Source organism: Devosia sp., from assembly GCF_017744655.1.
Classification (GTDB): domain Bacteria; phylum Pseudomonadota; class Alphaproteobacteria; order Rhizobiales; family Devosiaceae; genus Devosia.
In genome coordinates, this window is record NZ_JAGIAW010000006.1 from 108870 (window position 1) to 164863 (window position 55994).

Below are 55994 nucleotides of genomic sequence, written 5' to 3' on the forward strand. Positions count from 1 at the left end.
GGAGCTGATTGGTCAGCATGCGCGGTGTCACCTTGCAGAGGTGCCGCTGGATGGCATTGAAGCGCAGAGTGCCGTCCTTCATCAGGTGAAAGAGGATCACAGACTTCCATTTACCATCGATCAGCCCGATGGCGGCCTCGACGGAACAGCCGGGGCTGCAATCGAAACGCGAGTGTCGGGCCTTGGCCATTTACAGTATCCTTTTTGATAGTATGTGCAGTCTTTGATCGTATTGCACGATAGCGAAGGTAGGCTCATCTCCAGCTCACAGCAAGCACAGAGGAGCTGAATGATGAAAGCCGTTGGCTACACAATCGCCGGACCGATCGATCGCGCTGAGGCGCTGGTGGATATCGAAATCGACCGTCCTCGTGCCGAGGGGCACGACATCCTGGTCGAGGTCGCGGCCGTTTCGGTCAATCCGGTGGATGCCAAGGTGCGGCAGGGGTCGAATGCTGCCGATGGGCAGTGGAAGGTGTTGGGCTGGGACGCGGTCGGCCGGGTGGTCGAGATCGGCGATGCTGTCACGGGTTTCAAGCCGGGTGACAAGGTCTATTATTCAGGCTCAATCGCCCGGGCCGGTGCCAATAGCCAGTTTCATCTGGTGGATGAGCGTATTGTCGGGCGGAAGCCGAATACCCTCTCCAATGCCGAAGCGGCGGCCCTGCCGCTGACGGCGATCACTGCCTGGGAGATGCTGTTTGACCGACTGGATGTGCGGAAGCCGGTGGCCGGGGCGGCCAATGCCATTCTTATCGTGGGCGGCGCGGGTGGGGTTGGGTCGATCACCATTCAGCTGGTGCGCGCCCTGACGGACCTAACAGTGATTGCCACCGCCTCGCGGCCGGAGACCAGCCAGTGGGTGCGCGATCTTGGCGCGCATCATGTGATCGATCACAGCAAGCCACTGGCCGAGCAGGTCGAGGCACTGGGCATCGGAGCGCCGGCCTTTGTGTTTTCGACGACGGAAACGCAGCGGCACCTGGGCGAGATCATCAAGCTGATCGCGCCGCAGGGCCGCTTTGGGCTGATCGATGACCCGGAAACACTCGATGTGTTACCATTCAAGCGGAAGGCCGTGTCGACGCACTGGGAGCTGATGTTTACCCGGTCTCTGTTTGGCACGAGCGACATGGATGAGCAGGGCAAATTGCTCAATGCGGTTGCTGCCTTGATCGATGAGGGCAAGGTTCGCACGACCGTCAGCGAGGTGCTGCGCCCGATCAATGCGGAAAGCCTCAGGAAGGCTCATAGCCTGATCGAGACCGGCAAGGCCAAGGGCAAGATTGTGCTTGAGGGCTTTTGAGCGGCGGGCCCGGCCGGCGATTGTCGGCCGGGTTTCAGCTTCGCTTGATCTTTTCCATCGCCTTGCCCTTGGCGAGCTCGTCGATGACTTTGTCGAGATAGCGGATTTCGCGCATGGTCGGCTCTTCGATGTCCTCGACCCGGACGCCGCAGACGACGCCTTTGATCAGCGACCTTGAGGGGTTCATGCCGGGCGCGCCTTCGAAGAAATCCTCAAAGGTGGTCTTCTTTTCGAGTTCGTCTTCAAGCGTCTGCTGGCTGTGTCCTGTCAGCCAGCAGATGAGTTCGTCGACCTCGGCCTTGGTACGACCCTTCCTCTCCGCCTTGGCGACGTAAAGCGGGTAAACGCTCGCAACGCTGGTGGTGAAGATGCGGTGATTGGCCGAGGATTTCATGGCTTTCCCTTTCAGTCGAAAAGCGGCTGCAAGACCATTTCCGGCACCTTGACCAGGCCCTTGTCGGTGATGCGGATTTCCGGGATCACCGAGAGCGGGATGAGGTTGAAGCCCATATAGGGGATCGTGCAGCCAACCTGCTGCCAGGCCTTTTTCAGGGCCTTGTTTTCGGCGGCAACGTCGTGGACGCGCTTGTCGGATATGAGGCCGGCGACCGGGAGGGCGACGAAGGCTAGCACCTTGCCATCTTCAACCACGACGATGCCACCATTGGCGGCCTCGATGGTTTTGAGGGCGAGCTGCATGTCGGCTTCGTTGGTGCCGGCGAGGATGATGTTGTGGCTGTCGTGGCCGACAGAGGAGCCGACGGCGCCGTTCTTGATGCCGAAATCATGCAGGAGGCCATAGGCGATGCCGCCATTTGACTTGCCGTGGCGCTCGATGACAGTGACGAAGCTGAGATTGTCGCGCTCGAGGATGGTTTCCCAGTCATTGGCCGGGGCGATGTCCACCTTGCGATGCGGCAGGATGATGCCGGGCATTTCGATGCCGATGGCATTTGCGGTGACTGCGCCACTCGGCAGGTCGGGCACGAGTTTGATCGACTTGGGCAGGTGGACGGTGTTGTAGGCCGCGTCAGGGTAGCGGTAGCGCTGGTTGAGCGTGTCTTCGAGCAACGGGGTAACCTTGCGGTCTTCGACCATCAGGGCGCCGCCGTACCAGGTATTGACCGGCTTCAGGTCCTCATCGAGGAGGACGAGATCGGCGCGGCGGCCGCCGCCGAGGCCGCCGACTTCATCGCCCATGCCGAAGCGGGTGGCGCCATGGAGCGAGCCCATGGACCAGGCCTGTTCGGGTTTGACGCCGCAGCGGATGGCTTCGCGGACGACCCAATCGAGACCGAAGGTAAGAAGATCGTCGGCGTCGCGATCGTCGGTGCAGACGCAATAGCGCTTGTGGCTGGCGCCGCCTTCGGTGATCGGCTTGATGGCTTCGACGATGGAATTCCAGGGCGTCGCCGGATTGCCGCCGCGGAGGAAGACCCAGATGCCGGCATCGACGAAATCGTCGGAGATGTCGCGGTCGATGGCCTCGTGCGTGTCGGTGACGCCGGCTGCGGCATAGGGGGCGACGAATTCGCGGCCATAGATGTGGCCGGAAACGGGGCGTCCGCGCTTGAGGGCTTCGGCGATGATGGCGTGGCTGCGCGGATCGCCCATAGCGACGGGAACAAAATCCATCTTTTCGCCGAGGGCGACGGCTTCAGGCCACTTGTCAAAGAGGGCGCCGATCTTTTCGGGAGTGAGGTCGCCGCCGGCGGTTTCGAGATCGGGCGAGGTAGCGGGGACGGTCGAGGGGACGGTGAGGAAGATGGAAAGCGGGGCGAGGCGCGCGTCTTCGAGCATGGCTTCGACGCCGGCTACGTCCATGACATTGCCGATCTCGTGGCTGTCGCAGAAGATCGTCGTGGTGCCATTGAGCAGCGCTGCTTCGGCATAGGCGCAGGCGGTGACCATCGAGCTTTCGATGTGGATGTGGGGATCAACGAGGCCGGGGGCGATGATGCCGCCTTTGGCGTCGTAGAGGGCCTTGGGGGCTGGGCCGAGCTTGTAGGAGCCGGCCGGTTTGACAGCAGCGATGCGGCCGCCGGAGAGCCAGATTTCCTTGTCGCTGGCGATGCGCTCGGAATAGGTCGAGAGCGTGCGCGCGCCGGTGATGACGAGGTCGGCGGGCGCCCTGCCCCCGGCGACGGCGGCAAGCGTTGTGATCTGCGTGTGGAGTGGGCTCACGGAGAAGCGGGTAATCGCCATGGTTCAGGCCTTAGAGAAAGCGTGGAGGATGCGCACCCAGGAGCGAATGCCCTTGTGGAAGCTCGATAGGTCGTATTTTTCGTTGGGGCTATGGATGCGGTTGTCGAACCGGGCGAAGCCGATCAGCAAGCTGTCCATGCCGAGGCGCTGCTTGAATTCGCCGAGGATCGGGATCGAGCCGCCGGTGCCGGCAAGGGCGGTTTCGCGCTGCCATTCTTCGGTCAGCGCTTCCTTGGCCTTCGTGAGCAGGACGCCATCGAGTGGCATGGAGCGGGCGGCGGCGGTGCCGTAAGCCTTGAAGGTGACGGAGCAATCGGCCGGGATGCGGGCGCGGACGAAATCGCGGAAGATCTCGCGGATGCGATTGGGGTCTTGGCCGTCGGCGAGGCGGAAGGAGATTTTGGCGCCGGCTTTCGCGGGAATGACGGTCTTGAAACCATCGCCGGAATAGCCGCCCCAGACGCCGTGGACTTCGGCGGTCGGGCGGGCCCAGACCTGTTCGAGGACCGAGCGGCCCTGTTCGCCGGCAGGGATGGAGAGGCCGATATCGCCGAGGAATTTTTCGGCGTCGAAGGGGAGACGAGCCCATTCCGCCTTGTTGGCTTCGGGGAGTTCGGTGACGCCGTCGTAGAAGCCGGGGATGGCGACGCTGCCGTCTTCGCTGCGGAGCTGGCCGAGAATGGTGGAGATGAGCTGCACGGCATTGCGGGCGGCGCTGCCGAACATGCCGGAATGCAGATCGCGGTCGGCGGTTGTTACCTCGAACTCTTCGGAGACGAAGCCGCGCCACATGGTGGTGATGGCGGGGGTTTCGCGGTCCCACATATCCGTGTCGCAGACGAGGATGGTGTCGGCGCGGAGGTCATCGGCATTTGCGGCGAGGAATGGCCCGAGCGAGGGGGAGCCGGCTTCCTCTTCGCCCTCGAAGAGCATGGAAATGCGGATGGGGAGCCTGCCAGTGACGGTTTTCCAGGCGCGGCAGGCTTCGATGAAGGTCAGCAACTGGCCTTTGTCGTCGGAGGCGCCGCGGCCGGTGATGAAAGTTTCTCCATCGGGCTGGGGCACGAGGGTGGGCTCGAAGGGCGGCGTGTTCCAGAGGGCCAGCGGATCGACTGGCTGCACGTCGTAGTGGCCGTAGAAGAGCACATGCGGGCCGGGTGTCGTGGGGCCGTGGCCGACGACCATGGGGTGGCCTGCCGTGTCGCGCACCGTGGCATCGAAACCGAGGCCGGCGAGTTCATCGCGCAGCCATTCGGCGGCGCGGCGGCAATCGGCGGCATATTCGGGTTCGGTGGAAACGGACGGAATGCGGATCAGCTCGAAGAGCCGCTCTAGGCTCGTATCGAGTTGTTGATCGGCTTGGGCAAGAACGGCATCGAGTGTGGTCATGCGGGCGGTCGGTTCAATAGGGTTGGATCGTCGACTGGACGGCTGGCGAGAGGCCTGAGGCGGCGCTGAAGCAGCTTGGTAGAATGACCAGGCCTTTGCAACGGCAAACGTCCAGTGTGGAAAAGGCGGTGCTTTAGCCGAGGCGCAGCATGTGGTTGTCGAAGAGGAAATCGAACTGTTGCTGGGGCCGTTCGGCCCCGGCGATGCCGATCATTTCTCCCTTGCCGCTGGTGGCGATGAAGCCGGTTTGATCGGCGGCGAGACCGCAGCCATTGCGCAGGGTTTCGACGAGGACGGGGCGTTTTTGTTCGGCGTCGATGGCGATGAGCAGATCGCCTTCGGGGGAGGAGACGGCGATGGTCGATCCATCCGTCGAGGCGGCGACGGAGCCGACATAGTTGCGGAGATCGCGGAGAGTATCGGTGGGCAGTTCGATGAGGCGGATTTCGCCGTCCATGGTGGCGTAGCCGATGAGCTGGGGCGTTTCGCTGGGCGCGCCCTTGTATTGGCAGCCGAACCAGACGCGGTTTTGCACGTCCACCGCCATGTGGCGGATGGAGAGCTGGTGGAGGCCGGCTTCGAGGCGGAGTTGGCCGATAAGTTTTCCGTCGCGGCGGTCGATGAAGACCACGGAGGGGTCCATGGTGTCGATATTGAGTTCGGCACGGCCGTAGTCGGGGTGGGTCTCGATGCCGCCATTGGCGACGACGAAGGTGACCCCGTCGGGCATGAGCAGCATTTCGTGGGGGCCGGTGCCGTAGGTGGGGAATTCGCCGATGCGGCGGTAGCTGTCGGTGGCGTCGTAGATGCCGATAACGCCTTGGGCGGCCTCGAAGTCGCTTTCGGTTGCGTAGAGGAGGCGTCCATCGGGCGAGAAGACGCCGTGCCCGAAGAAGTGGCGGCCTTCGACGCTGGTGAGGGTTTGCGGGGCTTCGTTGCCGAAGGGGTCGAAGACCAAAGCAAAGGTGCCGGGTTGGCGGGCGAAGACGACGCCCCTGCCCGCTTCGCGGCTGATGGTGATGTCGTGGCCGCGATCGGGCAAATCGATCATGGAAATGACGTCGCCGCGCTCGCCCATGAGGACGGCGCCATACTTCCCAGCCGATGTCTGGATGGAGCTGGCGAAGACGAGGTCATTGGCTTCGAGGGCCAGCAATTGGCGTGGCGCAAGGCTGGCCAAGAAGCCGGCACCGGCTGATTTCAAAAAAGCGCGGCGCTGCCACACGGTCAGTCTCCGTCCAGGGAGGAGAAGCCGACGCTGAGGCCGAGGGTGGCGGAGAGCTCTTCGCCGATGAGGCGCTGCAGGTCTTGGGTTGCAATGACAAGGTCGTTCAAAGCGGCGGCTTGTGCTGGGTCGGTCACGGCTTCTTCAACGGGTGAGGTCACGACGGCGAAAGCAGCGTCGGCGCGGGCGAAGGCGGCTGTAACTTCCTCGGCGAGGGCTGGGTCCGTGACTACGCTCGACAGCTCGATGAGGCGGCGGAGGCCGTCGAAATTGGCTTTCAGCATCGGCAAGGTCTGGTTGGATCGCCAGAACAGGGCCAGTTTGGGGTTTGCCTTGCCGTCACCCTTGGCGATGAAGGGGTTTATGCGCGTATCGCGGACCGCCTCGATACCGTGGGAGACGAGGCCGACTATGGCTTCGAGGGATTCGGTGGTGGTGCGGTAGTCGGCATAGGCGGGATCGGGCTGGGTCAGGCGTTTGGCGATGCCGTCGGGATCGGCCCAGCCGGCTGCGATGTCGCTGGCTATTTCTTCGAGGTTTTTGGCCACGGCAGCGCCATAGGCACAGCGGAAGGCGCCGTCGGATGTGGTCAGCGTTTCAAAGCCGGTGCCGAAGAGGACGAATTCGAGGGCGCCAAAGCCCTGAACAGCAACGCTCTTTTGCTGGAGGCCGGGCACGGTGGCGGCGGTGGGGTCCGCTTCGGCGAGGAGCTGCTGAACCTGACGGAGGCCGATGCCTTTTCGGTCGGGGAAGAACAGAATTCGGTCGGAGCGGTTGTCTTCCATGAGCGGGCCGACGCGCAGGAATTCGATGCGGCCATAGGCCGTGGCGGCTTTGGCGAACGCTTCCTGGGCGGCAGTCAGATCGCCGTTTTCGCAGAGGACGTACATGGCCTTTGAAAGCTCGGCGGTGCGCGTTGCAAAGGCCTTGGTCTGGGGCCGGATGAAATTGGTCACGCTGGAGCGCAGCATTTCGGAGGGACTGATGATCTGCGCCGATGCCGGGGCGACCAGAAGAAAAGTTGCGAAAATGGCGGCAAAAATGCGCATCAGAGGGACCCCAGGAATTCCAAGAGATCGGCACGTTGTTTTGCCGTCATGACGGCAAAGGCGTCGCGAGATTTTTGCGCCTCGCCGCCATGCCAGAGGATGGCTTCGGTGAGGTTTCGCGCGCGGCCATCATGGAGGAAGAAGGTGTGGCCGGAAACCGTTTCGGTGAGGCCGATACCCCAGAGGGGCGGCGTGCGCCACTCGTAGCCGTCGGCCTGACCTTCGGGACGATGATCGGCAAGGCCCTCGCCCATGTCGTGCAGCAGGAAATCGGAATAGGGCCAGATCAACTGGAAACGGTGGGCGGGGTTTTCGGCTGTCTTGCTCGTGACGAATTTGGGGACGTGGCAGGAGGCGCAGCCGGCGGTGTAGAAGGCTTCCTTGCCGGCGAGGACGGCGTCGCTCTTGACGTCGCGGCGCTCGGGGACGCCGAGGGTCTGGGCGTAGAAGGTGACGAGATCAAGGACCGGATCGGGTGCTTCGCTTACGCCGAGGCGGGCCTGTTCGCCGGTGGGCATGGCGAGGCAGTCGGGCTGGTTTTCGGTGCAATCGCCGTGGGGGAGGTTCACCAACGGGGTCGAGATGCCGATGTCGCCGGCGAAGGCGGCGGCGGATTGGCTGCGGATGGTCGCCATGCCGGCTTTCCAGCCGAAGCGGCCGAGTTCGACCGTGTTGGTTTCGGGGGCAATAGTCCAATTGGGGCGGCCGGAGATGCCGTCGCCGTTCGCGTCGTCGGGATCGGCATTGGCCAAGATGTCTTCGGCTGGGATCTGTTCGACGAGACCGAGACCAATCATAGGATTAGCGATGCGCGGCGAGAGCATGACGTCGTCGGAAAGCGGGCCATAGGCGAGGTCGGCGACGGAATATTTTGGATCGCGCAGGGTGACGATTGTGCCGTCGCCGAGGGTGACTGGGAGGTCAGTGTAGTCGATGACCATGCGGCCTTCGGCGGCGAGACCGGGGACTGCAAAATCCTGAAGCTGGCTGCCGTAGGTGGGGTCGCCGACTTCGCCAGCGATGACGCCGTCCATGGCGAGGCGAGTGTCGGGCTCGATTGGTGGGACCGAGAGGCGGAGGAACATGGAGACGTTTTCCGCCTGGCCTTCGAAGGGCGGATGGCCGCGACCGTCCTTGATGTGGCAGCTCTGGCAGCCGCGGGCGTTGAATAGCGGGCCGAGACCGTCGGAGGCCTGGGTGGAGCTGGGGGAGCTGACCCAGATCTTGCGGAAGAGCGCGTTGCCGAGCTTGAACTGCTCCTCCTGCTCGAAAGTCAGGTTGTCCTGAAAGTGGCTGAAGGAGTCCTGATTGACCGAGAAGCGGGTCGTGGCCTTGCCGGCGGGGTTGGTTTCAAAACTCTCCGGTTTGGAGAAGTCGGTCGTGGGGGCGGTAACGGAGCGGACTCGGGCGAGATCGTCGCTGGTCACGTCGGTTCGCACGCCATAATCCTGAGCGAAGACCATGCCGCCGGCAAGAAGGGCGATCAGGGCGAGGGTGAGGCGGATTTGCATGGGGAAGCCAGACGCGTGCCGCGGGAGAAGGGGGCGGCTCCCCAAGTGCATTCTACTGGACATTTGATGCCGTCACACCCACGATTGTCACCCCGGCTTCAAGCCGGGGCCCATCTTGGGATTTCAGGATGGATCCCGGCCTTCGCCGGGATGACAGCCTGTGTTTGTGAGGGCCGTATGCAGGGTCTTACTCGAACACAGCGTCCGGATTGGACAGCGAGTCGCTGTCTTCGATGGTCACGTCGGCGAGTTGCAACAGGGCCACGGCGCGTTCGATGCCGCGGGTCTGGGCGATGAGGCCGTCGATTGCGGCCTGGACCACAGCATTGCCCTCGTCATTGCCTTCGCCGATCTGCTGGTCATAGGCTTCGCCGGCTTCGGCGCGGTCAGCCATGATATGCATCTTGGTCAGGGTATCGGCGAGGAGACCCTTGATTTCGGTGTCGAGGGCGGCGTCCTTGGCAGCGATCACGTCGGAGATCGAGGGGCCTTCAACGACAGTGCCGTCAACGCGGGTATATTTGCCGAGATAGACGTTCTCAATGCCCTGCGCGTCCTGCAGGTGGGAGATATGCGTGTTGTCGGAGAAGCAGTCGTGCTCTTCTTCCGGATCATGGAGGAGCAGACCGAGCTTCATGCGTTCGCCGGCCAGTTCACCGAAGCTCAGCGAGCCCATGCCGGTGAGAATGGCGGAGAGGCCGAGTTCGGGGAGCGCGGCGCGGGCGGCGCCGGTTTCGGTCCAATTGGCGACCATTTCTTCGAGGTCGGAGACCAGAAGAGACGAGGCGGCCTTCAGGTAGGCAGCGCGGCGGTCCGCATGGTCGGCGGTGGAATAGTCGGTGAAGGGGCGGTTGCCGGCGCCAGGGCCGGTGCCGTTGAGGTCCTGGCCCCAGAGCAGGAATTCGATGGCGTGATATCCGGTCGCGACGTTGGATTCGACGCCGGCGGCTTCCTGCAGCTCGTTCTGGAGGAGTTTGGGGGTGATATCGGTGGCGTCGACTTCGGTGCCGTCGATGGTGATCTTTGGATTGGCGATGACATTGGCGACGTAAAGCGCATTGCTGTCGCTCTCGGTGCCGTAGCCGGCGTCGACATAGTCGATCAGGCCTTCATCGAGCGGCCAGGCGTTCACGCGGCCTTCCCATTCGTCGACGATCGGGTTGCCGAAGCGGAAGGCTTCGGTCTGCTGGTATGGAATGCGGGCGGCCTTCCAGGCGGTGCGGGCGGCGGCGAGGGTTTCTTCGCTTGGCGTCGCGATCAGCGCGTCGATGGCGGCGTCGAGCGCCTCGGCGGTGGTCAGCGAATCTTCGTAGCCGGCCAATGCGATATTGGCGTAGTTCGCCAGCACATCTGCGTCACTGGGCGCTTGCGCATAGGCGGCGACGGGCGCAACCGAGAGCGCGAGTGTCAGGGCGAGACCGCGCAACGTGCGCTTGCCAATAGAAAGCATCAGCCATTCCTCCGGGTGAAAGCTCCAAAGGTGAGTACGCCCGTCACATTAGTAAATCAACTGCCGATGGACATGGGCGGAGGTTCAAAATAGACAGGGCGTATCAAGTTTAGAAAAACGGCCCCGGCGCCGTCGTGTGCGAAATGACCAATAGATTGCCGCTCGTTTTCGGAGCGCTGCTCGCCCTGGGTCTCAGCTATCCCATTTCAGCGCAGGAAGGCCCGATCGTGGTCTACAATGCGCAGCACGAGACGCTGGCGCAGGAATGGGCGACGGCCTTTACCGAGGAGACCGGCATTCCGGTCATCATCCGGCAGGGCGCGGATCTCGAGGTCGCCAACCAGATCATTCAGGAAGGCGCCAATTCGCCGGCGGACGTGTTTCTGACCGAGAATTCACCGGGCATGGTGCTGGTGGATGGCGCGGGGCTGTTCGAGCCCCTGCCCCAGGATATTCTGGATCAGGTGCCGGCGCAGTTCCGGCCGGAGAGTGGCAGTTGGACGGGGATTGCCGCGCGCTCGACCGTGTTCGCCTACAATAAGGACGCGCTCAGCGAGGGCGACCTGCCCAAGACCATGGCGGAGTTGGCCGAACCGGAATGGGAGGGACGCTGGGCGGCTTCACCGAGCGGGGCTGATTTCCAGGCGATTGTGGCTGCCTATCTTGTACTCAAGGGCGATGAAGCGACGCTTGATTGGCTCATCGGCATGCAGGCCAATGCGGTGATCGTGCGCGGCAATCGCGCGGCGATGGCGGCGGCCAATAATGGCGAAGTCGATGGGGCGCTGATCTATCACTACTACTGGTTCGGCGATCAGGCCGGGACCAAGGAGAGCAGCGGCAATACGGCCCTGCACTATTTTGGCAATCAGGACCCCGGCGCGTTCGTGTCGATTTCGGGTGGTGGCGTGCTCAAGTCGAGCCAGCACAAGGAAGAGGCTTTGGCCTTCCTGCGCTTCATCACCAGCGCCAAGGGGCAAGATGTGCTGCGTGATGGGCAGTCGTTTGAATACGCCGTGGGCGTCGATCACGAATCCAATCCGGCATTGCCGCCGCTGGCCGGGCTTGGTGCGCCGGCGATCGATCCGGCGCAGTTGGATACGGTGAAGGCTGCTGAACTGATGACGGAAGCCGGGTTGCTCTAGACCCATGGCGGTGTCGGTCGATTTTGAGGCGACGAAGGCGGCGACGGGCCGTCGCTTGACAGTCGGTGCCGGTCATCCCCTGGTTTTGGGTGCCGCTCTTCTGACGGGGCTGCTGAGCCTGCTGCCGCTGGGGTTTGTCGTCTACATCGCTGCGACGAGCGGCTGGGGCACGATCGCTGATCTCGTGTTTCGGCCCAAGGTTGGTGGACTGCTCGTCAATACGGTGATGCTGCTGGTTCTGGTGCTGCCGCTATCGGCGGTGCTGGCGGTGGCGCTGGCATGGCTGATCGAGCGGACGGATCTGCCTTTTGCAAAGCTGTGGTCCTGGCTGGTGATCGCGCCGCTGGCGCTGCCAGCCTTTGTGCATAGCTATGCCTGGAACGCCTTCATGCCGAGGTTTCATGGGCTGGGCGCGGCGGTGCTGGTTTCGATCCTCGCTTATCTGCCGTTTCTTTATCTGCCGGTGGCGGCGCAGTTGCGGCGGCTCGATCCAGCGCTGGAGGAGACGGCGCAATCGATGGGCAAACGGCCCCTGGTCGTGTTCTTTCTTGTTGTTCTGCCGCAATTGCGGCTGGCGATCATGGGCGGGGCGCTGCTTATTGGGCTGCATCTGCTGGCGGAGTACGGGCTATTTGTACTCACGCGCTTCGATACGTTTGCGACGGCGATCGTCGACCAGTTTCAATCCGCCTATAGCGGGCCACAGGCCAATCTGCTTGGCGGGGTGCTGGTTTTGCTTTGCCTTGGCCTATTGGGGTTGGAGACGGGGCTGCGCGGGACCGAGCGATATGCGCGCGTCGGCTCCGGCGCGGCGCGGAGGCGCGGCCCGTTGGCGCTCGGCAGGTGGCGTTGGCCGGTGTTGATCCTGCCGTTGCTTTTTGCCACGCTCTCGCTTGCCGTGCCGGTGCTGACGCTGGGGCGGTGGCTCTGGAGTGGTGGCGCTGAGATCTGGCGGTTGGATTTCATTTTGCCGGCGCTCGGGCAGACTGCCGTTCTAGCTTTGGCCGGCGCTGTTTTGACGACGCTGGCGGCGGTTCCCATGGCGTGGCTCTCGGTGCGGGCGCCGGGGCGTGTGCAGAGGGTGCTTGAGGCTTGCCATTCCTATGTCGGCGCCCTGCCCGGCGTGATCATTGCGCTGGCGCTGGTGACTATTACCGTGCAGGTGGCGCTGCCGCTTTATCAGACGCTGGCGACGCTGATCTTTGCCTATGTGCTGATGTTTTTGCCGCGGGCGCTGGTGGGGTTGCGCACCAGTATTGCCCAGGCGCCGGTTGAACTGGAACGGGCGGCAGCGAGCCTCGGGCGCTCGCCGGTTTCGGCGATCTGGCACACGACCATTCGCCTCGCGGCGCCCGGCGCCATGGCGAGCGCGGCTCTGGTGGCGCTGGGGATCACGACGGAGCTGACGGGGACTCTGATGCTGGCGCCGAATGGCACGCGGACGCTCGCCATGCGCTTCTGGTCCTATACGAGCGAGCTCGACTTCGCTTCGGCGGCGCCCTATGCGCTGCTGATGATCGTTCTATCCATTCCTCTCGTTATCATGCTGCACATGCAGTCCGACCGTCTGGAGCAAGCCTGACCATGCTTGAACTGCAAGGGATCAGCAAAAGCTACGGCGACCACAAGGGGGCGAGCGATGTCAGCCTTGTAGCGCCTTCGGGAAGCCGGACGGTCATCGTCGGGCCCTCGGGCTCTGGCAAGACGACGCTGTTGCGGCTGATTGCCGGGTTTGAGGCGCCGGATGCTGGCACGATCAGTCTCGATGGTCGGCAGTTGCATGGCGCCGGTGGTTCGGTGCCGCCGCATAGGCGCAATATTGCCTATGTGGCGCAGGAGGGCGCGCTCTTTCCGCATATGAGCGTGGGCGACAATGTCGGCTTTGCCATGCCGCGGCAGGCGGCGGACAGGACGCGGCGGGTAGATGAACTGCTTGAGCAGGTCGGGCTTCCCTCTGCATTTCGAAGCCGTCGCCCGCACGAGCTTTCGGGCGGACAGCAGCAGCGCGTGGCGCTGGCGCGGGCCTTGGCGCAAAAGCCGGATCTAATGCTGCTCGATGAACCCTTTTCGGCGCTGGATACGGGTTTGCGCGAAACGATGCGGACCATGGTGGGCGATGTGTTGCGCGATGCCGGGATTGCCAGCGTTCTCGTGACGCATGATCAGGCAGAGGCACTGGCTTTTGCCGATCACCTCGTGGTCATGCGCGATGGCCGGGTGGCGGATGCCGGGCCGCCGCAGCGGCTTTATGGACGGCCGGCGGATATCGAGACGGCGCGTTTTTTGGGCGAGGCGATCGTGTTGCGCTGCTCCATCCGCGGCGGAGTTGCGAGAACGATGCTGGGCGATGTGATGGTGCGGCATGCCGATGCCTCGCGGGTCGATGTGCTGGTTCGGCCCGAGCAGGTGGTGGTCACAGCGCAGTCGAATGAAAGCATGGGAGCGCTGGGGCGCGTCCTGCATCGATCCTATCGCGGAGCGCAGTGGCGGCTCGAAATCGACTGTCGGGATGACGGCGTCGCCGAGCCGTTCTGCGTGGACGTGCCGGCTTCGCTTGACCTCAAGCCGGGCGATCTTGTCCGGTTGAGCATCATCGACGAAGCGCACGTTCTTCCGCGCTAAAGCCTATTGGCCCCCTTGGTCATGCCGTCCATGAGGGCCTGTTCGAGGTCCATCTGTTCGAGCACTTCGCGCAGGACCATGTCGTCAAGCTCTCGGGCATCGCGGGCAGCGATGAGGCGCTTGCGGCGGGCATCGAGCAGAAGCTGACCGAGCTGGAAGGCTTCCTTGGGATCAAAACCCCAGCCGCGCTCCTGCGCTTCTTCTTCCTCCTCTTCGGCAGAAGTACGGTCGGCGCGTTTGGCCATGGCATCGGCAAGGCGTTGGGCACGAGGCGAGGTGTGGGTGCGGCGGAATTCTGCCAAGGCATCGGCATTGGCATCATGCGCCAGACGGCGCGCGAGTTGGTGCTGCTCTTCGGCATAGGCCTTGTCGTCGCCGTCTTCGAGGTTGAGGCGCTCGATGAGCCAAGGCAAAGAGATGCCCTGCACAAGCAGGGTGGCGATGGTGACGACGAAAGCCAGGGCGATGATGGCTTCCCGATAGGGGAAGGAATCGCCCGATACCGTCAGGAAGGGAATACCGGCTGCAGCGGCAAGCGTGACGACGCCGCGCATGCCGGTCCAGGAGAGGACGGCATTTTCCTTCCAGGTCAGCGGCGTTTCCGGTGTGGGCGGCGGCGGGCGGCGGCTGGGTCGCCGGCGGGGTTCGGCCAGCCTTTGCATGACGGCGCGGTGGCGACGGCGCGCGAGCACGGCTGTGGTAAAAACCCAGGCGAAGCGTACCGCGACGGTGGTGATAAAAATGGCGACGCCGGCGAGGAGCAGATCGCTGATATCGAGCCCGGCATCGAAGGCGTCATCGATGACGAAGCGCAGTTGCAAGCCGATATAGGCAAAAACGAAAGTTTCGAGCAGGGTATCGATGGTGCGCCAGAACTGGCGCTCCTGCATGCGCTCTTCGTAGCCGGACTGCGTGCCGTGGTGTCCGAGGGCAAAGCCGGCGGCGACGACGGACAGAACGCCAGAGGCGTGCAGCTCTTCAGCGACGAGATAGGCCGCAAAAGGCACGATGACCGAGAGGACCGTGGCAAGGGATGGATTGGCAAGGCGGCGGCGGGCGAATTGCGCGCCATGGCCGATTATCAGCCCTAGCACCACGCCCACTACCGCTGCGTAGATGAAATAGAGTGCCGTATTGTCGATGAAGGCATGTGTGCCGGCCGTGGTCGCCACGGCCACGGCGAGGAGAGTCAGCGCCGCAGCGTCATTGATGAGGCTTTCGCCTTTCAGCACGGTCATGAGGCCTGATGGCAGGCCCGCCTTGCTGCCGATGGCGATGGCCGTCACGGCGTCCGGCGGCGCGACGATAGCGCCGAGCACGAGGGCGGCAGCGATGGGCATGCCGGGCACTGTCCAGGTCGCGACGAGCGCCACGGCAACGGCCGAAGCGAAGACCAGAAAGACGCCTAGATTGACGATCGAACCAAGACGCTTGGCAAAACTGGTGAAGGAGAAATCGGACGCGGCGGAAAAGAGCAGCGGCGGCAACACGATACCAAGGATGATTTCGGGCTCGAGTTCGAGGCGGTGCAGACCGGGAATGAATGATGCGCCGAGACCGACTATGGCCACCAGCAAAGCCGGCTGAAAATTGCTGCGTTCTGCAAAGGCGGAGATGCCGATGGCGACGATGATGACGATGAGGATTTCGGCGAACATGATGGCTCCCGGAGGCGGCCCCGTCTCTCGCTGCAGCGGGGGTGGTAAGGCCCACTAAAGCAAATAGGCGACGGTTGCATCCAGCCAACAAGAAAATCCTGCAAATTTGGCGGCGGTGCGGAGAAGGCCCGGGAACGGCCCGACAGCCCGCCCGACCTCCGACTAAGGTCGCACTTTCACATTCTGTCGGCAGAACTAAGGATATTGACGCCCAATCATCAATGTGATGAGGTTTATAGGCAAAATCTGTCGACAGTTTTGAGTGCTACCGGAGGAGACGGCATGATGCCGCAAAACGGGCGCTCGGGAGGATCAGAATGAAGTTTACCAAGACGCTTGCGGCTCTGGCCATGACGGCTGCGCTGGGTACTGGCGCTGCCAGTGCGCAGGTCAATGTCATGCTGCCCGCCAATCCTGGCGGCGGCTGGGACGGCACGGGTCGTCAGGCGTTCCAGGCGCTGCATGACGCCGGCATCTATACCGGTGGTGTCAATTTCACCAATACGGGTGGTGCTGGCGGTACTGTGGGCCTTGCCGAATTCCTCGGCACGTCCACTGGTCAGCCCGACGCTCTCGCCGTGTTCGGCGCAATCACCGTGGGCGCAATTGCGCTCAACAATTCGCCGATCAACCTCGCAGAGTTCCGTCCGGTCGCTCGCTTGACCGCGGAATATCTGGTGATCGCCGTTGCGGCGGATTCGCCGTACAACACGCTGGCTGATCTCGTGGCCGGCATCAAGGCTGATCCGGGTGCTGCGGCCCTCGGCGGCGGTTCGGCCGGTGGCGTCGACCACATCTCGCTCGCGCTACTGGCTCAGGCAGGCGACATTCCGGTGGCCGACCTCAACTACATTCCGCAGACCTCTGGCGCTGAAACTGTGACGGCAATCGTCAACGGCACTCTGGTTGCGGGCGTTTCCGGCACGTCCGAATTCGCCCAGTTTGCCGAACAGGGTCGCATCAAGATCCTTGGCGTGACCTCGGCCGAGCGCCGCCCGAACCTGCCTGACGTCCCGACCTTCCACGAGGCCGGCTATGACGTCGAAATCGCCAACTGGCGCGGTATTCTGGCCGCTCCGGGCGCTCCGGACGACAACTACGCCATGTGGGTCGAGAACTTCACCAAGCTCTCGACGAGCGACGCATGGAAGGCCGTTCTCGCAGCGCAGGGCTGGGAAGACTACTTCCTCGCCGGTGACGAATTCGGTGCCTTCATTGCCGAAGAAACCGAGCGCCAGGGCCAGATCCTGAAGGATGCCGGCCTTGTCAACTGACGAGCGCAACACGACTGAAGGGGGCAGCCCAGCGGCTGCCCCCGCTTCGCCAAAGCCTTATTGGATCGGCATTGGTCTGATGGTGATGGGCGCGGTGTGGCTCTATGCCGGCTTCGGGTTGCCGCAGGGCGCGCGCTATGCGGCCGTGGGTCCGGGGCTGTTCGTGACCGTTGCTGGCGCAGGCCTGCTCGTTCTCGGCGCTATTCTCGTGCTGCAGATATCGCGCGGGGAGACGTTCGAGGCGCAGGACGCCGAAGACGCCGATGGCTCGACCAAGATGGACAAGCGGGCTTTTCTTACGGCGCTCGTCGCCGTTGCGCTGCCGATCGGCACCATGGGTCCGCTGGGCATGCCGTTTACCGCGACGCTGTCCTTCGTGCTGGTCGCCAATGCCTTCGGCTCGCGTCGCTGGTGGCTTGACCTCGTCTACGGCCTCATTCTGGCTTGTGCCGCCTGGTTCCTGTTCAAGCAGCTCGGGCTGCAATTGGGCCGGTTCTTCCCGCCTCTGGGAGTGTAAAACGTGGAAACTTTCGAGCTTCTGCTGCATGGCTTCAGCGTGGCGCTGCAGCCGACAAATCTCATGTGGGCGCTGGTTGGTTCGGTGCTTGGTACTGCTATCGGCATTCTGCCCGGCATCGGCCCGGCGCTGACCATTGCGCTGCTGCTGCCGGTGACCACCGCCCTCGCCCCGACTTCGGCCTTCATCATGTTCGCCGGCATTCTTTATGGTGCGATGTATGGCGGATCGACGACGTCCATTCTGCTTAATACGCCGGGCGAAGCGGGGTCGATGATGACCGCGCTCGAGGGCAACAAGATGGCCCGGGCCGGGCGTGGCGCGGCGGCGCTGGCAACGGCGGCCATCGGGTCGTTTGTGGCTGGTACGATTGCGACGCTGGCGCTGACTTTTGCCGCGCCGGCTGTTGCGGAGCTGGCCTTCTATTTCAAGCCGACGGACTATTTTGCCATTACGGCGCTGGCCTTCTGTTCGGTGGCCGTGGTGATGGGCACGTCGCGTACGCGCGGGTTCGTGTCGCTATTCCTCGGCATTGCCATCGGCGTGATCGGCATCGACTCGATGACGGGGCAGCCGCGTTTGACCTTCGGCAATATGCAGCTTTTGCGCGGCATTGCGCTGACGGTGGTGCTGGTGTCGCTCTTTGCCGTCGGCGAAATTCTCTATGTCGCCAGCCGCTATCGGACGACGCCGGGCGTTATGGCGCCGATCAAGGGCCAGCTCTGGATGACCAAGCAGGATTTTGCTCGGTCTTGGAAGCCCTGGCTGCGCGGTACGGCAATCGGGTTTCCCATGGGCGCCCTGCCCGGCAGCGGTTCGGAAATCCCGACCATGCTCAGCTACACGCTGGAGCGGAAGCTGACCAAGCATCCGGAAGAGTTCGGCAAGGGCGCCATCGAAGGCGTGGCCGGACCGGAGGCGGCGAACAATGCGGCCGCGGCTGGTATTCTGGTGCCACTGCTGACGCTGGGCTTGCCGACTTCGGCGACCGCCGCGGTGCTGCTGGCCGCGTTCCAGAACTATGGATTGCAGCCGGGCCCGTTCCTCTTCACGTCCAATCCGGCGCTGATCTGGGGGCTGATTGCCTCGCTCTATGTCGGCAATGTCATGCTGCTGGTGCTCAACCTGCCGCTGGTCGGCATCTGGGTGCAGTTGCTGCGCATTCCGCGGCCGCAGCTTTATGCCGGCATTCTGGTCTTTGCCATGATTGGCGTCTGGGGTCTCGCGGGATCATGGATGGATCTGACGATCATGCTGGTCGTCGGCCTCGCCGGCTATGTGATGCGGGTCTACGACTTCCCCATCGCGCCGGTGCTGATCGGGCTCATCCTCGGGCCGATGGCGGAAACGCAGCTGCGTACGGCGCTGGCTGCTGGTCAGGGCAATCCCATGGTTCTCGTTTCGACGCCGCTCTCGGCCGTTCTCATCACCCTGGCCGTGCTGCTCCTAGCACTGCCCATTCTCCTCAAGCGCCTGCGCGCCAACGCCTAAAAAGCCTGAATAAGGAAATCTTCCTGATATGAAGACCTACGACGTAAAAGTTCATCCATCCGCCGCCAACCTGCCGCGCGAGCAACAGCTTGCCTGGCATATTGCAGAGTTCGCCGCCAATTGCGGCCCGCTGGATGCTGACGTGATCGAGATGATCGCCTGCCGAATCGTCGACAATGCCAGCGTGGGTCTGGCCGCCATCAACCGCGCACCGGTCGCTGCGGCGCGCGCCATGGCTTTGGCGCACCCCCGAAAAGGTGGCGCGACGGTTTATGGTCTGGGCAGCGGGGTCCGTGTCGATGCGGAATGGGCGGCGTGGGCCAATGCCACGGCCGTGCGCGAACTCGACTTCCACGACACATTCCTTGCTGCCGACTACTCGCATCCGGGCGACGCGATTTCGCCGCTGATCGCCGTGGCGCAGCAGATGGGGATTGGTGGCGCCGACCTGGCTCGCGGTATTGCGGTGACCTATGAAGTGCATGTGGCGCTGGTGAAGGCGATTTCGCTGCATAAGTACAAGAAGGACCATGTGGCCCATCTTGCGCCGGCGACCACGGCGGCCATCGGCGCCATGCTGGGTCTGCCGACGGAAGTGATCTTCCAGGCGGTCAATCAGGCCGTGCACCTGAGCTTCTCTACGCGCCAGTCTCGCAAGGGCGAGATCAGCTCGTGGAAGGCCTATGTTCCGGGCTTTTCGGGCAAGCTCGCGATTGAATGTATCGACCGCGCCATGCGTGGCGAAGCCTCGCCGTCCCCGATCTACGAAGGTGAGGACTCCGTCATTGCCTGGATGCTGGGCGGTAAGAACGAGGCTTATAAGGTCTCCCTGCCTGCCCCCGGCGAAAGCCCGCGCGGTATCATGGAGACCTATACCAAGGCACATTCGGCCGAATATCAGGCGCAGGCGCTGATCGATCTCGCGATCGATCTTTCGGGGCAGATCGGCGATCTTTCGAAGGTGAAGGACATCCTGCTCGAAACCAGCCATCACACGCATAACGTGATCGGTACCGGCGCCAACGATCCGCAGAAGATGGACCCGGAAGCATCGCGCGAAACGCTTGATCACTCGATCATGTATATCCTTGCGGTCGCGCTCGAAGACCGCAAATGGCACCATGTCGACTCGTATACGCGCGAGCGTGCACGCACGCCGTCGACGGTGGCGCTGTGGCACAAGATCCGCACGGTGGAAGAGCCGTCCTGGACGGTGCGCTACCTCGATCCCGATCCGGACAAGCGCGCTTTTGGCGGCAAGATCATTGTTACGCTGGAAGACGGCCGTGTGATCACGGGCGAGCGCGGCGTGGCCGATGCCCACCCCAATGGCAACCATCCCTGGACCTGGCCGGACTATGCCGGCAAGTTCGAGACCCTGACCAAGGGCGAGCTGGCAGATGCCGATCGCAAGGCTTTCCTTGAAGCGGCCAAGGGCTTTGCTGGTCTCGCCGCAGGAAAACTCGATGTGCTCATTCCTGCCCTGCCGCAAGGTAGCGTGAACCCGTCGAAGCCGACGGGTCAGGGCATTTTCGACCACGGGCTCTGAGAGCAAACAGCTGGATCGCGTCGCTTTGCGTGGCGCGATCCATGCGCTATGGAAACCGGTCTTTGGACCGCAACCACGCTGGAGCAAGATGGATCAGGACGCCGAGACGATCGAGATTGCCGACGATCGGCTGCTGACCGATCAGTTGTTCGAACAACTGAGCGAGGCCATTGTCGTGGGCACTTTCGCGCCCGGCATCAAGCTGAGCGAACCGCGCCTGGCCGCACAATATGGCGTCAGCCGCGGACCGCTGCGGGAGGCCATTCGGCGACTGGAAGAACGCAAGCTCGTGACACGTGCACCCCGCCAGGGCGTGCGCGTCGTGGTGCCGACGCCCAATGATGCGCTGGAGCTGTTTACGATCCGCGAGGTTCTCGAAGGGCTGGCGGCGCGGCACGCGGCAGAGAATGCCACCGAAGCCGAGGTGGACGAGTTGCGCGCCATGCTGGCGCGGCACCGCGAGGCGCTCTCGAAACCCGATGCCATGGTCTATTGGCAGGCCACCGCCAATTCGGACTTTCACTTCATGATTGCCCGGATCGGGCGGAACCAGCACCTGTTCGACCTGCTCTGCGGCGAATACTACACGCTGTTCCGGCTCTACCGCATGCAGCACCGGATCGTGCCTGGCCGTGCCCAGCGCGCGCTTGCCGAGCATGAGCGGATCGTCGAGGCGATCGCCGATCGGGATGCGGAGCTATCGGAAATCCTGATGCGCCGGCACATTGCCTCGGCTCGCATCGGCCTCATCGCGCAGGCGAACGCCTGAGGGCATGTCGGGCTCGTCGGGCGGAAAGTCTGCGAGCCGAGTGGGCAGAGCGGCGTAGAACTGGACCAGTTCCGGTTCGATCTTTTCGGCCAGAGCTTCGCAACGTTTCAGCAGGTTTGTGTCGAGCACACCGCGGGTCAGGGCGGAGACGAGTTCAGCGTGAAGCGTTGCCAATTCTTCGAAGGCTGGGCTTGATTTGAGCGTTTCATCGCCGACGAGCAGTTTGATGGGCTCGCGGCCGGACATGCCTTTGAGCTCCACCTGCCCGGCATCGAGGAAGGCCAGGTCAGGGGTTTCGGCAACCATGCCTGAGGTTACGAGGATGCTGTAGCCGACCGGCTTGCAGGCGCCTTCGATGCGGCTCGCGACGTTGACGGTGTCGCCGACGCAGGAATAGTCGAAGCGTTTTTCAAAGCCCATATTGCCGACGAGCGCGGGGCCCGTGGCGATGCCAATGCCGATATGGATGGGATCGTCGCTGCCGCGATTGAGGTCGCGCAGGGCATTTCGCATGGCGAGGGCGGCGCGGCCGGCGAGCAAGGCGTGTTCCTTTTCCTCGGCCGGGGCATTCCAGAAGGCCATGACCGAGTCGCCCATGAATTTGTCGATGGTGCCGCGATGGCGGATGATCGCGCCGCCCAGGGCGGCAAAGAGGCCATTGAGAATGTTGACCAATTGCTCGGGCGTGGTGCGTTCGGCGAGGGCTGAAAAGTTGCGGATGTCGGAGAACATCACGGTCAACTCGCGCACATTGCCGCCGAGGCGGAGGAGGCTCTGGTCGGCTTCGATCTGCGTGAGGACCGAAGGCTCGACATAGTAACCGAAGGCGCGGCGGATGCGGCGGCGGTCGAAATCGGTGACCGTGAAGCGCAGGAAGGCCATGGTGGCATAGCTGACGAGGGCGGCGAAGAGCGGATAGCTCGGATCGATGAGGAGACCGGGGCTGGAAAAGCTCCACCAGCTGAAGGCGACTGAAGCGGCGGCGACGGCCAGCGATACGCCAAGGCCGACCAGGGGGCCTGAAACGACGACGGCTAGGACGATGACAAGGCCCGAGGTGGCAAGGAGCAGCAGTTCGAGCCCGGACACCCAATCGGCGCGGTCAAGGAAGGTCTGGGTCAGGATCTGTTCGAGCGCCTGGAGATGGATGGAGACGCCTGGCACGGGCACGCCGAGGGGACTGATGCGGATATCGTTGAGGCCGCTGGCGGAGCTACCGATGAAGACGATGTGGCCGGCGATCAAGGGAGCGAGCGCGGCATAGTCACCGTCGAGCAGGTCGGTGGCCGGGATGTAGGTTTCGGGCGGAAGCTCACGATAGTAGAGCCGCAGATCGCCCGTGGGGCCGGTGGGAATGGAGAAATCCCCTACCCGGACGGCTTCAACGGTTCGGCCGTCAACATTGTCGCCCATGACGACGAGCGTCGGCACACCCATGGCGACGCGCAGGGCTTCGACCGAAAGCGTCGGGATGACTCCAGAGTCGATGCGCCAGAGCAGAGGCAGGCGGCGGGCAACCCCTGCCCCTTGGCGATCAAGGCTGGCGACGCCGAGGCCGCTGGCGGCGGCAGCGAGGATGGGAAGAGGCTGGGCGGCACCGCCAAGGTCAGGCGCGGCAGCGAGCGGATCGCTGCCGGTAGTGGCGAGCCCGGCTTTGGCCGGTGTCGTGACGGGGAGAGCGCTGCCGTTTTGGGCGAGGCCCAGAATGGTGGGGCCCGATTTCAGGGAGGTGGCGAAGGCCTCGTCCGGGTTCGGGCCGCCCGAGGAACGCTCGGCTTCGCTGAAGAGGATATCGAAGGCAATGGCGGCAGCGCCAAGTTCGGTGAGGCGGTCGGAGAGGCGCGCCAGGGTTTCACGCGGCCACGGCCATTGGCCGACTTCGGCCATGGACACCTCATCGATGTCGATGATCCGGACTGGCAGATCATCCGGCGCTGTGCGGGGTTTTAGCTGCTGGAAGACATCAAAGCTCGTCTCGCGGGCGACTTGGACCGGATAGGGATCGGCGACCCGAAGCGCGACGAGGCCGAGGATGACGAGAAGGCCCAGAGTAAGCGCCGCAAGCCGCCTGCCCATGGCCCCTGCCCTCAATTATAGGGCGTACAGGCCGCGACGCGCTGCGGCAGGACCGAGCTGGGGCGGGAGCGGAGATCGCGGCGGAAATCGCTGGGCGACATGCCGGCGATCTTGCGGAAGAGCTTGTTGAAGGCGCTGAGCGAGCCAAAGCCGCTATCCATGGCGACCTGCAGCACATTGGCGTCGTCGCGCATCAGGAGCGCTTGGGCGTAAGAGAGGCGCATCAGGCTGACGTAGTCGTTCAAGGTCATGCCGGTGCATTTCTTGAAGACGGTCATGGCGTATTTCGGATGCACATCGGCGGCGACGGCGATGTCGACGGAGTCGATGTCCTCGCGAAAGTTGTCGGCGATGTAGTCGCAGATGCGCACAACGATTGGGGAAATGTGCTGGTCGGTCGTGTGGCTGTTGGATCTGGCGTGGTGGCCGGAGAGCAGTTCGTAGGGAGCGAAGCGGATGCGCTCGATACGGAGGAGAAGTTCATCCACCGCCATGCTCGTTTTCAGCGGATCGCCGGAGCGGACGTAGTCGTTCCAGCGCGCGAAATTGACGGGGTCGGAAGCGTCCGTGGCGCGGGTGACGAGAGCAGCGCCCTGCATGAGGCCGGCTTGCACATCCTGCGGCAGGCGGAGGCGGAAGAAATGCACGAGCGGCAGGTGGCCGCCCGCATAGACGAGGTCTTCGGAGGCGTCGTCGAGTCGATGTGGCTGACCGCCCCAGAAGAGAGCGAGATCCCCGGCACCGAAGCGGACCTCGTAGCCGCTCATGGCATAGTGAGCCCAGCCGCGGATGATGTAATTGACCTCGACCTGCGCATGCCAATGCGACGAGCGCATCAGCAAGGGCGAGGCGTGGAACATGTTGAGTTCGGTGGGAAGGTTCTCCACGCCGTCGAGGGCCGGCTCGTAGTAGCCGCGCTCCACCATCTTACTATCCGCCAATTTGAAATACCCGATAAGAGCGACGGCTCATGAGGAGTGGATAGCTTAGGTATCGCTCGGCACAAGAGCAAGGGAGGAGAATGCGCGGGGTTTTGAAACCTGCCGCGCCGCCTGTCTTGGCCGATGGATATTTGAGGAGCAGACCATGACCGACAAGAAGATTCGCTGGGGCATTATCGGGCCCGGCAGCATTGCCAAGGCATTCCGCGGCGGGGTCAACGGCTCCAAGCACGGCGTGCTAGCCGCTATCGCCACGCGCGACCCCAGCAAGCCAAGCCTTGCCGCGGATTTTCCGGGCGTGCGGGTGGTCAATGGCTATGATGCCCTCTTGGCCGACAAGGAGATCGATGCCGTCTACATCGCAGTGCCACATACCGGCCACGCCGAATGGGCAATCAAGGCTGCCGAAGCCGGCAAGCACGTTCTTATTGAAAAGCCGCTGGCGCTTTCGGCGCACGAAATCGACGCCGTGTTCCATGCGCACAAGAAGGCCGGCACCTTTGCGGGTGAAGCCTTCATGTATCGCCTGCATCCGCAGGTGAAGCAGTTGCTCGACCTGATCAAATCCGGCGCCATTGGCGAAGTGCGGATGATCCAGTCGAGCTTTGGTTTCTCGATGGGCAAGTTCCAGCCGCAGCACCGACTGTTCGCCTCGGCGCTGGCCGGCGGCGGTATTTTGGACGTCGGCGGCTATCCGGTTTCGATGGCGCGGCTCATTGCTGGCGCGACCCTTGGAAAGCCGTTCGCCGATCCGGTGAAGGTCGCCGGCACGGCCAAGCTCAACGAGGAAGGCACGGACGACTGGGCGGCCGCCATCCTGACGTTCGAGAATGGCATTGTGGCGCAGGTTTCCTGTGCGGTGATGGCGAACCTCGACAATGTGCTGCGCATCCATGGTTCGGAAGGCCGGATCGAAGTGCCGGAATTCTGGTTTGCAAATGGCAATCGTGATCAGGGCCTTGGCCGCATCGACATCATCAAGGGTGGCAAGACCGAGACGGTCAGCGTTAACGAGACGGCGCATGTCTATTCGTTCGAGGCGGACGCCGCTTCGCTCGCCATTCTTGAAGGGCGGCAGGAGTTTACCTCGCCGGGCATGAGCTGGGCGGACAGCCTTGGCAATGCGCGCGTGCTCGACCAGTGGCGCCGCGATGCAGGGATCGAATATTCGGTCGAAAAATATACCAATCGCCTTAACACCTTGGACAATCGCAAGCTGGGGCCGAATACCGGCATTATTCCCAAGCGCGCCATTCCGGGGCTCGAGAAGCAGGCTTCGGCGGTTGCCCTCGGCTTTGAGGACTTCAAGACCTTCTCCTCCGGCGCGATCCTCCTCGATGCGTTCTGGGAAAAGGGCGGCAATATCTTCGATACGGCCTTCATTTATGGCGGCGGCTATACCGAAAAGCTCTTCGGCGAGTGGCAGAAGAGCCGCGGCGTGCGCGAAGAGGCTGTGGTGATCGGCAAGGGCGCGCACTCCCCCCTCGTCTATCCCGATGTCATTGGCAAGCAGTTGACCCAGACGCTTGATCGCCTGCAGACGGACTATGTCGACGTCTATTTCATGCACCGCGACAATCTCGATGTGCCGGTGGGTGAATTCGTCGACGCCATGGATACGGAGGTGAAGGCTGGCCGTATCCGTGGGCCGTTCGGTGGTTCGAACTGGACCAAAGAGCGCATGGACGAGGCGATTGCCTATGCCGAACGCACCGGCAAGACCAAGCCGCAGGCGCTGAGCAACAACTTTGCTTTGGCCGAAATGCTTGACCCGATCTGGGGCGGATGCGTGACCTCCTCGACGCCTGATTTCAAGCAGTGGCTGATCGACCGTCAGGTGACCAACTTCTCCTGGTCGAGCCAGGCGCGCGGCTTCTTTACCGACCTTGCCGGGCGGGACAAGACCGACAATGAGGAACTGGTAAGGGTCTGGTACAACGAGCAGAACTTTGGTCGCCGCGACCGGGCCATCGAGCTCGCCAAGCAAATCGGGCACAATCCGATCCATGTGGCGCTGGCCTATGTGCTGGCCCAGCCCTTCCCCAGCGTGCCGCTGATCGGGCCGCGCCGCCTGGTCGAATTGGAAGACAGCCTCAAGGCTTTCGAGATCAAGCTGACGCCGGAACAGGTGAAGTGGCTGGAAGGCTAAGCGCCGCAAAGCCAAGGCAAATCAAGGGGTCCGGCGACGGGCCCCTTTTTCGTTGCGGGAGAAGGACTGGCATATTCGTTTCGACTGTTCACCCTGGGAAGACAGTTTGTACCCTTTGGTGCAATTGCCAGGGCAACGTCCCTGCCCTATGTTGTCCATCGTGAGATTACGATCTCATGCAATTCTCAGGGCGGGGTGAAACTCCCCACCGGCGGTAAGGCGGCGACGCCAAGCCCGCGAGCGCTTTTGGCCCACTGGGCCTTGAGGTCAGCAGATCCGGTGTGATTCCGGAGCCGACGGTCATAGTCCGGATGAAAGAGAATGGGTTGGCCTCAAGCGCCTGACTATGCTTGCGTTTTTACGCGGGCAGAGTTCTGCGTCGCCTTCCCGTAACCCTGGGGAAACTGGTTACGGAAAGGACGACATATGAACCAGATTTCCTCTTCTACCCATGCCAGTGCCGCCTCGGGCGCTGCGTTCATGCTGGCTGCAAGCCTGGCTTTTGCCGGCTCCAACACGCTGCAGGCGGTTCTGCCGACTCCGACCGAGTATGGCGGGTTCGGCATGAGTTCGACCGGCATGGCCTTTTGGCAGTATGTGATCGCTTCCATTTTGGCGCTGCCGCTTATTTTCCGTATTGGTATCAATAACTTGCGCACCAGCCATCCGCTGGCGCACGAGGTTCGTGCCTTCACCTCGGCGCTCGGCGTGCATGTTTTCGTCTATGGTTTTGCCTCGGGGGTGCCGATCTGGCAGATGGTGACGCTGCTCGCCACCGGGCCGCTGTTCATCATTCTCGGCTCCACCGTACTTCTGGGAGAAAAGGCCTCCACGGCCCGCATCGCGGCGGCCCTGCTCGGCTTTGCCGGCGCGATTATCGTCTCGGGTGTCGGCGCTGAAGGTTTTACCTGGCAAACCTTTGTGCCGATCGTGGCGGCGGCGCTGTGGGCGACGACCGACATTCTCACCAAGTACCTGACGCGAAAGGGAGAAAGTCCGGAAACCCTCACCGTCTCGCTACTGGTGTTAATTACCCCGAACCACCTGGCAATTCTGCTTTTTGCTACCGCCTTCGCATGGGTGCTGCCAGCCGGTGCCGCGCCGGGCTTTCCGTTTGCCCTGCCGACGGGTACGGGGCTGCTGCTGCTCCTGTTGCTGGGCGCGCTGACGGGTGCGGCGCAGTATCTGCTGAGCTTTGCCTATCGCGCGGCTGACGCCACCTTCCTGCAGCCATTTGGCGACCTGAAGGTGCCGCTTGGGGCGACCGTGGGCTGGATTGTGCTCGGCCAGGTGCCGTCCATCTGGTTCTGGCCTGGTGCGGCACTCATCATTTTCGCTTCGCTGTTCCTCTATCTCGTGGAGGGCCGCGAACGCCCCTCCAAGCTTGCGACGGCATAACGTTCCAAACGTAGAATAATTCTTCCAAATTTGGCGCCGGCAATGCGATATTGCCGGCGTCATTCTTTTGACGCGTCGGAGTCGCCGCTCACACCTTCGCTCCGACGCTTCATTTTGGGGGATTTTGATGGACCGGGGAGAGATTCAGGGCGCGCCGAAAAATTTCGAGGCGTTGCGAGCACTTATCCTGGAGCGGCGGCGCGAACTGCCCAAGCGGTTGGCGCAGGTGGCGGCGTTCGCGCTCGATAACCCCGACGAGATCGCCTTTGGCACGGCGGCGAGCATTGCGACCGATGCCGAGGTGCAGCCTTCGACGCTGGTTCGTTTCTCGCAAACCTTTGGTTTTGATGGCTTTTCAGCACTGCAGGCGGTGTTTCGGGCGCGGCTGCGCGAGCGGAATTCGAGCTATGAAGACCGGCTGGTGGAGCTTGAGGGTGGGGATGCGGTGGCTGCCGGATCGGCGGCGATTCTCAACTCGTTTGTCGGCGCGGCGCATCGCAGCCTCGACAATTTGAGTGCCGCAATCGACCCGCAAAAGTTCGAATCCGCTAGCAGACTGTTAGCATCTGCCGGCACCATTCACCTGATTGCGCGACGGAGAAGCTACCCGATCGCGACGTACATGGCCTATGCGCTCTCCCAGCTCAAAATCCGCTGCCAGATCGCCGGGACGGCGTCGGGGATCGATGACGATCTGCTCGCATTGGCCGACGAGGGTGATGCGGCTTTTGCGGTGAGCTTTTCCGGCTATGCACCGGAGACGGTGGCGCAGGCTTCGGCGCTGGCGGCGCGTGGCATACCGGTGGTGTCGCTGACCGACTCAGCGTTTTCGCCGCTGGCGGAATGTTCGACCATCTGGTTCGAACTGGTCGAGGCCGACCATGCCGGGTTCCGTTCGCTCTCGGCGAGCATGGCTTTTGCCATGGCGCTGGCCGTGGCCATCGCCGAAGAGCGTCGGCGGGCGTGATTTTTCTGATGGAACAGAAATTCTATATTTGAACTGATTTAGAAGATGTGTTTCAATTCCTCCCATACAAGCCGCCGCGGGAGGAATTTGGGTGAGCACGAATAAGACGCTCGATGTGATCACCATTGGCCGGGCCTCGGTGGATCTTTACGGCCAGCAGATCGGCACGCGGCTCGAGGATATCGGCAGCTTTGCGAAATCGGTGGGCGGGTGTCCGACCAATATTTCGGTCGGCACGGCGCGTCTGGGGCTGAAGTCGGCGCTGATTACGCGCGTCGGCAATGAGCAGATGGGCCGCTTCATTCGCGAGCAATTGCAGCGCGAGGGCGTTGAGACCAAGGGGATTGTGACCGACCCCGAGAGGCTGACGGCGCTGGTGCTGCTGTCGGTCGAAAATGACAAGTCGTTTCCGCTGATCTTTTATCGCGATAACTGCGCCGATGCGGCGCTGGATGAAGGCGATGTGGACGAGGATTTCGTGCGGTCGGCCAAGGCGGTGCTGGTGACCGGCACGCATTTCGCCAAGCCCAATAGCGATGCGGCGCAGCGCAAGGCGATGCGGATTGCCAAGGCGAATGGCGCCAAGGTGGTGTTCGATATCGACTATCGGCCGAATCTTTGGGGGCTGGCAGGGCATGATGCGGGCGACAGCCGCTATATCGCTTCGGATGAGGTTTCGAAGCACCTGCAGACCGTGTTGGCCGATTGCGACCTGATTGTTGGCACCGAGGAAGAGGTGCTGATTGCGTCGGGTGAGAGCGATCTTACGGCGGCACTGAAGACTATTCGGAGCTTTTCGAGCGGGACTATCGTGCTCAAGCGCGGGCCGATGGGGTGCATCGTTTATGATGGGGCTATTCCGGATGATCTTGAGGACGGGATTGTCGGCAAGGGGTTTCCGATTGAGGTCTACAATGTGCTCGGGGCCGGCGACGCTTTCATGAGCGGATTCCTGCGCGGCTGGCTGCGCGGGGAGCCGCATGCGACGAGCGCGACCTGGGCCAATGCTTGTGGCGCCTTTGCGGTGAGCCGGCTGCTGTGTGCCCCGGAAATTCCGACCTGGACCGAGCTGAGCTATTTCCTTGAGCATGGCAGCAAGGAACGAGCGCTGCGCAAAGACGCGGAAATCAATCATGTACATTGGGCGACGACGCGGCGGCGCGAAATTCCCAGCATGAAAGCCCTAGCGATCGATCATCGGTCGCAGCTTGAGGATATGGCTGGGGGCGATGCGCAGAAGCTGGCGCGGATACCGGAGCTGAAAGTGCTGGCGGTGAAGGCGGCGGCGCAGGTGGCCGATGGCCGCGACGGCTTTGGCATGCTGCTCGACGACAAATATGGGCGCGATGCGCTTTATGCGGCCAGCGCAATCCCGAATTTCTGGGTGGCGAAGCCGATTGAATTGCCGGGGTCGCGACCGCTGCAATTCGAGTTTTCTCAGGATCTGGGATCGCGGCTGGTGGACTGGCCAGTGGATCACTGCATCAAGGTGCTGTGCTTCTATCATCCGGACGATGCGGCGGAGCTGCGCGAGGTGCAGATTGGGAAGCTTCGGGCGGCTTATGATGCGGCGCGGAAGGTCGGGCGCGAACTGCTGGTGGAGATCATTTCCAGCAAGCATGGCGCGCTGAAGAACGATACGGCGGCGCGAGCGCTGACGGATGTCTATGCGGCGGGGATCAAGCCAGACTGGTGGAAGCTTGAGACGCAGCCGGGAGTTGAGGCCTGGCGGCAGATTGATGCCGTGATTGAAGCCAATGATCCGTTCTGTCGGGGTGTTGTGCTGCTGGGGCTCGATGCGCCACAGTCGGAGCTGGTGGCGGGATTTGCGGCAGCGAAGACGTCGAAATCGGTGAAGGGTTTTGCTGTCGGGCGGACGATCTTTGGCGATGCGGCGCGGGCCTGGCTCGATGGACGCATTGGCGATGATGAGGCCGTGGCAATGATGGCGCAGCGGTTTGCGGGATTGGTGGCAGCCTGGGATGGCGCCTGACGCCCGAGTGCTACGATCTCGTCCTTCGACAAGCTCAGGATGAGGTCTACTTGAACTGCGTCATTCCCGCGAAAGCGGGAATCTCACTCGGACGTAGAGGGATTCCCGCTTTCGCGGGAATGACGCCGAGAAAATTATGAGAACGGCGCAAGCCGACGAGGAGTGGCCATGAGCCAGAAGACTGTTCGATTGACCATGGCGCAGGCTGTTGCGCGGTTTCTTACGGCGCAGAAGACTGTCATTGCCGGGGAGACGGTGCCGATCTTTGGTGGGGTTTTTGCCATTTTCGGGCATGGCAATGTGGCCGGGGTGGGCGAGGCGCTTTATGGCGTTAGGGATACGCTGCCGACCTATCGCGGGCAGAACGAACAAGGCATGGCGCATGCGGCGATTGCCTATGCGAAAGCCAGTTTTCGGCGGCGGTTCATGGCGGTAACCTCATCCATTGGGCCGGGCGCGCTCAACATGGTGACGGCGGCAGCGCTGGCGCATGTGAACCGCATTCCGCTGCTGCTGCTGCCGGGCGATGTGTTTGCCAATCGGTTGCCTGATCCTGTCTTGCAGCAGGTGGAAGACTGGAGCGATGGCACGGTTTCGGCCAATGACTGTTTCAGGCCGGTCAGCCGGTATTTTGATCGGATCACGCGGCCGGAGCAGATCATTCCGGCGCTACGGCGGGCGATGCAGGTGCTTACCGACCCGGCCGAATGCGGGCCGGTGACGCTGAGCCTCTGCCAGGATGTGCAGGCGGAAGCCTATGATTATCCCGAGAGCTTCTTTGCCGAGAAGGTGTGGGTGCCGCGGCGGATCATGCCGGATGCCGATGAATTTGCGACGGCGGCAGCGGCGATCAAGCTGGCGAAGAAGCCGGTCATCATTGCGGGTGGCGGCGTGCTTTATTCGGAGGCGAGCGAGAGCCTGGCGGCCTTTGCCGAGGAGCATGGCATTCCGGTGATGGAGACGCAGGCGGGCAAGAGCGCCCTGCCCCATGGGCATGAGCTCAATATGGGTAGCGTCGGGGTTACCGGCTCTTCAGCGTCGAATGTGTTGGCCGAAGAGGCCGATGTGGTTATCGCGGTCGGGACGCGGTTGCAGGATTTTACCACGGGATCGTGGGCGCTGTTCAAGAACGAGGCGGTGAAAATCGTCGGGCTCAATGTCCAGCCGTTTGACGCCGGCAAGCATGAGGCGCTGCCGCTCGTGAGCGATGCGCGCGTGGGACTTGAAGCGCTGGATGCCGCGCTGATGGGTTGGCAGATTGATTCCGATTGGACGCATAAAGCCATGCGGGAAAAGGACAAATGGCTTGATGACGCTGACGCGGCGACTGGGCCGACTAATGCCGAACTGCCCTCGGATGCGCAGGTGATCGGGGCGGTGCAGCGGGCGCGGACGAAGGCGACGCTGGTGTGTGCGTCGGGCGGGTTGCCGGGCGAACTGCACAAGCTCTGGAAGGCCGGTGGGCCTGGTAGTTATCACATGGAATATGGTTTTTCGACCATGGGCTATGAGATTGCGGGCGGGCTGGGCGTGAAGCTGGCGCGACCGGACGACGACGTGGTCGTGATGGTCGGCGATGGCAGCTATCTGATGATGAATTCGGAGATCGTGTCTTCGATCATGCTCGGCGCAAAGCTGACCATTGTGCTGCTGGATAATGCGGGCTTTGGCTGCATCAACCGGCTGCAGATGGCGACCGGCGGGGCGAATTTCAACAACCTGATGAAGGACACGGCGCATGTGGCGCTGCCCAATGTCGACTTTGCGGCGCATGCTGCATCGATGGGGGCGGTGGCCAAAAAGGTTGGCTCGATTGCCGAGCTTGAGGCGGCGCTGGCGGAGACGGCGGATGCGGACCGGACGGTGGTGATTGTGATTGATACCGATCCGCTCATCACTACCGACGCAGGGGGCACCTGGTGGGATGTGGCGGTGCCGGAGGTCAGCGAGCGAGCGCAAGTGAATGCGGCGCGCGAGGGATATGTTAAGGCGCTGATGGCGCAGCGGATTGGGTGAGGCATCCCCCTCACCGACTCGGCTTCGCCGAGCCACCTCTCCCCGATGGGGAGAGGAATAAGAGGGGCCGGATTGTTCTTCTCCCCATCGGGGAGAAGGTGGCGCGCAGCGCCGGATGAGGGGGCGGCCGCACAAGCGCCATCTCCTCTGCGGACGAGGAGAGACGAAAAGAATGAAAGCCAAACTTGGGATGTCGCCCATTGCGTGGTGGAACGACGATCTGGTGGAGCTGAGCGATGATGTGTCGCTCGAAGAGTGCCTGCGGCAATCGCGGTCGGCCGGGTTTACCGGGATGGAGAAGGGGCGGCGGTTTCCGGATGATCCGGAGGTAATGCTGCCGATCCTGCGCGCCGCTGACGTGACGCTGTGTGGCGGGTGGTTTTCGGGGACACTGGTCGAGGAAGAACTGGCCGCCAACAAGGACCGCATTCTGCCGATGATCGAGCTATTCAAGGCGGTCAACGCGCCTTGCATCGTTTATGGCGAAGTGGGGCGGTCTATTCAGGGCAAGCGCGAGATTCCGCTGGCGCGGAAGCCGAAGCTTTCGGACGATGAGATAAAGGCTTATGGGCGCAAAGTGACCGCGTTTGGCGAGTGGTGCGCCGAGCAGGGCATGCCGCTGAGCTATCACCATCATATGGCGGCTGTGGTCGAGACCGAGCCGGAGCTGGATGCGTTCATGGCGGCTTCGGGGGAAGGCATTCCGCTGCTGCTCGATGCGGGGCATCTGGCCTTTGCCGGCGGCGATCCGCTGCGGGCGATTGATAAGCACCATGGGCGGATCAACCATGTGCATGTGAAGGATATTCGCCGCGCTGTGGTCGATGGGCTGGATCGGAGCAAGCAGAGCTTTCTGGATGCCGTGGCGCTGGGCGCCTTTACGGTGCCGGGGGATGGGTCGCTCGACTTTGGCGCCATCGTGCAGCGGCTGGCCGATCATGGCTATGAAGGCTGGTTCGTCGTTGAAGCCGAGCAGGACCCAAAGGCTAACCCGCCGCTGAAAATGGCGCAGGTGGGCCACAAGGAACTGATGCGGGTGATGACGGCGGCTGGGTATACCGTCGAGACGCAAGGTTTTCCCAACGGCTAGGGTTTGATAGAGCTTGCGCAAACAAAGGGTGGGTGCATGGCTCTCAAGGAAAATGATCTGAACTGGTTCCGGCCGCTGTGGCGGCGCGTGGCCGTGGTGGTGTTTCTGGCAATCTGGCTCGCCTGGGAGGCGATCTGGACCAAGGAGACGCTCTGGATCGTGCTGGTCGGCGCGGCGCTGGCCTATGCGCTCTATAATTTCTTCTATGCCTTCCCCAAGGAGGAGCCCAAGAATGACGAAGTCCCCCCTGCTGGTCCGACCGACGAACAAGACCGGTCGGATACATGACGTAACGCCTGCCTCGGCGGGGTGGGCGCATGTCGGCTTCGGGCTGCATCGGCTGAAAGCCGGCGAGGCCTATGGCGAGGCGACGGACGGGCGCGAGGTTTGCCTTGTCATCGTCGGCGGCAAGGGGCGCTTTGCCGTTGATGGCGAGGATTTTGGCGAGCTTGGGGAGCGCATGAGCCCGTTTGAAGGGGCTCCCTGGGCTCTTTATGTGCCGGCGGGGCGCAACTGGGCAGTGGATGCCACGACGGACCTGGAACTGGCCGTGTGCTCGGCGCCGGGCGGCGGGGATTTTCATGCCAAGGTTATTCCGCCGGGGACGCATCCGCGGCTGACACGCGGCAAGGGCGCCAATGTGAGGCATGTCTACAATATCATGCCCGAGGACGATGGCTCGGCGAACGCGCTGCTGGTGGTGGAGGTGATCACGCCGCAGGGCAATACCTCGTCCTATCCGCCGCACAAGCACGATCAGGACAATCTTCCGCACGAAAGTTTTCTGGAAGAGACCTACTATCACCGTATGAACCCGCCGCAGGGCTTTGCGTTTCAGCGCGTCTATACCGATGACCGGAGCCTTGATGAGGCGATGGCGGTCGAGGATGGCGACGTCACCCTCGTACCGCGGGGATATCATCCGGTGGCGACAACGGCGGGGTATGACCTTTATTATCTCAACGTCATGGCCGGGCCGAAGCGGGTGTGGAAGTTCCACAATGCGCCGGAACATGAGTGGATGCTGAAGTAGTCAGTCGAACATGTTTTCGGGGGCGCTGCCGTCGGTGAGGAAGGCGAACCGGTAGCTTGTGCCGGCTTCATCGGTGGCGTCACAGGTATATTGCGCAGGGCCGGCGGTGGGATCGCCGGCGAGCGTGCATTTTCCTGATGCCTTTGCATCGACATTATTGTTGCCGCTGCCGTCCTTGCCTTCGGTGATCTGATCGATGGCGAGAACAAGGTTGCCCTCCTCGGCGCTTGCCGTGCCACTGAGGACGAAGAAACGGCCCGTGGGGTCGTTGGTCCAGATGGACAGGTCCATGCGGCTGTCGGTGTAGACCACTTGCATGACTTCCCCGGCGCATAGGCTGGTGAGGTCCTCAGCCCCGGCTACGAAGCTCTGGCACTCGCCGCGGAGGGTGAAGACTGAGTGGGGATCGGCGCTTTGGGCGGTAGTGGGAGACGCAAGCAGAAGGGCGGGAAGCATGGCGAGTATCTTCATGGGCTCGTCGGGGTTTGGGCACGCACCAAGCTAAACGAAAAAAGGGCGCTCAAGTGGCGTCCTTGGTTCTATTTGCGGAAATCTCAGGATGGGCCCCGGCCTTCGCCGGGGTGACATTGGGGAAGCTAACGGCCCTGGAAGACCGATTTGTCGGCCATGACGCCAGTGATTTCGCTAACTTTTACCGTGCGGCCTTCCTTGGCCGACTTCAGGGCAGCGTCGGCGAGGGCGAGGGCGATGAGGCCGTCGGTGCCGCTCGGCGAGGCCGGGGATTTTGATTCAACGAAATCGATGAAGCTGCTGATTTCTCTCGCATATGCCTCGGTGTAGCGGGTCATGAAGAAATCGTGCAGCGGCGGGCGGGTGTAGCCGGTGGCGTTGGCGATTTCGATGGAGACCGGGCGCTGGTTTTCGGCGGCGACGGCGCCCTTAGAGCCATGGACTTCGATGCGCTGGTCGTAGCCATAGGTGGCGCGGCGGGAGTTCGAGATGGTGGCGTGCTTGCCGGAGGCCGTCGAGAGCATGACAGAGACACTGTCGAAATCGCCGGCAGTGCCGATGGCGGGGTCGACGAGGACGGAGGCCTGGGCTGTCACGGAGTCGATCTCTTCGCCGAGCAGGAAGCGGGCCATGTCGAAATCATGGATGGTCATGTCGCGGAAAATGCCGCCGGAGCGCTTGATATAGTCGACCGGGGGAGCGCCGGGGTCGCGGGAAATGATCGTCACCATTTCGACGTCGCCGATCTGGCCGTCTGTGATCGCCTGCTTGACGGCCTGGAAGTGAGGGTCGAAGCGGCGGTTGAAGCCGACCATGAGGGTGGCGGAGGTTTCGTCGACGACGCGGATGCAGGCTTTTACGCGTTCGATGTCGAGGTCGACGGGCTTCTCGCAGAAGATGGCCTTGCCGGCGCGGGCAAAGCGCTCGATCAGGTCGGCGTGAGTGTCGGTGGGGGTGCAGATGACGACGGCGTCGATGTCGGCAGAGGCGAGGATGGTGTCGATAGTGCGGACTTCGGCGCCGTATTGGCTGGCGATGGCGTTCGCTGCGTCGGCCATGGGATCGGCGACGGCGACGAGCTTCGCCTTGGCATTGGAGCCGATGGCCTTAGCGTGAACTTTGCCAATGCGGCCGGCGCCGAGCAGGCCAAAACGAACGGTCATAGTGGGGTTCCTCCACCCGAAAAATGGTGTGGAATGTTTAGGCGATTTTTGGGTCGGATGGAATGAGAATTCTAGGGAAGAGCACGGGCATTTGTGCTTGCCGTCCCCCCCCCACCCGGCCTCCCCCATCAAGGGGGAGGTGAAGGGATTGTGGTGGCGAGGGTTGCGGCGCCAAACGGCGGGTACGGTGTCATTCCCGCGAAAGCGGGAATCCCTTCGATGCAAACAGAGATCCCCGCTTTCGCGGGGATGACGTCGGGGGTGGGGTAGGAAGGAAGGCCCCCTCACCCGCCGCTTCGCGGCGACCTCTCCCCCAAGGGAGAGGTGTCGCTACGCGACCAACCGGCAAAGTCGCCTCAGTGCTCGCGGGCGCGTTCGAGGATGCGTTTGCACTCGAGGAGTTCGCGGAGGACTTCGGAGAGTTTTTCGCGCGATTCTTCGTCGAGGCTCGGGTCGGCCAGCATCACGGCTTCTTCGATTTCGGCCTCGTCGGCAGCGGCCTGGGCTTCTTCGATGAGCGGGATGATCTCGTCCAGCCCCTTGCCTTCGCCGACGGCGATGACGTAGCGCGGGCCCTGGTCCTTGAGGATCTTTTGGACGCCCTTGATCGTAAAGCCTTGATCGTAGAGCAGGTGACGGATGCCGCGGAGCAGCAGGACGTCTTCGGGGCGATAGTAACGGCGACCGCCGCCACGCTTCAGGGGTTTTATGGTGGCGAAGCGGGTTTCCCAGAATCGGAGGACGTGCTGAGGAAGATCGAGCTCTTCCGCGGCCTCTGAGATTGTCCGGAATGCGTCTGGAGACTTGTCCAAACCGCCTGCCCCTCCAGTAAGAAAGCCTTACTTTTCAGAGGCGACCATAGACTTGTTGATTTTGGACTTCAACACGTTGCTGGGTTTGAACACAAGAACCTGGCGGGGAAGGATGGGCACCTCTTCGCCGGTCTTGGGATTGCGGCCGATCCGTTCGTTCTTGGAACGCACCTGGAAGGAGCCGAAAGAGGAGAGCTTCACATTGGCGCCGGTGATCAGCGCGTCGGTGATGAGTTCGAGAACACGTTCGACCAGTTCGGCCGACTCGGTTCGCGACAGGCCGACAGAACCATAAACAGCTTCCGCCAGGTCCGCCCGCGTTACCGTCTTCTGCGTCATTCGCACCCCCAAGGTTCGGGCTGGCTTCCCGGGCCAGCGTGATGTTTTTTCTTCCGCTGTCGCCAGTCCGCTTCTGCAGATTGACAGGAAAACCTTCCCTCGATCGACGCGGCCAGTCGGTTTTCGCTTGGCCTTAACGTCAGGTTCCTCCACCCGGCAGGACACTAACGCCTTGAAACGCTTGAGGTCAATCGACTCAATGCCGGTCTACCAGCGAATGAGCGAGGCCCCCCAGGTGAATCCGCCGCCCATGGCTTCGAGCATGACGAGGTCGCCTTGCTTGATGCGGCCATCGGCCACGGCAACGCTCAGCGCCAGGGGCACGGAGGCAGCGGAGGTATTGGCGTGGACATCGACGGTGGTGACGACCTTTTCGGGCGGCAGGCCGAGCTTGGCCCCTGCCCCATCGATGATGCGCTTATTGGCCTGGTGCGGCACGAACCAGTCGAGATCGTCGACGGTGTAGCCGCCCTGCTCCAGGGCCTTATAGACGACGTCGGTGATCTTGCCGACGGCATGGCGGAAGACCTCGGCGCCCGCCATATGCACATGGCCGGTGGTGCCGGTGGTCGAGGGGCCGCCATCGACATAGAGCTTTTCCCAATGGTGGCCATCGGAGCGCAGGGCCGAGGAGAGAACGCCGCGTTCGGGTTCGCCTTCGGCAAGCTCGACACGCTCGAGAATCATGGCGCCGGCGCCATCGCCGAAAAGCACGCAGGTGGTGCGGTCGGTCCAGTCGAGGAGGCGCGTAAAAGTTTCGGCGCCGATGACGAGGACGCGGTTGGCGAGGCCATTCTTGATGTAGCTGTCGGCCGTGGTGACGGCATAGACGAAGCCCGAGCAGACGGCCTGAATGTCGAAGGCGAAGCCGTGATGGATACCGAGCTTCATCTGTACGAGGGTCGCGGCGGCCGGGAAGGTGTAGTCCGGGGTCGTGGTGGCGACGATGATGAGGTCGATGTCTTCCGGCGTCATGCCGGCATTGTCGAGCGCGGCGCGGGCGGCGGCGACGGCGAGGTCGGAGGTGAACTCGCCGTCGGCGGCGACATGGCGCTCCTTGATGCCGACGCGCTGCTGGATCCACTCATCTGATGTGTCGACGGTCTTGGCCAACTCTTCATTGGTCAGGATTTTTTGGGGCAGGTAGCTACCGACCCCGCGGACAATTGAACGAACTCTGGTCACGCCGACTTGGCCTCGGAATCAGAAGGCAGCTCTGACGCTGCGACATGGACGGGGAAGCGCTTCACGCTATCGCTGATCTTTTCGATCAGGTTGCTGCGCGCCATTTCATAGGCAAGGCCCAGGGCGCTCTTGTAACCGACTTCGTCGGTACCGCCATGGGATTTGATGACGACGCCATTGAGGCCCATGAACACGCCGCCATTGACGGCGCGCGGGTCCATCTTGCGGCGCAGGGCGGTGAGGGCGGACGAGGCGAAGAAGGCGCCGAGCATGCTGATCCAGTTGGCCTTGAGCGCGGTGCGCAGGTAGGTCGCGACCTGGCGGGCGGTGCCTTCGGCGGTTTTCAGGGCAACATTGCCGACAAAGCCTTCGGTGACGACGACGTCGACCGTGCCCTTGCCGATATCGTCGCCTTCGACGAAGCCGTGATAGGTGAAGCCTGCGCCATTGGCCTGGCTCAGGATCTTGCTGGCTTCCTTGATGTAGTCGAGGCCTTTTACTTCCTCGGTACCGATATTGAGGAGACCGACGGTGGGCTTTTCGGAATCAAAGAGCGAGCGGGCAAGTGCGGAGCCCAGAATGGCGTAGTCGACGAGCTGGCGCGCATCGGCACCGATGGTCGCGCCCATATCAAGCACGATGATGTCGGAGCGGACCGTGGGCCAGATGGCGGCGATGCCGGGGCGAGAAATGCCTTCCATGGGGCGCAGGCAAAAGGTGGCCATGGCCATCAGCGCGCCGGTATTGCCACCCGATATGGCGACATCGGCTTCGCCGTCCTTGACGGCCTGGATCGCCATCCACATGGAGGAGACGTTGCGGCCTTTTCGCAGGGCCTGGCTCGGCTTTTCGTCCATGGCGATCACTTCTTCGCAGTGACGCACCTGGCACGCGGCCTTAAGCCGGGGGAATTCTTCAAGGAGCGGATCGATCTGCTCCTTGCGGCCATGGAAGATGAAACGGGTGTTCTTGCGCTCGCGCAAGGCGAGGTCGGCGCCGTGAATGACCGCGCGCGGGGCGTGATCGCCCCCCATGGCATCCACGGAAATCGTTATAGTTTCGGTCATTTCAGCCCGTTTTTCGGCCCGCTTGGGCAGGCATTCCAACATATCCCATAGGCAAGTGGGTGCAAGCCCCGCCCCGGCGTGTTCAGCTCTGGTCCTTATCCCTAAGCCCGCGCAAGGCCGCAAAGGGGCCGCTATCGTCTTCAACCGCGTCGATCCCGATCGTTGCGAGGTCTTCGCCGTCGCGGCGCGGATAGGGATCGATGGCCAGAGCCAGAGTTTCGATGAGGAGAGCGCTCAGGTCGACCTCCGGCCCGTCGATATGATCGGGAAAATCGTCATCTTCAAGGTCGATGAAAATTTCGGTGCCGGGAGCCGGCGCCTTCGCCGTCTGCCCGACCGGCAGGAAGACGCGATCGACTTCTTCGTCGATATTCTGCGGGACCGGTTCGAAGCTGACGACGGAGGCCTGGATGATGCGCGCCTTGAGCCGGCCCTGGGCTCTCAGGCCCCCGCGAAACGGGGCGACTATGAGATCGGCCACGAAACTCTCGACGGCGAGGAGCTTCATGTCCTCGGCAATGCGGGCGCGGGTCGCTTCGTCGGCATTGACGCTGACGGACCGCCCGGCTGTGGGCAATTTGTCGATGCGAACGATCGCGTCAAAGAGAGGCTCAGGTTGGTCTTTCATGCGGCATTTCCGAAAGTCACTGTGCCGCCGGTGATGGTTTCAACCGGCAGCGCTGCCAGGGCCTGGTCCTGCGCCATAAAATAGTCGGCGAGAGTGCGGGCATGTTCGATGCCGGCGCCATCGTAGATATTGCGCGAGAACACGGCGGCGAGGGCCTCCCTGTCGCCGCGATCCATAGCTTCATTGATGGCAGCAAGAAGGCCGAAAAAGAGATTGCCCATCTTCTGGATTTTCTTGGGGACACCGAGATCCCCTGCCCCCATTTCGCGGAGGGACCGGTCCATGTCCTTGAAGAAGAGATCGAAAACGGCTTGGCTGAAGTTCTTGGTGGTCTCGGCGCCGCGAAGGCGACGGAAGAGCAGCGCCATGTGGAGGCTGATCATGTCGAAACGGCCGGTAACAGTGTCCGGTACGCCCCATTCGGCATAGAAGACAGGTTGCCGGGATTGCGCCACAATGGCCCGATAGACGCCATAAACAGCGTCGGTGGCCGTGTTTTTGCGGAACAGAGACAGGATCATGGGATTGCGCTCAGCCTCGGGATGGGTCAAACACATGCAAAGTCAGCCGACCCAATGTCAGCTTGCCAAAAAGCCAGGTTGACAGCTACACATTCCGGCGACCAAAGGGCACGCGCCTTGTTGTCACGCCTATAGTCGAGAGCCATCGGGAAAGTCAAATTCATGCCCATGCGTATTGCTTCCGCTCCCCTCGCACCGATCGCCGCTGCGGCCCTCCTGGCTGTTGCGCTGGCCGCCTGCACGAGCAGCACGTCGCTCGTCACCAAGAGGACGCAGGGCTACGAAATTTCCGATAGCGCGATGCAGCAGGTTCGCGTGGGCCAGAGCCAGGAACTGGTAACGCTGGTGCTCGGCTCGCCGCAGTCGACCAATACCTTTGGCGACCAGACCGCCTGGTACTATGTGCAGACCAAGGTGGCGCAGACTTCGTTCGGCATGAACACCGCGCTCGAGCGCACCGTGCTCGCGATCTATTTCGACAAGAATAAGAAGGTGGTGGACAAGGCCGTGTACACTGCTGCCGACGGCAAGGTGGTGGCGGTGGAAAGCCGCCGTACCCCGTCTTATGGCGAGGATCGTACGTTTATCGATCAGATTTTGCAGTCGTTCTGAGGTTTTCGGAACGCAGAGAATTGGAAAAGCCCCGGTTTTGGCCGGGGCTTTTTTGTTTGATCAAGTGCATCGGGGCTCACGTCACCCCCTCCCGACCTCCCCCATCTAGGGGGAGGTGAAGGGATGGTGGGTTTGGACGAGGCGGTGCCACACGCTCGATAGGCACCTCCCCCTTGATGGGGGAGGATGGGAGGGGGTGTGGGAGCCACAATGCGGAGCGTGGGAACACCCCTCCCCGTCAAGGGGAGGGTGTCGCACCGAGTGCGTGGGAGCTTTGGGTGATGGTCTTTGTCAGGGAGACCTGACGGTCAGCTCTTCTTTTCCAGATCCACGCCCGCAGTCCGGGCGATGGAATCAAGCGCGGCGTTGACCATGCCGGAGGCGTCTTCTTCGAAGAAGGCGCGGGCGACGTCGACATATTCGGTGATGACGACGCGGGCCGGGATGTCTCTACGGCGCAGGAGTTCGAAGGCGGCGGCGCGAAGGATGGCGCGGAGCGTGGAATCGATGCGATCGATCGGCCAGTCTTCGGCCAGGGCCTTGTCGATGGCCGGGTCGATCTCAAGCTGGTTCTTGGTGACGCCGCGCACGATCTGGCCGAAAAAATCGGCGTCGGCGGGCAGATATTGTTCGCCCTCGACTTCGCGACCGAGATGGAAGGCGCTGAACTGGGCCAGCGTATCTTCCAGCGTCTGGCGCCCCACATCCATCTGGTAGAGCGCCTGGACAGCCGCAAGGCGGGCGGCGCCGCGCTGGTTGGCTGGACGCGAATTGTTCGGGATGGGGGGCGTATCAGTCATTTATGCGTTCAACTTTGCCTTGAGAGCGGCGAGAGCAAGGGCGGCACGGGCGGCATCGCCACCACGATCGCCATCGGCGACGCGGGCACGGGTCCAGGCCTGGCCTTCGTTCTCGACCGTAAGAATGCCGATGCCGAGCGGCAGGGCGTCCACCACCGCCAATTCGGCAAGGGCGCGGATGCTTTCGCTGGCGACTGACACGTAGTGATTGGACTGGCCGCGGATGACGCAGCCGAGGGCGACGAAGCCGTCGTATTTGTCGGTTTCGAGGGCCATGGCGACGCCGACCGGCACTTCCATGGCGCCGGGGACGGCGATGACGTCAAAGGTGGCGCCGGCGGCCTTGAGGGCGGCAGAGGCGCCGGTCTTCATTTCATCGGCGATACCGGGATAGGCCCTGCCCTCGACGATGAGGAAATGCAGACCCGCAGCCGAATTGGGCTCGATCGAAAAGCGTTCGCCGTAAGAATCCATAGCAGACATCCTTGCCTTTGCTACCCAACCCCATAGTCCGCCCCGCAACGGCGAGCAAGGCGAGACTAGATCAATCGTCCTCGGGAAGGGGCGTATTCGCGTCGGAATCAAGCTCGGCGAGAAAATCGCGGAAATCGTCGGGATCGGCGAAATTCTTGTAGACCGAGGCAAAGCGCACGAAGGCCACATGGTCGAGGCCTTTTAGGCCAACCATCACATATTCGCCGATCTGGTCTGAGGTGATTTCAACATCGCCGAGGCTTTCGAGCTGGCGGACGATGCCCGAAATCATGCGCTCGACGCGTTCGGGATCGACCGAGCGCTTGCGCAATGCGGTGTTGACCGAGCGCGTAAGCTTTTCACGGTCGAAGGGGACTTTCCGACCGGTCTTCTTGACCACCGTGAGATCGCGCAATTGCACGCGCTCAAACGTGGTGAAGCGGCCGCCGCAGGCATTGCACACGCGGCGGCGGCGGATAGCGCCCGAATCTTCGGTCGGGCGGCTATCCTTCACCTGGGTATCGTCATTGCCACAATAGGGGCAGCGCATAGGCTCTATGTCCTTTTATGGCAAAAGGCATTCTCGCTTTCGCGGGAATGACGCGGTGTGTTTTAGCCGTAGATCGGGAAGCGATCGGTCAGCGTCTTTACCTTGGCGCGGACTTCGGCTTCGACGGCGCCGTTATTGTCATCGCCATTGGTCTTGAGGCCATCGAGCACTTCGATGATATATTCGCCCACAAGCTTGAACTCTTCGGTGCCAAAGCCGCGCGAGGTGCCGGCCGGAGTGCCGAGACGCACGCCCGAGGTGATCGCGGGCTTTTCCGGATCGAAGGGCACGGCGTTCTTGTTGCAGGTGATGTGGGCGCGGCCGAGAGCAGTTTCGGTCGCCTTGCCGGTGAGCCCCTTGGGGCGGAGGTCAACCAGCATCAGGTGGTTGTCCGTGCCGCCCGAGACGATATCGACGCCGCCCTTGACGAGGGTTTCGGCGAGGACCTGGGCATTGGCCACCACCTGCTGGGCATAAAGCTTGAATTCGGGCTGCAGCGCTTCCTTGAAGGCCACGGCCTTGGCGGCGATGACGTGCATCAGGGGGCCGCCCTGGATGCCCGGGAAAATTGCCGAATTGATCTTCTTGGCAATGTCTTCATCGTTGGTGAGGATCAGGCCGCCGCGCGGGCCGCGCAGGGTTTTGTGGGTTGTCGTGGTGGCGACGTGGGCGTGCGGGAATGGGCTCGGGTACACACCGCCAGCGACGAGGCCGGCAACGTGGGCCATGTCGACGAAAAGGATGGCGCCGACTTCATCGGCAATGGCGCGGAACTCGGCCCAATCCATGATGCGCGAATAGGCCGAGAAACCGGCGACGATCATCTTGGGGCTATGCTCGCGGGCGAGCTGACGGACCTGGTCCATATCGACGCGGCCATCCTGCTTGCGCAGACCATATTGGATGGCGTTGAACCACTTGCCCGACTGGTTGGGCTTGGCGCCGTGGGTCAGGTGACCGCCGGCATCGAGCGACATGCCGAGGATGGTGTCGCCGGGCTGAATGAGGGCCTGATAGACGCCCTGATTGGCCTGGGAACCGGAATTGGGCTGGACGTTGGCGAAGGCCGTGCCGAAGAGCTGCTTGGCGCGCTCGATGGCGAGACTTTCGGCCACGTCGACATACTGGCAGCCGCCGTAGTAGCGCTTGCCGGGATAGCCTTCGGCATACTTGTTGGTCAGCACCGAGCCCTGGGCTTCGAGCACGGCCTGGGAAACGATGTTTTCCGAGGCGATAAGCTCGATTTCGCTCTGCTGGCGACCGAGTTCATCCTGGATTGCCTTGGCGATTTCCGGGTCGGTTTCAGCAACCGCAGCGGAAAAGAAATGGGGAAAGAGCGGGGTAGAAGTGGCAGCGCTCATGCGACGATTTCCTCACTAGGGACCAGGGTGACCGGCATGGCGGTGCCTTTATCACGGCGAGTAGCGCGAATCCAAGACCGATACATTTGTACTGGATCCATGGGGCTCCCCCTGATCGTGGATGGGTTGCCCAGGCGAGCGGCTCTGATGAAGTTCGCGTTTCCCGATGGTTGCCCATCTCTTTCTCGCCAGTCGCGCGAACGGGGTGAATATGGCGCAAAGTGGCAGCCGTGTGAAGGCCCTGCAAGCGGCAAGACAACTTACTATCAACACTCAAAATATTGGATTTTAGCGAGTTCCGGCGCGGTACTTTCACCACGCTGACGAACCCTTTCTAGAGAAGCTGCGTCCATTCTGATGGCCACGGAGTGCGATCATCCAGGAGGGATCAATGAAACCGCTCGTGACCAAATTGACTGCTATCGCCATGACCGGCCTACTGTCCATCTCCAGCTTTGCGCCGGTACAAGCGCAGGACAACACACTTAGCTTCGATCAGCGCAAGCAGGTTGTCCAAAGCTATTGCCAGCGCTTCCCGCAGGACCCCGATTGCAATGGCTGGTGGTTCTGGAGCGCGCGGGATTATGACACCTTCTACTATCGCAATCGCAGCGATCTCGATCCGCTGGTGGCCGGTATTCTGGGCCTGGCGATCGGCGCGATCATTGGCGGCGCCATTGCCAACAGCAACAAGAGCCAGAATACGAGCCCACCGCCGACCTATACGCGACGCGACAGCGGCCACGTGGCGGGTGCTATCAACGCTACAAATCCTATGACGAGCGGACCGATACGTTCATGGGCTATGACGGCATTCGCCACCCCTGCACGCTCTAGAGCGTTTGGCGGGCTAGGGCTTCCGCGGCTCCAGCTCGCCATCTCGCGCCTGAGCCGGTTGGCGGCGATCACGGCCGAGACCGAATAGGCGCAGCAGGCCGAGGCGTTTCAGCGCCTCATAGACTAGAAGCGGCAGCAATATGCCGGCCAGCATGCCCCCCAGAACCTGCAGCCAGATCGCATCCCAGCCGAGCGCATGGAGGCCAATGCGCGTCGCCGCCTCGGGGATGATGTGCATGACATAAATAGCCATGGACGTGGCGCCCAGATAGGTCGCGATGGCCATGGGGCCGCTGGGTATTCTCGGGGCAAAGCCATAGACCATGGCGCAGAAGCCAAGCGTGGCAACGAGGCTGAGCAGCGTGCCCAGAGGCGAAGGCCGAAGTCCGAAGAAGACGGCTCCGGCAAGGCTGAGTACGAACATTCCTGCCCCCAAAATTCCGATCTGCCCGTCCTGCTTCAGTGCAAAGAGGTCACGACGCGTGAGGAGTACGCCGAACAGGAAGAATGGCAGATTGGCGACAGCGCCGCCCAAAAGGTCGGTGCCCGCAAGCATGGGCTGGATGGCGGTGGCCACAAAGGACAGGATCAGGACGCCGACCAGGAGCGCAGTCGAGGCCCGAACCAGCAGCATGCAGAAGACCTGAATGACAAACAGGGCCCAGAGGAACCAGAAGATGTCCTTGGGCGGGAAGGGAAAGAGCAGCGCGTCCATCGGCGAGATCGCATCGCGCGTGGTGAACGAGCCGGCCAGCAGCAGGAAGGCGGCAAGAATCCAGGACCAGAGCAGAAGCGGGTAGAGCAGGGATTCGCAGCGCTTGAGAATGGAGACGATTGCCCCGTCGCGCAGCACCGATTTTTCGAAGAACATGCCGGAAACGAGGAAAAACAGCGGCATGTGAAAGAGATAGATGGCGGCATCGACGCCGGCATAGAGCGCGGCGTCGGTCAGGATGTCGGCCTGCCATAGCCCGCGCCAGACATGGCCGAAGACGACAAGCACGATGCCAATGCCACGTGCTGCATCGACCCAATCAAGGCGGCCCACATTCCTCGTCATGATCGATGCGCCATCGACTATCGGTTCCTTCGATCCGTTCCGGCTGGTCAAATGCTGGGCTAGGCCGCAACCACTGGCCGGGTCTGGACATTCACCTGTCAATAGCATTGGCGGGCCGAGGCCCGGGAGTAGAGAAATGAATAAACTTGCTTCTATACTGAGCGCCGTTGCCCTGACCGGTGTGACCGCGATCGGCAGCGGGGTTCCGGCGCAGGCCCAGTCGTTTTCGATGAGCTTTGGCCAGCGGCACCAAGTGATCCAAACCTATTGCGACCGCTATCCGTCGGACCCTGACTGCAACAGTTTCTATCAGGGCAATTGGCGCGATCGGGACTATCAGAGGTTCTACAGCACGCGCCGCGCGCCCATTGACAACATTTCGACCGGCATCCTGGGCTTCACCTTTGGCGCGGCGCTGGGTTCGATCATCGCCAATGGCGCGAACAATAGCGGCGATGTCGTCGTGAGGCGTGCAAACGGCTACGATTCCCATGTGCAGGCCTGCTACAACCGCTATCGGTCCTATGACGAGGAAACCAATACGTTTCTGGGCTTCGATGGCGTTCGCCACGAGTGCCGGCTTTAGGCGTAGCGACCTGAAGGGGGAGCCGGTGGCGGCTCCTCTGGTTCGCCGAGCTTACGCTTGAGCTTGGCGAGGGCGACGCGTTCCATTTGCAGGCGCGTGGCGCTGACGGGGGTGATGACAAAGACTTCGGTGCCCGTCACCTCGTCTATCGCAGCGACGCGCATGACCTGACCCATCTGCACGAATTCAAAAAGAACCCCGCCCGCCAATGGGACCTCCATCATTGTGAGGAGTTTAGCAGGGATTCGGGATGGCAAGGAGTCGGAAATGTGCGGAGGGGAGTTGGGGCACTACCACTCCCAAACAGAGGTTCCCGCTTTCGCGGGAATGACGCCGTGTGAGGGAAAGCCCCTGCCCTACAAACAAAAATCCCCGCTTTCGCGGGGATTTTTCGTTACCGCCATTCGAGCGTAGCTCTCATGGCCTTGCCGCCTAAAATCGCTCCACCGGAGCGATTTTGCCTGTGGCACGGCGTCAAGCGTCGAACGAGACCTTGCCCTGTTCGTCGAACTTGTAGACGTCGTCGCGGAAGCTGACGGTGCCCTGGCGGTTAGCCCACGCCGTGATGTAGGTGGTGTGGATCGGCACGCGGGCCTTGCATTCCACGTCGAGACGCTGGAGCGAGTCGAAGGTGGAGTCGACTTTCTGCTGGTCCCAATCGCCATTGTCGCGCAGCAGCCAATTGACCAACTGATTGACGCCATCGACGCGGACACAGCCCGAGGAGTGGAAGCGGGCATTTTCACCGAAAAGCGCCTTGGTCGGGGTGTCGTGCAGGTAGCAATCGTAGGGATTGTAGAAGTTGATCTTGCAATGGCCCATGGAGTTGGCGGCGCCCGGCTCCTGGCGATACATGTAGTTCACTTCAGCATCGGTAATGCTGGCCCAGTTGATCGACTGCGGATCGATCTTATTGCCCGAACCGTCATAGATGAAGATGTTCTGCTCGGTCAGGTAATTGGGGTTCTGCAGCATGTACTTGGTCAGGTCCTGGCGGACCAACGACTTGGGCACGTGCCAATACGGGTTGAAATTGATCTGGCTGATCTTGCTGGCCATGATCGGGGTGGCGCGTTCGACGCGGCCGACGACGGCGGTGTGGCGCTGCTCGACCATGCCGTCATTCACCGCTTCGATAGTGGCGGCGGGAATGTTCACCACGACATAGCGCGGGTTGAGGTTGGCGGCCATGTTCTGAACGCGCGTGTAATTGAGGTAGAGCTGCTGCAGGCGCTGCTGGGCCGGAACGGCCATGGCATACCAGGTGGCTTCATCGACCTGGCCATTGACCACGAGGCCGTGGCGGGCCTGGAAGGCGCGGACGCCGGCATCGGTCGGCGCATCGAAGAGCTCGTTGACGTTTTCGACCAGGGCCATATCGCCCGAGGAAATCAGACGGCGCTTGAGCGCCACGACGGCGCGCGAAGACTTGCCGAGATTGAGGCCATAGGCTTCCTGCGGAATTTCTTCCCAGCCGCCAGCCGCGACGAAGGGCTCGTATTGCGAGATGGCAAGCTGCAGGTTGTAGACCGTGTCATAGGACAGGATCGGCTCATTGGTGGAAATCAGCGCTTCGGCGGCAGCGGTGGCCCCGCCCTGGTCAGCGTCTTTCAGCACGCGATTGCGTGCGAACATATCCCAGATCGACTCGCCTTCCTGTGCCCTTGCCAAGGTTGGCAGCAGCGCTGTGCTGGCACCGGCGATGGCCATGGTCTGCAGAAAGGAACGTCGATTTACCCGCATATCGTCACCCGAAGGAATCTGTCGCCACATAGGCGCGATTATCATTGCCGGCACCTGCTCCACAACGGCTGTCAACGCCTTGTGAACCATGAGGGCAGCCCCATCCATAGTCGAAGAATGGTTTAAAAACCACGTAACCGGGTGCCTTTGATTTGCGGCACAAATAAGAAAACGCCGGCCAAAGGCCGGCGTCTCCGCAGAGAGTGTGGCGTGGAGGCAACACGTACCTACACCCGCATGCTGTTCAATTGGTCGCGGCCGAGCCGCGAGCACAATCAGAGCTTGTAGAGAATCTGGTCGACCCAGAAGCGTTCGAGACGTGCCAGAGCCTTGTTCAGGTTGTCGAATTCCTCGTCGCCGAGGCCGCCGACCTTGTCGATGGATTTCAGGTGACGATCATAGAGCTCGTCGATCACTTCCGCGACTTCCTCGCCCTTGGGGGTGAGGCGGATGCGGACCGAACGGCGGTCGGTGCGCGAGCGCTCCTGGAAGATGTAACCGGTTTCGACCAGCTTCTTGAGATTGTAAGAAACGTTGGAGCCGAGATAGTAACCGCGCGAACGCAGCTCGCCGGCGGTCAGTTCGCTGTCGCCGATATTGAACATCAGCAGCGCCTGGACCGGGTTGATATCGTCCCAACCCATACGATCGAACTCGTCCTTGATCAGGTCGAGAAGACGACGGTGGAGACGTTCCACACGGGAGACGGCTTCGAGATAGAGGGGCTTGAGACCTTCCGGACGGTTCGGGATCAGGGCCTCAGCTGCGTTCGACTTGGTTGCCATTTTTGCCTCACTGTTTTTTCTCTGCGTGCGATTTTTCGCATCTCATGAGGCCAAACTACGACGGCCGAACTAAGATCGCCCTAAACAGCACGCTTAATGGCATCTTACTGGAAAGCAATGAGAATTTGGCTTAACGCTTCGTCACACCGGTGCATAAAGTTGTAACCTTTCCGAGGCGTAAACGGGCGGCGGCTGGGCCGCCCGTCTCCTTCGGGTCATGCGCCGACCAGCTTGCGGCCGGCAAATTTGACGGCGCCTACGGCGGCAACGGCGAGGGCCTGGCCGAGGATCAAGGTTACTCCGATGCCCGTCATTTGAGCCGAATAAAGCACAAGAAGTGCAACACTCGCGATCGCCCAGAGCATGTCACCGGCCATGTTGACGGCAAGCGAGAGTCTGTCGGGGCCGGTCGCGGCGCCAATGGCCCAATTAAAGAGAGCCCAGGGGAAGAGAAAGACGGCGGCACCGACGAGGATCGTGTGCATCGGTGCCCAGCCGACCAAAGCGGCGAGCGGATCGGCCAGAACGATGAGGCCGAGTCCCATGGTGAGCGAGAGAACAGCGTCGAAACGATAGACGAGGCGCGGATCGCGCAGGGTGAGGGCTTGGGCAGTCATGAAATGTCTCCGGGACCGGTTGTCGATGACTGCAGGGTGGCTCGCGGGAGGTCATGGCGACAATTACCCCGGAGGTAATGGAATTGCGCGCGCCGGTGCGGCAGGTTGGAGGCAAGGAGACACACCATGTTCCAGACGGCCTTGCGCGAATGGCGCAACCAACGCGGAATGAGCCAGATGGCGCTGGCCATGGCGGCGGAGGTGTCGCCGCGGCACCTGTCTTTTCTCGAATCCGCGCGGGCGCGGCCGAGTGCGGCCATGGTGTTACGGCTGGCGGAGGCGCTCGACCTGCCGCTGCGCGAGCGCAATGGCCTACTCGTGGCCGCGGGCTTCGCGCCGCATTATGGCGACAATGACTGGCTGAGCCCGCAAATGACCGAACTCAGGCATGCGGCTCAATTGCTGTTGAGGGCGCATGGGCCCTACCCTGCCATCGTGCTGGATGCGGCTTTTGACATTCTCGAAGCCAATGGGGCGGCGATGGCGCTGATCGGGGTGGAGACACTGCCAGCGGCGCGGCTCAATCTTGCCGATCTCGTCTTTGCGCCGGGCGATGTCCGGCGCTCAATCGTCAACTGGGCCGAGGTCGCGGCCTATATGATGCATCGCCTGCGCGAGGGCGTGCGACGGCACGGACCGAGTGCACCGGTGGCGCGGGTGTTGATGCGGGTCCGGCGGCATGAGGGGGTCGAGGGCCTGAGCCTGCGGCCGGAGGGGGCGCTTGGGCAGGTGCTTCTGCCACTGGAATTCATAGTGGGTGGTCAGGCGACGCGCTGGTTTACGACGGTGACGAGCTTTGGTGCGCCACAGGATGCACTGGCGGAGGAAATTACCATCGAGCAATTTCACCCGGCTTAGGCGGAGCCGGGCTTCGTCGCAGATTCGAGTTCGCGCATCGTCGTTTCGACGACGGGAAGATCGATGGCCGTGGCGATGACGCTATCGAGAAAGCCGGGGAAGCGCTGATCGAGGTCATCGCGGCGGAGTGTTACGCGGCGCTTGGTGCCTTCGGGCCGCACATTGATGACGCCGGCCTCGCGCAGCTTGGCCACGTGATAGGTCAGGTTGGTCTTCGAGGTGAGGCCGCTGAACTGCCCGCAAACGAGACCACCCGAAGCATCGCAGCGGGCGAGACACCCGATGATGGCAAGGCGCGTGTCGTCGCCTAGCGCGGCAAGCACATTGGGAAGGGTGATCTGATCGGTCTCGGGATGCGGCAGGCTCATAGCTCATATTTATCCCGGAGGTGGCATTAGTTCAATATCCATTGAACAAGATATTGACTCCAGATCGGTTGAGGTTCAATTGTCCAATGAATTTTGGACAAAGGATCCGATCATGGATATCCGTCTCATCTGGCTGGCCGTGGGCACCTTCGCCATCGGCGTCGAGAGTTTTGCCATTTCGAGCCTCCTGCCGCAGATTGCCGAATCAACCGGCGCTACGCTCACCCAGGCCGGTTATCTCGTTCTCGCCTTTGCGCTGGCCAATGCCTTTGGCGCACCCATTCTCGCTGCGCTCAGCGGCACGGCCGACCGCCGCCGCATCCTGACCGGCGCCGCCGTGGTCTTTGCCGGGGGTGCGGTTTGGGCAGGCCTCTCCCAGGGTTATTTCGACCTGATGGCGGCTCGCATCCTGATGGCCTTTTCGGCCGGCCTCTATACGGCTACGGCGCAGGCTACGGGCGTTGCCATTTCGTCCCCAGACCACAGGGCGCGCGCCATTGCCGCCATTGTCGGCGGCACAACCATGGCAGTGGCCTTTGGCGCGCCGCTCGGGGCGCTGGTGGCGGGCCTGGTCGGGTGGCGCGGCACCTATGCCATGGTCGCCGTCTTCGCCCTTATCGCTGCGGTTTCGATCTGGGTCATGCTGCCGGCCGGTCTGCGCGGCCAGCAGTTGAGCTTGCGCCAGAGGATAGCGGCCGTCGCCCTGCCCGGCGTTCCCGGCGCATTGCTGACGACGCTGCTCAATCTTGCCGGCGCTTTCACGGTCATCGTCTACCTCGCCATCGTCACCACGCAGTCGATCGGGTTGCCGCGCGATCTGGTGCCGGCGGTGTTGCTGACCTTTGGCGTCGGCGCCGCTTTCGGCAATGCAGCGGGTGGGCAACTGGCCGACCGGATCGGGGCACGGCAGACGGTTATCGGGGCAGCTCTCCTCAATGCCTTGATGCTCCTGGCCATCTCGGCGGCGGCGCATGTTCCCGGGCCCTTTGCCGGACCGGTCTTCTTTGCCATCGTGCTTTTCTGGGGTGCTACCGGCTGGGCCTTTCCGCCGGCGCAATCGAGCCATCTCCTCGGCCTTGCACCGGCCGCCGCGCCACTGGTTCTGTCGCTCAATGCTTCGGCGCTTTATCTCGGGATTGCCGGCGGCTCGCTGCTGGGTGGCCTCGTGCTGCAATATGGCTCGGCCAGCGATCTCGGCTGGATTGGCGCAATACTGCCCTTCGTTGCCGTGCTCGGGATTCTGCTCAATGGCGCGGCAAGGCGAAGGGCAGAGGCCATGCCGGCGCGGCTGGGTTGAGACCGATCAAACCTGTGGCGACGTGACGGCGGCCTTGCCGAGGTCGGTCAGGCCGTAGATGCCGCGGCTCTCGCGTACAAACCAGCCATAGACATTGCTGCGCAAAATTGTCGGCGCTCTCGCAACGAGCGCCTTCAATTGCTTGGGGCTTTGCGGTCCGGCCAGCAATGCGGTTGCACAGAGGATGCAGTCCTGCCGATAGGCGGTCATGATCGGCTTGCCGCGTCCGCCGCCCTTTTGCGGATCTCCGACACGCCGCTTGTGTTCATCGAGAAGCCGGGAGCGTCTTTTCGCATCCTTGCGCGGAGTTGCGGCGAAGGGGGCGACCACGACGTCGACGAAACCGGATTCCGAGACGGCCAGGAGACCAAAGCCGAGGCGCCGGCAGAGATTGCGGAAACGGGCGTCGTGCTCGCGGCCTTTTCCGGTCCTGGATGCGCGGGCCGCAAGCCAGACTTCGTCGCAAATGGCGGCGCGATTGACGCCTTGCATGACCAGTTCGAGATTGAAGGACAGCTTCATCTCGCACACGATGAGGACCTGTGGATCGCCGTCTTTCACGCCGACAAGATCGCAGCCGTTGACCTCGCCTTTGACGGAATAGCCGGCGCTTTCCATGAAGGCCTTGAGTGGAAGATAGAGGTCGGTCTCGGCCATCGCGCTCGTTCAGGTCCAGATGTGCACGCTTGATTAGCTGAGTCTCGGGCACTGCGCAGCGTGGCCGGGCACCGAATGGCTCAGTCGGCGGCCTGGGCGCGGGAGAAGCGGAAGCTGAGGGCAAAGATAACCGAGATGGCGACCAGCAGCACGATGCGGACGGCAAAGCCGAAGGCGGACATGCGGATATCGGGGCTGCCGGCAAGGTAGAGTGCCAGTTCGGCCGTGGTGGAACCCACAAGGAGCACGGCGCCCCAGCTTGCCTTGAGCCAGAGACCAACACCGGCGAAGAGGCGCGAGAGCGAGAAGACACCCAGGAGCACAAAGCCAGTGGGGCCGAGGACGGCCACGGGGCTCGTGGCGCCGAGATTAACGCCGAGAAGGCGACCGGCATCGCTGAGACCGAGAGCAAGGCTCAGCAGGGCGACGATGCGGATGTATAGGCCCAGCTGGGGTGATTTGAACGACATGGCTCTTTACTAGCGAGCGCTAGGGGCTGCGACAAGCGGCGGCTTGGACGTGGAGGCCGTGGCTGGTATGAGGCGAGGACATAGAGCGTGTGTGTGGCCCCACCCCCTCCCACCCTCCCCCATCAAGGGGGAGGTGCCGGTCCGGTGGATGTCGGGGCTACGCGGCAAGGAACAGAAGAATGACGCAGAACTGGCCCAAGCATGACATGTCCTTCCTCGATGGCCGCCGACAGCGGCGGTTGCGGCGGACGGCGTGGAGCCGGGATATGGTGCGGGAAACCGAACTGTTGCCGCGCGATCTGATCTGGCCGCTGTTTGTCATTGAGGGACAGAACGAGCGCACGCAGATCAAGACCATGCCGGGCGTCGAGCGGCTTTCCATCGACCTAATGGTGGAAGCGGCCAAGGCGGCGCGGGATGCGGGCATTCCGGCGCTGGCGATTTTTCCCAATACGCCGGACCATCTGCGCTCGGAGAGCGGCGCCGAGGCTTACAATCCGGACAATCTGATGTGCCGGGCGCTGAGCGCGATCAAGTCGGCAGTGCCGGATATCGGGCTGATCGCCGATGTGGCGCTGGATGAATATTCCAGCGACGGGCAGGATGGGCTCGTACGCGACGGGGAAATCCTCAACGACGAGACGGTGGCGGCGATGGTGAAATCGGCGCTGGTGCAGGCCAAGGCCGGTGCGGATATCATTGCGCCTTCGGACATGATGGATGGGCGCGTGGCGGCCATTCGGGCGGCGCTCGATGCCGAAGGCTTTGAGCATGTGCAGATCATGTCCTACGCGGCCAAGTATGCATCGTGTTTTTATGGGCCGTTCCGCGAGGCGGTCGGCTCGGGCAGCCGGCTCAAGGGCGACAAGCGCACCTATCAGATGGACTATGCCAATTCCGACGAGGCTTTGCGCGAGATTGCAAGGGATATCGAGGAAGGCGCTGATAGCGTGATGGTCAAGCCGGGCATGCCCTATCTCGACATCATCCGTCGGGCAAAGGACGCGTTCAATGTGCCGATCTACGCCTATCAGGTGAGTGGCGAATACGCGATGATCGAGATGGCGGGCGCCGCCGGGGCGATCAATCGCGATGCGGCAGTGCTTGAAAGCCTCTGGGCCTTCAAGCGTGCCGGAGTGAATGGAATTCTTACTTACTACGCGCTGGAAATGGCGCGGAAGCTGGGGCGCTAAAGCGCCCTAGCCGGCTCGTTCCGTTGTGCCGTCTTCGGCGGCCAATTGCGCCGGGCGCTGGCCGCGGCGGGGGCGGAAGGCGCTGACGATACCGGCAAGCGCCACAAGAGCCATGCCGGCCATGGCGATGGGCTCGGGGGCGTGGCCGAAGACCAACCAGCCGAGAATGCCCGCCCAGAGAAGGTGCATATAGGTCATCGGGGCGACAAGGGCCGCTGGGGCATAGCGATAGGACTGGGTGAAGAGGTAGTGCCCGAGCCAGGCAGAAACGCCGAGGCCGAGAAAGAGCACGATCTGCAAGGGAGTCGGCGCTACGCCGTGCATGGTCCAGGGCAGGAAAATGCCGAAGCCGATGGCGCCGACCAGGGCCGAATAGAACAGCATGGCCATGGTGCGTTCGGTGCGGGCGAGGACGCGCGAGAGCAGGTTGTAGGTCACTGAGACCACCACATTGCCAAGCACGAAGAGGACACCGATCGGGTCGAGACCCCCGCCGGGGCGAGCGATGAGCAGGACGCCGGCAAAACCGATGACGGCGGCGACCCAGGCCATGGGCCCGACCTTCTCCTTGAGCAGCGGGCCGGAGAACAGCACGATCAGGACCGGGCAGAGATAGACGATGGCCGTGGTTTCGGCGACCGGCATGCGCTGGAGCGCAAAGCTGACGAGGAGTGAGCCCAAGGCCAGGCTGGCGGCGCGGACGAGAACCAGGCCCGT

The 55994-nt window shown here is 62.4% G+C and carries 54 protein-coding genes, 1 pseudogene and 2 riboswitches (2 of these 57 cut by a window edge); of the genes and pseudogenes, 23 read left to right on the forward strand and 32 right to left on the reverse strand.

Features of this window, described 5'->3' with window-relative positions; translation table 11 throughout:
- Window positions 1-190: the 5' end (the start) of a helix-turn-helix domain-containing protein gene (locus J7557_RS12920; RefSeq protein ID WP_291420478.1), read on the reverse strand. The gene continues 218 nt to the left of window position 1, outside the view; the window shows 190 of its 408 coding nt (coding positions 1-190); its start codon is at window positions 188-190; its stop codon lies beyond the left edge, outside the window.
- A gap of 102 nt (window positions 191-292) precedes the next feature.
- Between J7557_RS12920 and J7557_RS12925 the strand changes: the two genes are divergently transcribed.
- A complete protein-coding gene (locus J7557_RS12925) occupies window positions 293-1306 on the forward strand; it encodes a zinc-binding alcohol dehydrogenase family protein (protein ID WP_291420617.1) in 1014 nt (337 codons plus the stop codon).
- Window positions 1307-1340: 34 nt separating this feature from the next.
- Here J7557_RS12925 and J7557_RS12930 read toward each other — a convergent pair whose 3' ends face one another.
- From J7557_RS12930 to J7557_RS12960, 7 genes are all read right to left on the reverse strand, one after another.
- Window positions 1341-1700: a DUF2200 domain-containing protein gene (locus J7557_RS12930; protein WP_291420479.1), complete on the reverse strand. Its 360-nt coding sequence runs from the start codon at window positions 1698-1700 to the stop codon at window positions 1341-1343.
- Between the two features lie 11 nt (window positions 1701-1711).
- On the reverse strand, window positions 1712-3511 hold the full coding sequence (locus J7557_RS12935) for an adenine deaminase (RefSeq protein WP_291420480.1): 1800 nt from the start codon (window positions 3509-3511) through the stop codon (window positions 1712-1714).
- A 3-nt stretch (window positions 3512-3514) separates the two neighbouring features.
- On the reverse strand, window positions 3515-4900 hold the full coding sequence (locus tag J7557_RS12940) for a M20/M25/M40 family metallo-hydrolase (protein ID WP_291420481.1): 1386 nt from the start codon (window positions 4898-4900) through the stop codon (window positions 3515-3517).
- A gap of 133 nt (window positions 4901-5033) precedes the next feature.
- Entirely contained in the window at window positions 5034-6125 is a 1092-nt protein-coding gene (locus J7557_RS12945; RefSeq protein ID WP_291420482.1) for a DUF1513 domain-containing protein, read from the reverse strand.
- A 2-nt stretch (window positions 6126-6127) separates the two neighbouring features.
- Window positions 6128-7174: an imelysin family protein gene (locus J7557_RS12950; RefSeq protein ID WP_291420483.1), complete on the reverse strand. Its 1047-nt coding sequence runs from the start codon at window positions 7172-7174 to the stop codon at window positions 6128-6130.
- Window positions 7174-8637 (reverse strand): di-heme oxidoredictase family protein, encoded by a 1464-nt coding sequence (locus J7557_RS12955; protein ID WP_291420618.1) that lies wholly within the window; start codon window positions 8635-8637, stop codon window positions 7174-7176. Before J7557_RS12955 ends, J7557_RS12950 begins: the two co-directional genes overlap by 1 nt.
- Before the next feature lie 235 nt (window positions 8638-8872).
- Window positions 8873-10126 carry an imelysin family protein gene (locus tag J7557_RS12960; protein WP_291420619.1) on the reverse strand — a complete coding sequence of 418 codons (1254 nt, stop codon included), beginning with the start codon at window positions 10124-10126 and terminating at the stop codon, window positions 8873-8875.
- Between the two features lie 152 nt (window positions 10127-10278).
- Between J7557_RS12960 and J7557_RS12965 the strand changes: the two genes are divergently transcribed.
- The 3 genes from J7557_RS12965 to J7557_RS12975 are packed head-to-tail and all read left to right on the forward strand — an operon-like array spanning window position 10279 to window position 13902.
- Window positions 10279-11280, forward strand: a complete 1002-nt coding sequence (locus tag J7557_RS12965; protein WP_291420484.1) for an iron ABC transporter substrate-binding protein — start codon at window positions 10279-10281, stop codon at window positions 11278-11280.
- A gap of 4 nt (window positions 11281-11284) precedes the next feature.
- Window positions 11285-12862, forward strand: coding sequence for an iron ABC transporter permease (locus J7557_RS12970; protein ID WP_291420485.1), 1578 nt, complete (start codon window positions 11285-11287; stop codon window positions 12860-12862).
- On the forward strand, window positions 12859-13902 hold the full coding sequence (locus tag J7557_RS12975) for an ABC transporter ATP-binding protein (RefSeq protein ID WP_291420620.1): 1044 nt from the start codon (window positions 12859-12861) through the stop codon (window positions 13900-13902). Before J7557_RS12970 ends, J7557_RS12975 begins: the two co-directional genes overlap by 4 nt.
- Here the strand turns inward: J7557_RS12975 and J7557_RS12980 are convergent.
- Window positions 13899-15560: a Na+/H+ antiporter gene (locus J7557_RS12980; protein ID WP_291420486.1), complete on the reverse strand. Its 1662-nt coding sequence runs from the start codon at window positions 15558-15560 to the stop codon at window positions 13899-13901. The genes J7557_RS12975 and J7557_RS12980 overlap by 4 nt on opposite strands.
- Before the next feature lie 317 nt (window positions 15561-15877).
- On the opposite strand from J7557_RS12980, the gene J7557_RS12985 reads away from it, so the two are divergent.
- The 5 genes from J7557_RS12985 (at window position 15878) to J7557_RS13005 (ending at window position 21160) form a co-directional block, all read left to right on the forward strand.
- On the forward strand, window positions 15878-16834 hold the full coding sequence (locus tag J7557_RS12985; RefSeq protein ID WP_291420487.1) for a tripartite tricarboxylate transporter substrate binding protein: 957 nt from the start codon (window positions 15878-15880) through the stop codon (window positions 16832-16834).
- Window positions 16815-17351, forward strand: coding sequence for a tripartite tricarboxylate transporter TctB family protein (locus tag J7557_RS12990; RefSeq protein WP_291420488.1), 537 nt, complete (start codon window positions 16815-16817; stop codon window positions 17349-17351). The genes J7557_RS12985 and J7557_RS12990 overlap by 20 nt, the downstream gene beginning before the upstream one ends.
- A 3-nt stretch (window positions 17352-17354) precedes the next feature.
- On the forward strand, window positions 17355-18842 hold the full coding sequence (locus J7557_RS12995; protein ID WP_291420489.1) for a tripartite tricarboxylate transporter permease: 1488 nt from the start codon (window positions 17355-17357) through the stop codon (window positions 18840-18842).
- A gap of 28 nt (window positions 18843-18870) precedes the next feature.
- Window positions 18871-20391, forward strand: a complete 1521-nt coding sequence (locus J7557_RS13000; RefSeq protein ID WP_291420490.1) for an MmgE/PrpD family protein — start codon at window positions 18871-18873, stop codon at window positions 20389-20391.
- 88 nt (window positions 20392-20479) lie between these two features.
- On the forward strand, window positions 20480-21160 hold the full coding sequence (locus J7557_RS13005; RefSeq protein ID WP_291420491.1) for a GntR family transcriptional regulator: 681 nt from the start codon (window positions 20480-20482) through the stop codon (window positions 21158-21160).
- On the opposite strand, the gene J7557_RS13010 is transcribed toward J7557_RS13005, so the two are convergent.
- Window positions 21089-23236: a CHASE2 domain-containing protein gene (locus tag J7557_RS13010; protein WP_291420492.1), complete on the reverse strand. Its 2148-nt coding sequence runs from the start codon at window positions 23234-23236 to the stop codon at window positions 21089-21091. The two genes, J7557_RS13005 and J7557_RS13010, sit on opposite strands and share 72 nt — an antisense overlap.
- An 11-nt stretch (window positions 23237-23247) precedes the next feature.
- Complete coding sequence (locus tag J7557_RS13015; protein ID WP_291420621.1) at window positions 23248-24162, reverse strand: helix-turn-helix domain-containing protein; 915 nt, start codon at window positions 24160-24162, stop codon at window positions 23248-23250.
- Between the two features lie 160 nt (window positions 24163-24322).
- On the opposite strand from J7557_RS13015, the gene J7557_RS13020 reads away from it, so the two are divergent.
- The 8 genes from J7557_RS13020 (at window position 24323) to iolB (ending at window position 34823) form a co-directional block, all read left to right on the forward strand.
- Window positions 24323-26326 carry an aldo/keto reductase gene (locus J7557_RS13020; protein ID WP_291420493.1) on the forward strand — a complete coding sequence of 668 codons (2004 nt, stop codon included), beginning with the start codon at window positions 24323-24325 and terminating at the stop codon, window positions 26324-26326.
- Between the two features lie 177 nt (window positions 26327-26503).
- Window positions 26504-26653, forward strand: a riboswitch (FMN riboswitch).
- A 99-nt stretch (window positions 26654-26752) separates the two neighbouring features.
- The gene (locus J7557_RS13025) at window positions 26753-27724 is read left to right on the forward strand and encodes a DMT family transporter (protein WP_291420494.1); all 972 of its coding nucleotides are present in this window, start codon (window positions 26753-26755) and stop codon (window positions 27722-27724) included.
- A 127-nt stretch (window positions 27725-27851) separates the two neighbouring features.
- The gene (locus tag J7557_RS13030; protein ID WP_291420495.1) at window positions 27852-28691 is read left to right on the forward strand and encodes a MurR/RpiR family transcriptional regulator; all 840 of its coding nucleotides are present in this window, start codon (window positions 27852-27854) and stop codon (window positions 28689-28691) included.
- A 91-nt stretch (window positions 28692-28782) separates the two neighbouring features.
- Entirely contained in the window at window positions 28783-30684 is a 1902-nt protein-coding gene (iolC, locus tag J7557_RS13035) for a 5-dehydro-2-deoxygluconokinase (RefSeq protein ID WP_291420496.1), read from the forward strand.
- A 168-nt stretch (window positions 30685-30852) separates the two neighbouring features.
- Entirely contained in the window at window positions 30853-32700 is a 1848-nt protein-coding gene (iolD, locus tag J7557_RS13040; RefSeq protein ID WP_291420497.1) for a 3D-(3,5/4)-trihydroxycyclohexane-1,2-dione acylhydrolase (decyclizing), read from the forward strand.
- 172 nt (window positions 32701-32872) lie between these two features.
- Window positions 32873-33790, forward strand: coding sequence for a myo-inosose-2 dehydratase (gene iolE, locus J7557_RS13045; protein WP_291420498.1), 918 nt, complete (start codon window positions 32873-32875; stop codon window positions 33788-33790).
- Window positions 33791-33826: 36 nt separating this feature from the next.
- A complete protein-coding gene (locus J7557_RS13050) occupies window positions 33827-34078 on the forward strand; it encodes a hypothetical protein (RefSeq protein ID WP_291420499.1) in 252 nt (83 codons plus the stop codon).
- Entirely contained in the window at window positions 34023-34823 is an 801-nt protein-coding gene (gene iolB, locus J7557_RS13055) for a 5-deoxy-glucuronate isomerase (RefSeq protein WP_291420500.1), read from the forward strand. Before J7557_RS13050 ends, iolB begins: the two co-directional genes overlap by 56 nt.
- On the opposite strand, the gene J7557_RS13060 is transcribed toward iolB, so the two are convergent.
- The 8 genes from J7557_RS13060 to J7557_RS13095 all read right to left on the reverse strand — a co-directional run bounded on the left by J7557_RS13060 (window position 34824) and on the right by J7557_RS13095 (window position 41009).
- On the reverse strand, window positions 34824-35141 hold the full coding sequence (locus tag J7557_RS13060; protein ID WP_291420501.1) for a hypothetical protein: 318 nt from the start codon (window positions 35139-35141) through the stop codon (window positions 34824-34826). It abuts the gene before it with no gap.
- A 278-nt stretch (window positions 35142-35419) separates the two neighbouring features.
- Window positions 35420-36457, reverse strand: coding sequence for an inositol 2-dehydrogenase (gene iolG, locus J7557_RS13065; RefSeq protein ID WP_291420502.1), 1038 nt, complete (start codon window positions 36455-36457; stop codon window positions 35420-35422).
- Between the two features lie 356 nt (window positions 36458-36813).
- The gene (locus J7557_RS13070; RefSeq protein WP_035081620.1) at window positions 36814-37269 is read right to left on the reverse strand and encodes a MerR family transcriptional regulator; all 456 of its coding nucleotides are present in this window, start codon (window positions 37267-37269) and stop codon (window positions 36814-36816) included.
- A 27-nt stretch (window positions 37270-37296) separates the two neighbouring features.
- Entirely contained in the window at window positions 37297-37608 is a 312-nt protein-coding gene (locus tag J7557_RS13075; protein ID WP_035081618.1) for an integration host factor subunit alpha, read from the reverse strand.
- A 207-nt stretch (window positions 37609-37815) separates the two neighbouring features.
- Window positions 37816-38793: a beta-ketoacyl-ACP synthase III gene (locus tag J7557_RS13080; RefSeq protein WP_291420503.1), complete on the reverse strand. Its 978-nt coding sequence runs from the start codon at window positions 38791-38793 to the stop codon at window positions 37816-37818.
- Window positions 38790-39860: a phosphate acyltransferase PlsX gene (plsX, locus tag J7557_RS13085; protein ID WP_291420504.1), complete on the reverse strand. Its 1071-nt coding sequence runs from the start codon at window positions 39858-39860 to the stop codon at window positions 38790-38792. Before plsX ends, J7557_RS13080 begins: the two co-directional genes overlap by 4 nt.
- An 82-nt stretch (window positions 39861-39942) precedes the next feature.
- Window positions 39943-40488 (reverse strand): DUF177 domain-containing protein, encoded by a 546-nt coding sequence (locus tag J7557_RS13090; protein ID WP_291420505.1) that lies wholly within the window; start codon window positions 40486-40488, stop codon window positions 39943-39945.
- Window positions 40485-41009: a ubiquinol-cytochrome C chaperone family protein gene (locus tag J7557_RS13095; protein ID WP_291420506.1), complete on the reverse strand. Its 525-nt coding sequence runs from the start codon at window positions 41007-41009 to the stop codon at window positions 40485-40487. Before J7557_RS13095 ends, J7557_RS13090 begins: the two co-directional genes overlap by 4 nt.
- Window positions 41010-41171: 162 nt before the next feature.
- Here J7557_RS13095 and J7557_RS13100 point away from each other — a divergent pair, with 162 nt between their 5' ends.
- A complete protein-coding gene (locus tag J7557_RS13100; protein ID WP_291420507.1) occupies window positions 41172-41621 on the forward strand; it encodes an outer membrane protein assembly factor BamE in 450 nt (149 codons plus the stop codon).
- Between the two features lie 308 nt (window positions 41622-41929).
- On the opposite strand, the gene nusB is transcribed toward J7557_RS13100, so the two are convergent.
- From nusB to glyA, 4 genes are all read right to left on the reverse strand, one after another.
- Window positions 41930-42421 (reverse strand): transcription antitermination factor NusB, encoded by a 492-nt coding sequence (gene nusB / locus J7557_RS13105; protein ID WP_035081611.1) that lies wholly within the window; start codon window positions 42419-42421, stop codon window positions 41930-41932.
- The gene (ribH, locus tag J7557_RS13110) at window positions 42422-42895 is read right to left on the reverse strand and encodes a 6,7-dimethyl-8-ribityllumazine synthase (protein WP_291420508.1); all 474 of its coding nucleotides are present in this window, start codon (window positions 42893-42895) and stop codon (window positions 42422-42424) included.
- A 70-nt stretch (window positions 42896-42965) separates the two neighbouring features.
- Complete coding sequence (gene nrdR / locus J7557_RS13115) at window positions 42966-43445, reverse strand: transcriptional regulator NrdR (protein ID WP_035081609.1); 480 nt, start codon at window positions 43443-43445, stop codon at window positions 42966-42968.
- Between the two features lie 62 nt (window positions 43446-43507).
- Window positions 43508-44806, reverse strand: coding sequence for a serine hydroxymethyltransferase (gene glyA / locus J7557_RS13120; RefSeq protein ID WP_291420509.1), 1299 nt, complete (start codon window positions 44804-44806; stop codon window positions 43508-43510).
- Between the two features lie 121 nt (window positions 44807-44927).
- Window positions 44928-45012, reverse strand: a riboswitch (ZMP/ZTP riboswitch).
- Window positions 45013-45595: 583 nt separating this feature from the next.
- Here glyA and J7557_RS13125 point away from each other — a divergent pair.
- Window positions 45596-45643, forward strand: a pseudogene (locus J7557_RS13125) (hypothetical protein); the annotation flags it as partial.
- A 13-nt stretch (window positions 45644-45656) separates the two neighbouring features.
- Here the strand turns inward: J7557_RS13125 and J7557_RS13130 are convergent.
- The gene (locus J7557_RS13130) at window positions 45657-46703 is read right to left on the reverse strand and encodes an acyltransferase family protein (RefSeq protein ID WP_291420510.1); all 1047 of its coding nucleotides are present in this window, start codon (window positions 46701-46703) and stop codon (window positions 45657-45659) included.
- A 136-nt stretch (window positions 46704-46839) separates the two neighbouring features.
- Here J7557_RS13130 and J7557_RS13135 point away from each other — a divergent pair, with 136 nt between their 5' ends.
- Window positions 46840-47289: a BA14K family protein gene (locus tag J7557_RS13135; protein WP_291420511.1), complete on the forward strand. Its 450-nt coding sequence runs from the start codon at window positions 46840-46842 to the stop codon at window positions 47287-47289.
- Here the strand turns inward: J7557_RS13135 and J7557_RS13140 are convergent.
- From J7557_RS13140 to J7557_RS13155, 4 genes are all read right to left on the reverse strand, one after another.
- Window positions 47286-47498: a hypothetical protein gene (locus J7557_RS13140; RefSeq protein WP_291420512.1), complete on the reverse strand. Its 213-nt coding sequence runs from the start codon at window positions 47496-47498 to the stop codon at window positions 47286-47288. The two genes, J7557_RS13135 and J7557_RS13140, sit on opposite strands and share 4 nt — an antisense overlap.
- A 265-nt stretch (window positions 47499-47763) precedes the next feature.
- Window positions 47764-49032: a L,D-transpeptidase family protein gene (locus J7557_RS13145; RefSeq protein ID WP_291420513.1), complete on the reverse strand. Its 1269-nt coding sequence runs from the start codon at window positions 49030-49032 to the stop codon at window positions 47764-47766.
- A 275-nt stretch (window positions 49033-49307) separates the two neighbouring features.
- A complete protein-coding gene (locus J7557_RS13150; protein ID WP_035081594.1) occupies window positions 49308-49817 on the reverse strand; it encodes a winged helix DNA-binding protein in 510 nt (169 codons plus the stop codon).
- Between the two features lie 215 nt (window positions 49818-50032).
- Window positions 50033-50434 carry a hypothetical protein gene (locus tag J7557_RS13155; RefSeq protein ID WP_291420514.1) on the reverse strand — a complete coding sequence of 134 codons (402 nt, stop codon included), beginning with the start codon at window positions 50432-50434 and terminating at the stop codon, window positions 50033-50035.
- Between the two features lie 126 nt (window positions 50435-50560).
- Between J7557_RS13155 and J7557_RS13160 the strand changes: the two genes are divergently transcribed.
- Window positions 50561-51292: a helix-turn-helix domain-containing protein gene (locus J7557_RS13160; protein WP_291420515.1), complete on the forward strand. Its 732-nt coding sequence runs from the start codon at window positions 50561-50563 to the stop codon at window positions 51290-51292.
- Here J7557_RS13160 and J7557_RS13165 read toward each other — a convergent pair.
- Window positions 51289-51660, reverse strand: a complete 372-nt coding sequence (locus tag J7557_RS13165; RefSeq protein WP_291420516.1) for a helix-turn-helix transcriptional regulator — start codon at window positions 51658-51660, stop codon at window positions 51289-51291. The two genes, J7557_RS13160 and J7557_RS13165, sit on opposite strands and share 4 nt — an antisense overlap.
- A 112-nt stretch (window positions 51661-51772) precedes the next feature.
- On the opposite strand from J7557_RS13165, the gene J7557_RS13170 reads away from it, so the two are divergent.
- Complete coding sequence (locus J7557_RS13170; RefSeq protein WP_291420517.1) at window positions 51773-52957, forward strand: MFS transporter; 1185 nt, start codon at window positions 51773-51775, stop codon at window positions 52955-52957.
- A gap of 6 nt (window positions 52958-52963) precedes the next feature.
- Here J7557_RS13170 and J7557_RS13175 read toward each other — a convergent pair whose 3' ends face one another.
- Together J7557_RS13175 and J7557_RS13180 are read right to left on the reverse strand one after the other, a co-directional pair.
- Window positions 52964-53614 carry a DUF2161 domain-containing phosphodiesterase gene (locus tag J7557_RS13175; protein ID WP_291420518.1) on the reverse strand — a complete coding sequence of 217 codons (651 nt, stop codon included), beginning with the start codon at window positions 53612-53614 and terminating at the stop codon, window positions 52964-52966.
- Between the two features lie 80 nt (window positions 53615-53694).
- A complete protein-coding gene (locus J7557_RS13180) occupies window positions 53695-54084 on the reverse strand; it encodes a hypothetical protein (RefSeq protein ID WP_291420519.1) in 390 nt (129 codons plus the stop codon).
- 179 nt (window positions 54085-54263) lie between these two features.
- On the opposite strand from J7557_RS13180, the gene hemB reads away from it, so the two are divergent.
- Window positions 54264-55277: a porphobilinogen synthase gene (gene hemB, locus J7557_RS13185; RefSeq protein WP_291420520.1), complete on the forward strand. Its 1014-nt coding sequence runs from the start codon at window positions 54264-54266 to the stop codon at window positions 55275-55277.
- A gap of 6 nt (window positions 55278-55283) precedes the next feature.
- Here hemB and J7557_RS13190 read toward each other — a convergent pair whose 3' ends face one another.
- Window positions 55284-55994: the 3' portion of a DMT family transporter gene (locus J7557_RS13190; RefSeq protein WP_291420521.1), read on the reverse strand. Its footprint extends 228 nt past the window's final position; 711 of the gene's 939 nt are visible here — the last part of the coding sequence; its start codon lies beyond the right edge, outside the window; it ends in the stop codon at window positions 55284-55286.

Bases quoted from the DNA above. Each gene is read 5' to 3' on its own strand.
- J7557_RS13060 (WP_291420501.1), bottom strand. From the start codon at position 35,141: ATGCAAGTGGTCTACACCGACAGCCGCATGGACCTGTCCATCTGGACC.
- ribH (WP_291420508.1), bottom strand. From the start codon at position 42,895: ATGGATTCTTACGGCGAACGCTTTTCGATCGAGCCCAATTCGGCTGCG.
- J7557_RS12965 (WP_291420484.1), top strand. From the start codon at position 10,279: ATGACCAATAGATTGCCGCTCGTTTTCGGAGCGCTGCTCGCCCTGGGT.
- J7557_RS13100 (WP_291420507.1), top strand. From the start codon at position 41,172: ATGCCCATGCGTATTGCTTCCGCTCCCCTCGCACCGATCGCCGCTGCG.
- J7557_RS13095 (WP_291420506.1), bottom strand. From the start codon at position 41,009: ATGATCCTGTCTCTGTTCCGCAAAAACACGGCCACCGACGCTGTTTAT.
- J7557_RS13025 (WP_291420494.1), top strand. From the start codon at position 26,753: ATGAACCAGATTTCCTCTTCTACCCATGCCAGTGCCGCCTCGGGCGCT.
- iolD (WP_291420497.1), top strand. From the start codon at position 30,853: ATGAGCCAGAAGACTGTTCGATTGACCATGGCGCAGGCTGTTGCGCGG.
- J7557_RS12925 (WP_291420617.1), top strand. From the start codon at position 293: ATGAAAGCCGTTGGCTACACAATCGCCGGACCGATCGATCGCGCTGAG.
- glyA (WP_291420509.1), bottom strand. From the start codon at position 44,806: ATGAGCGCTGCCACTTCTACCCCGCTCTTTCCCCATTTCTTTTCCGCT.
- iolE (WP_291420498.1), top strand. From the start codon at position 32,873: ATGAAAGCCAAACTTGGGATGTCGCCCATTGCGTGGTGGAACGACGAT.
- J7557_RS12980 (WP_291420486.1), bottom strand. From the start codon at position 15,560: ATGTTCGCCGAAATCCTCATCGTCATCATCGTCGCCATCGGCATCTCC.
- J7557_RS12955 (WP_291420618.1), bottom strand. From the start codon at position 8,637: ATGGTCTTCGCTCAGGATTATGGCGTGCGAACCGACGTGACCAGCGAC.
- J7557_RS13020 (WP_291420493.1), top strand. From the start codon at position 24,323: ATGACCGACAAGAAGATTCGCTGGGGCATTATCGGGCCCGGCAGCATT.
- J7557_RS13130 (WP_291420510.1), bottom strand. From the start codon at position 46,703: ATGACGAGGAATGTGGGCCGCCTTGATTGGGTCGATGCAGCACGTGGC.
- J7557_RS13075 (WP_035081618.1), bottom strand. From the start codon at position 37,608: ATGACGCAGAAGACGGTAACGCGGGCGGACCTGGCGGAAGCTGTTTAT.
- iolG (WP_291420502.1), bottom strand. From the start codon at position 36,457: ATGACCGTTCGTTTTGGCCTGCTCGGCGCCGGCCGCATTGGCAAAGTT.
- nrdR (WP_035081609.1), bottom strand. From the start codon at position 43,445: ATGCGCTGCCCCTATTGTGGCAATGACGATACCCAGGTGAAGGATAGC.
- J7557_RS13000 (WP_291420490.1), top strand. From the start codon at position 18,871: ATGAAGACCTACGACGTAAAAGTTCATCCATCCGCCGCCAACCTGCCG.
- iolB (WP_291420500.1), top strand. From the start codon at position 34,023: ATGACGAAGTCCCCCCTGCTGGTCCGACCGACGAACAAGACCGGTCGG.
- J7557_RS12950 (WP_291420483.1), bottom strand. From the start codon at position 7,174: ATGCGCATTTTTGCCGCCATTTTCGCAACTTTTCTTCTGGTCGCCCCG.
- J7557_RS13155 (WP_291420514.1), bottom strand. From the start codon at position 50,434: ATGACTGCCCAAGCCCTCACCCTGCGCGATCCGCGCCTCGTCTATCGT.
- J7557_RS13180 (WP_291420519.1), bottom strand. From the start codon at position 54,084: ATGTCGTTCAAATCACCCCAGCTGGGCCTATACATCCGCATCGTCGCC.
- J7557_RS12990 (WP_291420488.1), top strand. From the start codon at position 16,815: ATGCCGGCCTTGTCAACTGACGAGCGCAACACGACTGAAGGGGGCAGC.
- J7557_RS13090 (WP_291420505.1), bottom strand. From the start codon at position 40,488: ATGAAAGACCAACCTGAGCCTCTCTTTGACGCGATCGTTCGCATCGAC.
- J7557_RS13165 (WP_291420516.1), bottom strand. From the start codon at position 51,660: ATGAGCCTGCCGCATCCCGAGACCGATCAGATCACCCTTCCCAATGTG.
- J7557_RS13160 (WP_291420515.1), top strand. From the start codon at position 50,561: ATGTTCCAGACGGCCTTGCGCGAATGGCGCAACCAACGCGGAATGAGC.
- J7557_RS13005 (WP_291420491.1), top strand. From the start codon at position 20,480: ATGGATCAGGACGCCGAGACGATCGAGATTGCCGACGATCGGCTGCTG.
- plsX (WP_291420504.1), bottom strand. From the start codon at position 39,860: ATGACCGAAACTATAACGATTTCCGTGGATGCCATGGGGGGCGATCAC.
- J7557_RS13135 (WP_291420511.1), top strand. From the start codon at position 46,840: ATGAATAAACTTGCTTCTATACTGAGCGCCGTTGCCCTGACCGGTGTG.
- J7557_RS12940 (WP_291420481.1), bottom strand. From the start codon at position 4,900: ATGACCACACTCGATGCCGTTCTTGCCCAAGCCGATCAACAACTCGAT.
- J7557_RS13170 (WP_291420517.1), top strand. From the start codon at position 51,773: ATGGATATCCGTCTCATCTGGCTGGCCGTGGGCACCTTCGCCATCGGC.
- nusB (WP_035081611.1), bottom strand. From the start codon at position 42,421: ATGACTGATACGCCCCCCATCCCGAACAATTCGCGTCCAGCCAACCAG.
- J7557_RS13145 (WP_291420513.1), bottom strand. From the start codon at position 49,032: ATGCGGGTAAATCGACGTTCCTTTCTGCAGACCATGGCCATCGCCGGT.
- J7557_RS12930 (WP_291420479.1), bottom strand. From the start codon at position 1,700: ATGAAATCCTCGGCCAATCACCGCATCTTCACCACCAGCGTTGCGAGC.
- J7557_RS12935 (WP_291420480.1), bottom strand. From the start codon at position 3,511: ATGGCGATTACCCGCTTCTCCGTGAGCCCACTCCACACGCAGATCACA.
- J7557_RS12970 (WP_291420485.1), top strand. From the start codon at position 11,285: ATGGCGGTGTCGGTCGATTTTGAGGCGACGAAGGCGGCGACGGGCCGT.
- J7557_RS13175 (WP_291420518.1), bottom strand. From the start codon at position 53,614: ATGGCCGAGACCGACCTCTATCTTCCACTCAAGGCCTTCATGGAAAGC.
- J7557_RS13150 (WP_035081594.1), bottom strand. From the start codon at position 49,817: ATGGCAACCAAGTCGAACGCAGCTGAGGCCCTGATCCCGAACCGTCCG.
- J7557_RS13015 (WP_291420621.1), bottom strand. From the start codon at position 24,162: ATGGTGGAGCGCGGCTACTACGAGCCGGCCCTCGACGGCGTGGAGAAC.
- J7557_RS13050 (WP_291420499.1), top strand. From the start codon at position 33,827: ATGGCTCTCAAGGAAAATGATCTGAACTGGTTCCGGCCGCTGTGGCGG.
- J7557_RS12985 (WP_291420487.1), top strand. From the start codon at position 15,878: ATGAAGTTTACCAAGACGCTTGCGGCTCTGGCCATGACGGCTGCGCTG.
- hemB (WP_291420520.1), top strand. From the start codon at position 54,264: ATGACGCAGAACTGGCCCAAGCATGACATGTCCTTCCTCGATGGCCGC.
- J7557_RS13010 (WP_291420492.1), bottom strand. From the start codon at position 23,236: ATGGGCAGGCGGCTTGCGGCGCTTACTCTGGGCCTTCTCGTCATCCTC.
- J7557_RS13030 (WP_291420495.1), top strand. From the start codon at position 27,852: ATGGACCGGGGAGAGATTCAGGGCGCGCCGAAAAATTTCGAGGCGTTG.